52 protein-coding genes (2 of these 52 running past the window's edge) are annotated in these 56,688 nt (G+C 73.0%); 25 read left to right on the top strand and 27 right to left on the bottom strand.

Translation table 11 applies throughout. The features are described from left to right. Both E8D34_RS20645 and E8D34_RS20640 read left to right on the top strand, forming a co-directional pair. On the top strand, window positions 1-490 hold the final stretch of the coding sequence (locus E8D34_RS20645; RefSeq protein WP_168929279.1) for a sensor domain-containing protein. Its footprint begins 656 nt before the window's first position; 490 of the gene's 1,146 nt are visible here — the last part of the coding sequence; its start codon lies off the left edge, out of view; the stop codon is at window positions 488-490. Then, a complete protein-coding gene (locus E8D34_RS20640; RefSeq protein WP_168929268.1) occupies window positions 454-1,095 on the top strand; it encodes a response regulator transcription factor in 642 nt (213 codons plus the stop codon). Before E8D34_RS20645 ends, E8D34_RS20640 begins: the two co-directional genes overlap by 37 nt. 698 nt (window positions 1,096-1,793) lie before the next feature. On the opposite strand, the gene E8D34_RS00485 is transcribed toward E8D34_RS20640, so the two are convergent. The 3 genes from E8D34_RS00485 to E8D34_RS00475 are packed head-to-tail and all read right to left on the bottom strand — an operon-like array spanning window position 1,794 to window position 2,871. After that, window positions 1,794-2,201 carry a VOC family protein gene (locus E8D34_RS00485; RefSeq protein WP_136592623.1) on the bottom strand — a complete coding sequence of 136 codons (408 nt, stop codon included), beginning with the start codon at window positions 2,199-2,201 and terminating at the stop codon, window positions 1,794-1,796. 4 nt (window positions 2,202-2,205) lie between these two features. After that, window positions 2,206-2,649 (bottom strand): AraC family transcriptional regulator, encoded by a 444-nt coding sequence (locus tag E8D34_RS00480; protein ID WP_136592622.1) that lies wholly within the window; start codon window positions 2,647-2,649, stop codon window positions 2,206-2,208. Between the two features lie 36 nt (window positions 2,650-2,685). Then, window positions 2,686-2,871, bottom strand: coding sequence for a hypothetical protein (locus tag E8D34_RS00475; protein ID WP_136592621.1), 186 nt, complete (start codon window positions 2,869-2,871; stop codon window positions 2,686-2,688). A 213-nt stretch (window positions 2,872-3,084) separates the two neighbouring features. Between E8D34_RS00475 and E8D34_RS00470 the strand changes: the two genes are divergently transcribed. The 7 genes from E8D34_RS00470 (at window position 3,085) to E8D34_RS00440 (ending at window position 9,617) form a co-directional block, all read left to right on the top strand. After that, a complete protein-coding gene (locus tag E8D34_RS00470) occupies window positions 3,085-4,062 on the top strand; it encodes a zinc-binding dehydrogenase (protein ID WP_136592620.1) in 978 nt (325 codons plus the stop codon). Between the two features lie 167 nt (window positions 4,063-4,229). Next, entirely contained in the window at window positions 4,230-5,687 is a 1,458-nt protein-coding gene (locus tag E8D34_RS00465) for a hypothetical protein (RefSeq protein ID WP_136592619.1), read from the top strand. A 66-nt stretch (window positions 5,688-5,753) separates the two neighbouring features. Then, window positions 5,754-6,539, top strand: a complete 786-nt coding sequence (locus E8D34_RS00460; RefSeq protein WP_136592618.1) for an MIP/aquaporin family protein — start codon at window positions 5,754-5,756, stop codon at window positions 6,537-6,539. Further along, on the top strand, window positions 6,539-6,937 hold the full coding sequence (locus E8D34_RS00455; RefSeq protein WP_136592617.1) for an arsenate reductase ArsC: 399 nt from the start codon (window positions 6,539-6,541) through the stop codon (window positions 6,935-6,937). The genes E8D34_RS00460 and E8D34_RS00455 overlap by 1 nt, the downstream gene beginning before the upstream one ends. Window positions 6,938-7,013: 76 nt before the next feature. Next, window positions 7,014-7,685 carry a hypothetical protein gene (locus tag E8D34_RS00450; protein ID WP_136592616.1) on the top strand — a complete coding sequence of 224 codons (672 nt, stop codon included), beginning with the start codon at window positions 7,014-7,016 and terminating at the stop codon, window positions 7,683-7,685. A gap of 182 nt (window positions 7,686-7,867) precedes the next feature. Next, on the top strand, window positions 7,868-8,767 hold the full coding sequence (locus tag E8D34_RS00445; RefSeq protein WP_168929278.1) for a LysR family transcriptional regulator: 900 nt from the start codon (window positions 7,868-7,870) through the stop codon (window positions 8,765-8,767). Window positions 8,768-8,885: 118 nt separating this feature from the next. Further along, window positions 8,886-9,617, top strand: coding sequence for a sulfite exporter TauE/SafE family protein (locus E8D34_RS00440; RefSeq protein WP_136592614.1), 732 nt, complete (start codon window positions 8,886-8,888; stop codon window positions 9,615-9,617). A 35-nt stretch (window positions 9,618-9,652) separates the two neighbouring features. On the opposite strand, the gene E8D34_RS00435 is transcribed toward E8D34_RS00440, so the two are convergent. The 4 genes from E8D34_RS00435 to E8D34_RS00420 form a co-directional block, all read right to left on the bottom strand. Further along, window positions 9,653-10,678 (bottom strand): DUF2804 domain-containing protein, encoded by a 1,026-nt coding sequence (locus E8D34_RS00435; RefSeq protein WP_136592613.1) that lies wholly within the window; start codon window positions 10,676-10,678, stop codon window positions 9,653-9,655. A 91-nt stretch (window positions 10,679-10,769) separates the two neighbouring features. Beyond that, window positions 10,770-12,971: an RNA polymerase recycling motor ATPase HelR gene (gene helR / locus E8D34_RS00430; protein WP_346763599.1), complete on the bottom strand. Its 2,202-nt coding sequence runs from the start codon at window positions 12,969-12,971 to the stop codon at window positions 10,770-10,772. Between the two features lie 68 nt (window positions 12,972-13,039). Beyond that, window positions 13,040-13,729 (bottom strand): DUF305 domain-containing protein, encoded by a 690-nt coding sequence (locus E8D34_RS00425; protein WP_206056484.1) that lies wholly within the window; start codon window positions 13,727-13,729, stop codon window positions 13,040-13,042. Window positions 13,730-13,757: 28 nt separating this feature from the next. Then, window positions 13,758-14,147: a VOC family protein gene (locus E8D34_RS00420; protein ID WP_136592612.1), complete on the bottom strand. Its 390-nt coding sequence runs from the start codon at window positions 14,145-14,147 to the stop codon at window positions 13,758-13,760. Window positions 14,148-14,243: 96 nt separating this feature from the next. On the opposite strand from E8D34_RS00420, the gene E8D34_RS00415 reads away from it, so the two are divergent. Beyond that, the gene (locus tag E8D34_RS00415; protein WP_168929277.1) at window positions 14,244-17,621 is read left to right on the top strand and encodes a BTAD domain-containing putative transcriptional regulator; all 3,378 of its coding nucleotides are present in this window, start codon (window positions 14,244-14,246) and stop codon (window positions 17,619-17,621) included. A gap of 78 nt (window positions 17,622-17,699) precedes the next feature. Here the strand turns inward: E8D34_RS00415 and E8D34_RS00410 are convergent, their stop codons facing one another. The 7 genes from E8D34_RS00410 to dnaB form a co-directional block, all read right to left on the bottom strand. Beyond that, window positions 17,700-18,380, bottom strand: a complete 681-nt coding sequence (locus tag E8D34_RS00410; protein WP_136592610.1) for a hemerythrin domain-containing protein — start codon at window positions 18,378-18,380, stop codon at window positions 17,700-17,702. A gap of 183 nt (window positions 18,381-18,563) precedes the next feature. After that, complete coding sequence (locus E8D34_RS00405) at window positions 18,564-20,699, bottom strand: MMPL family transporter (RefSeq protein WP_240771003.1); 2,136 nt, start codon at window positions 20,697-20,699, stop codon at window positions 18,564-18,566. 157 nt (window positions 20,700-20,856) lie between these two features. After that, complete coding sequence (locus tag E8D34_RS00400; protein WP_136592609.1) at window positions 20,857-21,678, bottom strand: DUF1028 domain-containing protein; 822 nt, start codon at window positions 21,676-21,678, stop codon at window positions 20,857-20,859. 87 nt (window positions 21,679-21,765) lie between these two features. Continuing rightward, window positions 21,766-22,698, bottom strand: a complete 933-nt coding sequence (locus E8D34_RS00395; protein ID WP_136592608.1) for a cytochrome c biogenesis CcdA family protein — start codon at window positions 22,696-22,698, stop codon at window positions 21,766-21,768. Further along, window positions 22,698-23,294 carry a redoxin family protein gene (locus E8D34_RS00390; RefSeq protein WP_136592607.1) on the bottom strand — a complete coding sequence of 199 codons (597 nt, stop codon included), beginning with the start codon at window positions 23,292-23,294 and terminating at the stop codon, window positions 22,698-22,700. Before E8D34_RS00390 ends, E8D34_RS00395 begins: the two co-directional genes overlap by 1 nt. A 210-nt stretch (window positions 23,295-23,504) precedes the next feature. Continuing rightward, window positions 23,505-23,969, bottom strand: coding sequence for a hypothetical protein (locus E8D34_RS00385; RefSeq protein WP_136592606.1), 465 nt, complete (start codon window positions 23,967-23,969; stop codon window positions 23,505-23,507). Between the two features lie 93 nt (window positions 23,970-24,062). Continuing rightward, a complete protein-coding gene (dnaB, locus tag E8D34_RS00380) occupies window positions 24,063-25,352 on the bottom strand; it encodes a replicative DNA helicase (protein WP_206056496.1) in 1,290 nt (429 codons plus the stop codon). A 639-nt stretch (window positions 25,353-25,991) separates the two neighbouring features. On the opposite strand from dnaB, the gene E8D34_RS00375 reads away from it, so the two are divergent. Next, on the top strand, window positions 25,992-27,371 hold the full coding sequence (locus E8D34_RS00375) for an MATE family efflux transporter (RefSeq protein WP_136592605.1): 1,380 nt from the start codon (window positions 25,992-25,994) through the stop codon (window positions 27,369-27,371). A gap of 205 nt (window positions 27,372-27,576) precedes the next feature. Here E8D34_RS00375 and rplI read toward each other — a convergent pair whose 3' ends face one another. From rplI to rpsF, 4 genes are all read right to left on the bottom strand, one after another. After that, a complete protein-coding gene (gene rplI / locus E8D34_RS00370; protein WP_136592604.1) occupies window positions 27,577-28,023 on the bottom strand; it encodes a 50S ribosomal protein L9 in 447 nt (148 codons plus the stop codon). Window positions 28,024-28,048: 25 nt separating this feature from the next. Next, complete coding sequence (rpsR, locus tag E8D34_RS00365; protein ID WP_136592603.1) at window positions 28,049-28,285, bottom strand: 30S ribosomal protein S18; 237 nt, start codon at window positions 28,283-28,285, stop codon at window positions 28,049-28,051. Window positions 28,286-28,397: 112 nt separating this feature from the next. Continuing rightward, entirely contained in the window at window positions 28,398-28,970 is a 573-nt protein-coding gene (locus E8D34_RS00360) for a single-stranded DNA-binding protein (protein ID WP_136592602.1), read from the bottom strand. A 124-nt stretch (window positions 28,971-29,094) separates the two neighbouring features. Next, entirely contained in the window at window positions 29,095-29,382 is a 288-nt protein-coding gene (gene rpsF, locus E8D34_RS00355; RefSeq protein ID WP_136592935.1) for a 30S ribosomal protein S6, read from the bottom strand. A gap of 224 nt (window positions 29,383-29,606) precedes the next feature. On the opposite strand from rpsF, the gene E8D34_RS00350 reads away from it, so the two are divergent. The 3 genes from E8D34_RS00350 to E8D34_RS00340 are packed head-to-tail and all read left to right on the top strand — an operon-like array spanning window position 29,607 to window position 32,686. Beyond that, a complete protein-coding gene (locus E8D34_RS00350; protein ID WP_136592601.1) occupies window positions 29,607-30,404 on the top strand; it encodes a deoxyribonuclease IV in 798 nt (265 codons plus the stop codon). 49 nt (window positions 30,405-30,453) lie between these two features. After that, complete coding sequence (locus tag E8D34_RS00345) at window positions 30,454-31,614, top strand: peptidoglycan bridge formation glycyltransferase FemA/FemB family protein (RefSeq protein WP_136592600.1); 1,161 nt, start codon at window positions 30,454-30,456, stop codon at window positions 31,612-31,614. Between the two features lies 1 nt (window position 31,615). Beyond that, window positions 31,616-32,686 carry an alanine racemase gene (locus tag E8D34_RS00340; RefSeq protein WP_136592599.1) on the top strand — a complete coding sequence of 357 codons (1,071 nt, stop codon included), beginning with the start codon at window positions 31,616-31,618 and terminating at the stop codon, window positions 32,684-32,686. 19 nt (window positions 32,687-32,705) lie between these two features. Here E8D34_RS00340 and E8D34_RS00335 read toward each other — a convergent pair whose 3' ends face one another. Both E8D34_RS00335 and E8D34_RS00330 read right to left on the bottom strand, forming a co-directional pair. Then, on the bottom strand, window positions 32,706-34,127 hold the full coding sequence (locus tag E8D34_RS00335; RefSeq protein WP_240771002.1) for a glycosyltransferase 87 family protein: 1,422 nt from the start codon (window positions 34,125-34,127) through the stop codon (window positions 32,706-32,708). 16 nt (window positions 34,128-34,143) lie between these two features. Then, the gene (locus tag E8D34_RS00330) at window positions 34,144-36,462 is read right to left on the bottom strand and encodes a transglycosylase domain-containing protein (protein ID WP_240771001.1); all 2,319 of its coding nucleotides are present in this window, start codon (window positions 36,460-36,462) and stop codon (window positions 34,144-34,146) included. Window positions 36,463-36,717: 255 nt separating this feature from the next. Here E8D34_RS00330 and E8D34_RS00325 point away from each other — a divergent pair, with 255 nt between their 5' ends. Continuing rightward, window positions 36,718-37,320: a PadR family transcriptional regulator gene (locus tag E8D34_RS00325; protein WP_136592597.1), complete on the top strand. Its 603-nt coding sequence runs from the start codon at window positions 36,718-36,720 to the stop codon at window positions 37,318-37,320. A gap of 83 nt (window positions 37,321-37,403) precedes the next feature. Further along, the gene (locus E8D34_RS00320; RefSeq protein WP_136592596.1) at window positions 37,404-38,486 is read left to right on the top strand and encodes an inositol-3-phosphate synthase; all 1,083 of its coding nucleotides are present in this window, start codon (window positions 37,404-37,406) and stop codon (window positions 38,484-38,486) included. A 131-nt stretch (window positions 38,487-38,617) separates the two neighbouring features. Here E8D34_RS00320 and E8D34_RS00315 read toward each other — a convergent pair whose 3' ends face one another. Continuing rightward, window positions 38,618-39,097 carry an SRPBCC family protein gene (locus tag E8D34_RS00315; protein WP_136592595.1) on the bottom strand — a complete coding sequence of 160 codons (480 nt, stop codon included), beginning with the start codon at window positions 39,095-39,097 and terminating at the stop codon, window positions 38,618-38,620. 120 nt (window positions 39,098-39,217) lie between these two features. Continuing rightward, a complete protein-coding gene (locus tag E8D34_RS00310; protein ID WP_240771043.1) occupies window positions 39,218-40,642 on the bottom strand; it encodes a CCA tRNA nucleotidyltransferase in 1,425 nt (474 codons plus the stop codon). 210 nt (window positions 40,643-40,852) lie between these two features. On the opposite strand from E8D34_RS00310, the gene E8D34_RS00305 reads away from it, so the two are divergent. From E8D34_RS00305 to trxA, 7 genes are all read left to right on the top strand, one after another. After that, window positions 40,853-43,312, top strand: a complete 2,460-nt coding sequence (locus tag E8D34_RS00305) for a DUF6049 family protein (RefSeq protein ID WP_136592593.1) — start codon at window positions 40,853-40,855, stop codon at window positions 43,310-43,312. Continuing rightward, window positions 43,309-45,057, top strand: coding sequence for a murein biosynthesis integral membrane protein MurJ (murJ, locus tag E8D34_RS00300; RefSeq protein WP_240771000.1), 1,749 nt, complete (start codon window positions 43,309-43,311; stop codon window positions 45,055-45,057). Before E8D34_RS00305 ends, murJ begins: the two co-directional genes overlap by 4 nt. A gap of 101 nt (window positions 45,058-45,158) precedes the next feature. After that, window positions 45,159-47,033, top strand: a complete 1,875-nt coding sequence (locus E8D34_RS00295) for a protein kinase family protein (RefSeq protein ID WP_168929276.1) — start codon at window positions 45,159-45,161, stop codon at window positions 47,031-47,033. Further along, complete coding sequence (gene sigM, locus E8D34_RS00290) at window positions 47,023-47,808, top strand: RNA polymerase sigma factor SigM (protein ID WP_240770999.1); 786 nt, start codon at window positions 47,023-47,025, stop codon at window positions 47,806-47,808. The genes E8D34_RS00295 and sigM overlap by 11 nt, the downstream gene beginning before the upstream one ends. Before the next feature lie 12 nt (window positions 47,809-47,820). Further along, window positions 47,821-48,690 carry a hypothetical protein gene (locus E8D34_RS00285; protein WP_136592591.1) on the top strand — a complete coding sequence of 290 codons (870 nt, stop codon included), beginning with the start codon at window positions 47,821-47,823 and terminating at the stop codon, window positions 48,688-48,690. Window positions 48,691-48,829: 139 nt separating this feature from the next. Continuing rightward, on the top strand, window positions 48,830-49,810 hold the full coding sequence (gene trxB / locus E8D34_RS00280; protein ID WP_240770998.1) for a thioredoxin-disulfide reductase: 981 nt from the start codon (window positions 48,830-48,832) through the stop codon (window positions 49,808-49,810). 188 nt (window positions 49,811-49,998) lie between these two features. Continuing rightward, window positions 49,999-50,325, top strand: coding sequence for a thioredoxin (gene trxA, locus E8D34_RS00275; RefSeq protein WP_136592589.1), 327 nt, complete (start codon window positions 49,999-50,001; stop codon window positions 50,323-50,325). A gap of 40 nt (window positions 50,326-50,365) precedes the next feature. Here the strand turns inward: trxA and E8D34_RS00270 are convergent, their stop codons facing one another. Continuing rightward, on the bottom strand, window positions 50,366-50,995 hold the full coding sequence (locus E8D34_RS00270) for a GNAT family N-acetyltransferase (RefSeq protein ID WP_136592588.1): 630 nt from the start codon (window positions 50,993-50,995) through the stop codon (window positions 50,366-50,368). 114 nt (window positions 50,996-51,109) lie between these two features. Between E8D34_RS00270 and E8D34_RS00265 the strand changes: the two genes are divergently transcribed. Both E8D34_RS00265 and E8D34_RS00260 read left to right on the top strand, forming a co-directional pair. Next, complete coding sequence (locus E8D34_RS00265) at window positions 51,110-52,333, top strand: pyridoxal phosphate-dependent aminotransferase (protein WP_168929275.1); 1,224 nt, start codon at window positions 51,110-51,112, stop codon at window positions 52,331-52,333. A gap of 75 nt (window positions 52,334-52,408) precedes the next feature. Continuing rightward, on the top strand, window positions 52,409-53,179 hold the full coding sequence (locus tag E8D34_RS00260) for a lysophospholipid acyltransferase family protein (protein WP_136592586.1): 771 nt from the start codon (window positions 52,409-52,411) through the stop codon (window positions 53,177-53,179). Between the two features lie 566 nt (window positions 53,180-53,745). On the opposite strand, the gene E8D34_RS00255 is transcribed toward E8D34_RS00260, so the two are convergent. The 4 genes from E8D34_RS00255 to E8D34_RS00240 all read right to left on the bottom strand — a co-directional run. Beyond that, on the bottom strand, window positions 53,746-54,792 hold the full coding sequence (locus tag E8D34_RS00255) for a ParB/RepB/Spo0J family partition protein (protein ID WP_136592585.1): 1,047 nt from the start codon (window positions 54,790-54,792) through the stop codon (window positions 53,746-53,748). Beyond that, the gene (locus E8D34_RS00250) at window positions 54,789-55,727 is read right to left on the bottom strand and encodes a ParA family protein (protein WP_276606567.1); all 939 of its coding nucleotides are present in this window, start codon (window positions 55,725-55,727) and stop codon (window positions 54,789-54,791) included. Before E8D34_RS00250 ends, E8D34_RS00255 begins: the two co-directional genes overlap by 4 nt. A 161-nt stretch (window positions 55,728-55,888) precedes the next feature. Then, the gene (gene rsmG / locus E8D34_RS00245) at window positions 55,889-56,638 is read right to left on the bottom strand and encodes a 16S rRNA (guanine(527)-N(7))-methyltransferase RsmG (RefSeq protein WP_240770997.1); all 750 of its coding nucleotides are present in this window, start codon (window positions 56,636-56,638) and stop codon (window positions 55,889-55,891) included. 8 nt (window positions 56,639-56,646) lie between these two features. After that, a protein-coding gene (locus E8D34_RS00240; RefSeq protein WP_136592929.1) for a R3H domain-containing nucleic acid-binding protein crosses the window boundary here: on the bottom strand, window positions 56,647-56,688 show its final stretch. It continues 471 nt past the right edge of the window; the window shows 42 of its 513 coding nt (coding positions 472-513); its start codon lies off the right edge, out of view; the stop codon is at window positions 56,647-56,649.

Here is a 56,688-nt window from a genome sequence, read left to right as displayed (position 1 = left end):
GGCCCGGCGCCTGGTGCAGGAGGCGCGCTCGACCTCCTCGAGCGCCCTGCAGGAGCTCCGCGGCGTGGTGCGCGGCATCCACCCGCCCGTGCTGGCCGATCGCGGCCTCGGCGGCGCGGTCTCGGCGCTCGCGCTGGACATGGCGATCCCGGTCGAGGTCTCCGTCGGGGTACCGGACCGGCTCCCGCCCCCGGTGGAGTCGGCGGTCTACTTCGCGGTCGCCGAGTGCCTGGCCAACGTCGGGAAGCACGCCCGGGCCTCCCAGGCCTGGGTCACCCTGCAGTACGCCGACGGGGTGCTGCGCGGGGAGGTCGGCGACGACGGCCGCGGGGGCGCCCGCCCGGGGAGCGGCTCCGGGCTGAGCGGGATCGCGGCCCGGCTGGCCGCCTTCGACGGCACCATGGAGGTGTCGAGCCCAGCGGGCGGGCCGACCGTGGTCAGGTGGGAGGTGCCGTGCGGATCGTCCTCGCCGAGGACCACGCGCTCCTGAGGGCGGGACTGGAGCAGCTGCTGCGGGCCAAGGGCTTCGAGATCGCGGCCTCGGTCGACAACCTGCCGAGCCTGGAGCGGGCGCTGGCGGACCCGACCGCCGACGCGGCCGTGCTCGACGTACGGATGCCGCCGACGTTCACCGACGAGGGCCTGCGCGCGGCGATCGCCGTCCGCGAACGTCGGCCGGGCTTCCCGGTGCTCGTCCTGTCCCAGTACGTCGAGCGGCTCTACGCCCGGGAACTGCTGGCCAGCGGCCAGGGCGGCGTCGGCTACCTGCTCAAGGACCGGGTCGCCGACGTGGCCGAGTTCGTCGATGGGCTGCGCCGGGTGGTGGACGGCGGCACGGTGCTGGACCCCTCGGTGGTGGCGGCGGTCCTCGACCACCGCCGGGACTCACCCGTCTCCCGCCTCACCGACCGGGAGCGGCAGGTGCTCGCGCTGATGGCGGAGGGCCGTGCCAACGCGGGGATCGCCGCGACGCTGGTGGTCTCGGAGAAGGCGGTCGCGAAGCACATCAACGGCATCTTCGCGAAGCTCGACCTGCCCGCGGACGCCGACGACCACCGCCGGGTCCGGGCGGTGCTGGAGTGGCTGCGGGTCTGAGCCTCGTGCGAGGTGGTTTCGAGGCTCGCTCCGCTCGCACCTCAACCACCGGCACAAGCTCGCTCCGCTCGCACCTCAACCACCGGCACAAGCTCGCGCCGCTCGCACCTCAACCACCGGCACAAGCTCGCGCCGCTCGCACCTCAACCACCGGCACAAGCTCGCTCCGCTCGCACCTCAACCACCGGCACAAGCTCGCTCCGCTCGCACCTCAACCACCGGCACAAGCTCGCGCCGCTCGCACCTCAACCACCGGCACAAGCTCGCGCCGCTCGCACCTCAACCACCGGCACAAGCTCGCTCCGCTCGCACCTCAACCACCGGCACAAGCTCGCTCCGCTCGCACCTCAACCACCGGCACAAGCTCGCGCCGCTCGCACCTCAACCACCGGCACAAGCTCGCGCCGCTCGCACCTCAACCACCGGCACAAGCTCGCGCCGCTCGCCCCTCGACCACCGGTCGACGCCCCTGGTTCCCGGGCGCCTCGATCTCGGGACAAGGGGCCGAGGCGCCCGGGGGGTCCGGAGCCGATGTGGGGTGGGCTCCGGAGTCGGTGTGCAGCGCGGTGCTGGCGCAGCGCCCGCGGCGCGCCCCGACTGGGCACCGCGGGCGTGCGTTCGCTGCGCGTTCATGGTCAGTCCACCCAGCCCCGGAACCAAAATCGACGGCGCGTGAGTCGTACCACAGGATTTTCTCCTCAGATCTGGTTGATCCTGACGAGGTTCCCCGCCGGGTCCCGGAACGCGCAGTCGCGCACCCCGTAGTCCTGGTCGGTCGGCTCCTGCAGCACGTCGGCACCGGTCGCCTCGATGGCGGCGAAGGTGGCGTCGAGGTCGTCGCTGGACAGCGTGATCGCGCCGTAGTTGCCCTTCGCGATCAGCTCGTGGATCACCCGACGCTCCTCCTCCGAGATCGTCGGGTCGACCGCCGGCGGGTGCAGCACGATGCCGGTCTCGGGCTGGTCCGGGGAGCCGACGGTGATCCAGCGCATCGGGCCGCCTCCGACGTCGTTGCGGACCTCGAGACCGAGGGCGTCGCGGTAGAAGGCCAGCGAGGCCTCGGGGTCGGTGTGCGGAACGAAGGCGTAGTGGATCCTCAGGCTCATGTCCTCACGCTAGGTGCGGGTCGACCCCCGGCGCTTCTCGATTCCTGACCGGTCTCGTGACCTGCTTGGAGACGCACGGCGGCAGGCCGGCGCCGCCCGCCGCGGCGCGCTCGCGGTAGACGCTCGGGGGCATCCCCACCAGCTCGGCGAAGCGGGTGCTGAAGGTGCCCAGCGACCCGTAGCCCACCGCGAAGCAGATCTCGGTGACGCTCAGGTCGCCGCGGCGCAGCAGCGTCTTCGCCCGCTCGATCCGCCGGGTCATCAGGTAGCTGTACGGCGACTCGCCGTAGGCCCGCTTGAACTCCCGACTGAGGTGCCCCGCGGACAGGTGCGCGCCGCGGGCCAGCGCCGCCACGTCGAGCGGACGGTCGTACTCGCGGTCGATCCGGTCCCGCACCCGACGCAGCGCGGCGAGGTCACGCAGGCGCTGCTCCTCGCTCGTCGTCACCCGGCGATCCTGGCACGCACCGCGGCGTCGGCGCGGTCAGCCCGACGAGGCGCCGGGCGTGGCGTCCTCCGGGTCGCTGACCTCCCGGTCGTCCGCGTCGACGGCGGGCTCCACCGGCTCGTCGGAGACCGCCTCCGGGTCCGGGATCTCGGGCTCCTCCACGAGCCGGTCCTCGTCGGGCACCGGCAGCGTCTCGGTGCCGTACTCCTGCGGGTCGATCATCGGCCACCCCCGATCGTGGTGCGTGCGGGCCGCCGCGGCCCGCTCCTCCCACGGTAGCCCCATGGCCGTCGGTTGCACCCGGCCCAGTCCGGTCGGCTCCGGCGTGACGATCGCCTCTTCTCCCCGAGACCGGAATGGCCGGCCACGGGCGACCGTTGGCAGCGGGTGGAGGCCGAGACCTCGGCCCGATCGACGACAGAGAGGTCAACAGCGATGCGCGCAGTCGTGCACCAGGAGTTCGGAGAGCCCTCGAGCGTCCTCGAGGTGGCCGACGTACCGATCCCCGAGCCCGGCCCCGGGGAGGTGCGGCTCCGGGTGCTGCTGGCTCCGATCCACAACCACGACCTCTGGACCGTCCGCGGCAGCTACGGCTTCAAGCCCGAGCTGCCCGCCCGCGCCGGGACCGAGCTGGTCGGCGTGGTCGACGCGCTCGGCGAGGGCGTCACGGGCATCGAGGTCGGCCAGCGGGTGGCCACCGGCGGGGCGTTCGGCGCGTGGGCCGAGTACGTCGTCACCAAGGCCGCCGGCCTGATCCCGGTCGGCGACGAGCTGCCCGACGAGGTGGCCGCGCAGCTCGTCTCGATGCCGTTCAGCGCGATCGCCCTGCTGGAGTCCCTGGGCCTGGAGTCCGGCGACTGGATGATCCAGAACGCCGCCAACGGCGCCGTGGGCCGGATGGTCGCCCAGCTCGCCGCCGCGCGGGGGATCAACGTGATCGGCCTGGTCCGGCGTGACGCCGGCATCACCGAGCTGAAGGAGGAGGGGATCGGCAACATCGTCTCCACCGAGAGCGACGGCTGGGCCGAGCGCGTCACCGAGCTGACCGGCGGCGCCCCGATCAAGGCCGGCGTCGACTCCGTGGGCGGCTCGGCGGCCGGCGACGTGCTGGCGCAGCTCGGCGATGGCGGCACGCTGGTGGCGTTCGGCGCGATGAACTCCCCGCAGCTGGAGCTCTCCTCCGGCGACCTCATCTTCAAGCAGGCCGTGGTGCGTGGCTTCTGGGGCAGCGTCGTGGCCCGGACGATGCCGGCCGACCAGCAGCGCGTCCTGTTCGGTGAGCTGATCCAGCGGGCCGGCGACGGCTCCCTGACGCTCCCGGTCGAGGCGACGTACCCGTTCGAGGAGGTCCGGGCGGCCGCCGCCGCGAACTTCGAGCCGGGCCGCCGCGGCAAGATCCTGCTGCGTCCCTGACGCCCACTCGGTCGTGCGCCGGACCAGGCATCCTGCGCACGACCGACGGGTGAATCCGCACAAGACGGCGCGGACGACATACCCGCAATGAGGGACCGGACCCCACCAACGACCTAGACGGGGGTGGCTTCGGCACGCAAACTGGGAGCCCACACCCGTGAGCCCCGATGAAACGAGCCGACGACACCACCACACGCGCCGACCCCGACCACGAGCCCTCGGCGGGCCGAGGCGGGGCGACCCGCGGTGGGCTCGCCAGCGCTGCGCTCACCCTGACGGCGACGATGGCGCTGTCGGCGGTCGCGGTCGCCGGCGGCGCCTCGCTGGTCACGGTGTCCCGGGAGGTGCCCACCGCGCTCCCGGCGGAGCCGTCGGCCTCGACCGCACCCGCGGCGACGTCGACCGAGGCGCCGGTGGACGTGGCGGCCGAGGAGGTCGACGAGACCGGGGCGCCGTCGTACGGGCCCGCAGTGCAGTACGCGCCCCGTCGGGTCGACGTCCGCACTCCCCCCGGCGAGGCCCGGTCCTACGACCGCGCGGCGGCGGTCGAGGACATCGCGGACATCCCCCCGCTGGCGCTCATCGCCTACCAGCGCGCGGAGCAGGTGCTGGACGCGGCGGCGGAGAGCTGCCGGCTGGACTGGACCGTGCTGGCCGCCATCGGCCGGGTCGAGTCCGACCACGGCCGCCGCGGCGACGCGCGGATCTCCGCGCAGGGCATCGTCCGGCCGGCGCTGGTCAGCGCTCCCCTCGGCGGCGGTGTCGACCGGCAGCGCACGCCGGACACCGACCAGGGCACGCTGGACGGAGACCGTCGGTGGGACCACGCGGTGGGTCCCATGCAGCTGACCCCCGCCCAGTGGTCGGTGGTCGGCGTGGACGGTGACGGCGACGGCACCCGCAACCCGCAGGACCTGGACGACGCGGTGCTCGCCGCCGGCGTCACGCTGTGCGGCCCCGGCAAGGACCTGTCCGCGGCGGGCAACCTGCGGTCCGCGCTCGCCCGCTACAACCCCGCTCGGGGGTACGCCGGGCTGGTGATCCGGGTCGCCCGGCACTTCGCCGAGGACGAGGAGGCCGGCGCCAGCCTGGTGCCGGTGCGGTTCCCCGGCGTGCCGACGTTCACCGGCGGCCTGGCACCGGCGCTCCCGGCGCGATTCTCCGGGGCCGGGTCTCCTCCGGCAGGGACGCCCTCCGGCGATCACTCCCCGCCGCCGAGCGGCAAGGGCACCGGCGGCGGCTCGCCGCACCCCGTGGTGGTCGACGAGTCCAGCCTCGGGCCGGTCGGACCGGGGAAGGGTCCGACGACGCCCACCACCCCCACGCCCACCCCGAACACCCCGCCGAGCACCCCGCCGACCACCACACCTCCGCCGACCTCCCCGACGCCCACCCCCACCGGTCCGAGCCCCACGGGGCCGCCGGCGCCGACCGACGAGCCCACGAACGGTCCCGCCAACCTCCCCGGCGACGAGGACCCCGGCAACCTCCCCGGCGACGAGGCGCCCGGCGACGAGGTACCCGGCACCGCGCCCGTTGCGGAGGAGACCGGCCTGACCCTCTCCGAACTGGTCACCGAGATCGCCACCGGACAGACCACCGTGCAGTCCACCGGACAGGACTGAGGCGGTCCGCCGGCGTCCGGGCGGCCACCCGTGGCGCCGGATATCGAGATCTGTCAATATTGACGCATGTCGAATACCACGGAGCCGGGGACGGCGCTCGACCCGACGCCGCCGGAGCGCGCCGCCGACCCGGCACCGCATGATGCCGGGAGCGCCGGACACCTGCTGCGGCGTGCGGTCGCAGAGGCGGTCGGCACCGCCTTCCTCGTCGCGGCCGTGATCGGCTCCGGGATCGCGGCCACCCGACTCTCCCCCGACGACGTGGGACTGCAGCTGCTGGAGAACAGCATCGCGACCGGCGCGGTGCTCGTGGCGCTGATCCTCGCCCTGCAGCCGGTCTCGGCCTCCTTCAACCCCGCCGTCACCCTGGTCGAGGCGGTGCTCGGGAGGATCGGCGCCGGCACGGCCGCCGCCCTCGCCGCCGCCCAGGTCCTCGGCGGCGCGCTCGGGGCCATCGTGGCGAACGTGATGTTCGAGCTCGACGCCGTCTCGATCTCCACCCAGGAGCGCGGCGGCTCCGGCCAGCTCGTCGCCGAGGCGGTGGCCACCCTCGGCCTGGTCCTGGTCATCTTCGGCACGCTGCGGGCCGGGCGCCCCGAGCTGGTCGCCTACACGGTCGGCGGCTACATCGCCGCGGCGTACTGGTTCACCAGCTCGACCAGCTTCGCCAACCCCGCGGTCACCCTCGCCCGGACGCTCTCGGACACCTTCGCCGGCATCGCGCCGGCGTCGGTGCCCCCCTTCGTCCTGATGCAGCTCGTGGGCGCCGGGCTCGGCGCCGGACTGGTCGCGCTGCTCCACTACGAACCGCCGGCCTCGCCGGCGCCGTCCGACTCGCCCCAGGAGGCGTGATGTCCACCCCCACCGTGCTGTTCGTCTGCATCCACAACGCGGGCCGCTCCCAGATGGCCGCCGGCTACCTGAGCCACCTCGCCGGCGACCGGATCGAGGTGCTCTCGGCGGGCTCGCAGCCCGGTACGGCGGTCAACCCCGTCGCGGTCGCCGCGATGGCCGAGGAAGGCATCGACATCGCCTCCGCGGTGCCGAAGGTGCTGACCGACGCCGCCGTGCAGGAGGCCGACGTGGTGATCACCATGGGCTGCGGCGACGAGTGCCCGTTCTACCCCGGCAAGCGGTACGAGGACTGGGTGCTCGAGGACCCCGCCGGACAGGGCATCGAGGTGGTCCGACCGATCCGCGACGAGATCCGCGCCCGGGTCGAGACGCTGATCGCGTCGCTGGTGGGCTGAGCAGCCGGATCCCCGCCGGCCACCGGCCCGAGGCGACGGTTGGGACCCGCCGGCTCGCCGGTGGCACGCTTGCCCCATGTGCACCGACGGACCGGGCTGCCACGGCGCCCGGGCGGCCCACGAGACCGGCGAGCGCCTGGCGGCGTGGCTGGAGGAGCTGGGACTGGCCGAGTACCTCGCCGGCGCCGGCCTGCCGACCTTCGAGCGCGACCTGGGCGGCGTGGCGCGGTGGCGCGACCCGGCGACCGGCGAACCGCTGACCACCGAGCAGCTGGCCGAGCTGGACCGGGTGCTGCACTCCGAGGGCGACGACCCGGCCCACGCCGTCCCGCTCGCGCTGCTGCAGCTGCGTCGCGAGGCCCGGCTGCGGGCGCACCTGCTGACCACCCCGGCCTACACCTACGAGCACCTCGCCGAGATCCGCGGCGCCTCGGTCAACGCCACCCGGTTCGCCGTGCACAAGGCCGCCGAGCGGCACCAGCTGCTGGTGATCGCCCACGACCAGCACGTGCTGGTGCCCGGCTTCCAGCTCGACCCGGCCGGCGAGCTGCGCCCCGAGCTGGGCGCCGTCCTGGAGCCGCTGCTGGCCGCGCGCATGGATCCGTGGAAGGCGTGGATCTGGCTCACCCAGCCGGCCGGCCTGCTCTCCGGGGCGGTACCGCAGGAGGCGGCGGCCGATCCCGACGAGGTCGACCTGGTCCGGCACGCGGCCGTGCGACTGGCCGAACGGGTCACCGCCAACCGCTGAACCCCGATCCGCCGAGAAGGTCCCCCCGACCGCCCCAGAAGGTCCCCCAGACCGCCCGAGTCGGTCCCCCCGACCGCGGGCGACGACCACATCATCGTTCAGCCTCACCGGACGCGCAGATACAGTGTCTGACAGAGATGAACAATGGCGCCGAGGCGTCGGCGCGGGGAGGTGACCTCAGCGTGGAGAGCAAGATCGAGGTGCGCGACCTCCGGGCCGTCCTGGAGGTCGCGGAGCACGGCAGCTTCGCCCGCGCCGCCGAGGCCCTGTGGATCTCGCGGGCCAGCATGAGCGAGTACGTCAAGCGCGTCGAGGAGGCGCTCGGCGTACGGCTCTTCGACCGCACCACCCGAGCCGTGCGGCTCACCCCCGCCGGCCGCACGTTCGTGGACCACGCGACACGGGTGCTGGCCGACCTCGACGGGATGCAGGACGCCGTCCAGGCCGCGGGTGCGCTGACCCGCGGCAGGGTGCGCCTCGGACTGCCGGCGGGCGTGGTCAACCAGCGGATCTGGCAGGCGATCTCGGTCTTCCACCGCGACCACCCCGCGGTCGAGCTGGAGTTCACCGAGACGACGGTCGACGACCTCGTCCGGGCGATCCAGAAGGGCGACCTGGACCTGTCGGTGGTCTCCTGGCCGGTCGGCGCGCCCCCGGCACGGGTCGCCGTCGCCGAGCTGGACACCGAGCCGACCACCGTCGCGGTGGCGCCCGACCACCCACTGGCCGGTCGCACCGTGGCGGCCAGCGAGCTCCAGGAGATCCCGCTGGTCACCTTCACCGAGGGCATCGTGCTGCGCACGATCGCCGAGGAGTTCTGCCGGCGCGCCGACCTCTCCCCCACCATCGCCCTGCGGAGCTCGGTCGACGAGACGGTGGTCGGCCTGGTCCGCACCCAGGTCGGCTACACCATCACCACGCAGCACCGGGCGCGCGAGGCCGGCCTGGCCGTGGTGACCACCGACGTCGCCCCGCTGGACCGCGTCCGCGGCCTCGCCTGGTCCCGACGGGGACCGCTCGACCCGGTCGCCGGCCTGCTCCGGGACCGGATCTCCAGCGGGTTCCGGCACGAGCTGGAGTAGCCCGCGCGGCCTGGCGGCCCGCCGCGTCACCCCGAGAGCGGATTGTGCGCTCTGACCGAACAGACAGTTCGACTATTCGCCGTAGATACCTGATGTCACCAAGCCGTAACGTTCTCCCGTGACAGTCCTGCTGGCCGCGGCGGCCTGCGTCGGGTTCGCTGCGCTCATCGCCGGGGCCACCGGCTTCGGCGCGGCCCTGGTCGCCACCCCGCTGATGCTCCTGGTCGGCGTCGGCGTGACCGAGGCGGTGGTGATCAACCTCTTCGTCGGCCTGGCCACCCGGGTCGCGGCGGCGTACCAGCTCCGCGCCCACATGGACGTACGGCGGGTGCTGCTGCTCGGCGGCGCCGCGATCCCGACCGCGTGGCTCGGCGCGCTGACGGTCAGCATGATGCCCGAGGATGTCCTCAAGCCCGCGGTCGGCGCCCTCACCATCCTCTGCGGCATCGCGATGGCCCTGCCGAGCCGGCGCGAGCCGGTGGCGCCGTCCACCGGCGCCACGCTGGCGGTGGGTGCGCTCGGCGGCTACCTGTCGACCACCACCTCGGTCAACGGTCCGCCGCCGGTGCTGCTGCTCAGTCGCGCGAAGGTGGCGCCGATGACGTTCATCGCCGACCTCGCCGGCTACTTCGTGATCGCCAACCTCGCCTCCCTGGCGCTGCTCGCGCACTACGGGGACCTGAGCCTGAGCGGCACGGGCCCGATGCTGGGCGCATGCCTCGCGGTGGCGCTGGTCGCCAACCAGGTCGGGATCGCGATCGCGCAGCGGCTGCCGGTCGCGCTCTTCCGGGCCGGCGTGGTCACCATGGTGGTCGCGTCCGGCGCGATCACCATCGCCGTCGCCGCCTGACCCGGGCCCTCACGCGGTCCACGCACCGGGCGCGGTCACCAGCGCTGCCGGACCTCCTCGGCCCAGCCGAAGACGTCGGCGACCCGCACCCGGTCGCCGCCCTCGCCGCGCACCCAGCCGGTCCAGCCGCCGAACGCCTGATGGGTGTGGGACGAGATGACACCGAGGTTGGTGGTCGCCTCGCGGACGTGCTCGGGGCTGAAGGTGAGATCCACGGTCTCGCCGGTCACCCGCCAGGGCCGCCGCCAGTCGCCGGGGTCGTAGGCCCACACCAGCTCCTCGCTGATCTTGGTCAGCCGCCCGTCGACCAGCAGCGCGTTCTCGACCGACCCGGTGCCGTCGGTCCACCTCCCCCCGACCTGTACGCCGATGGCCCGGCCCTCGCACCGACCCGACCCGGCGCCCCAGTTCCAGTCGGAGGCGTACGGCCAGCGCCCGCGGCCGTGGTCGAGGGTCGCCCAGGATTCACCCGCGGGCAGCTCGAGCGCGACTCCGTCGACGACGATCCTCCCGGTCGCCGGCCTGGCGACGTCCTTGACCGTGTACTGGAAGAGCCGGTCGCTCCACGGCACCACCACCCCGAGGCACTCGTGGCCCTCGGGGCGGTGCGCGAGGACGTCGACCTCGACCCGGTCGGTGCGACAGCGCAGCCGGGTGCCGCCGGCGACCTCCTCCACGTCGATGGCCAGGCCCCGGGCCCGGGCGTGCGCCGGGCCGGAGCCGAGCGTCCCGGGCAGCACGGTGCCTCGACCCAACAGGCCGAGCGCCTCCACCGCGATCTCCTCGCCGCTGGTCCGGTCCAGGGCCCAGACGCTGTTCACCCCGGCGTAGTCGATGTCCGAGACGGTCAGCGCGACGACGTGGGTCGGGGTGGTCAGCGCCCAGTACTCCCACCGCTTGTTGCGCCCGCGCCCGTACCACCCGCGGCCGATCCGGTCGGTGCGGTGCAGCGGCACCCGGGTCCAGCCGACGGCGGCCGGGTTCAGGCGGCCGTCGGGGCCCGTCAGGTCGACGGGCTCGACGATCTCGGTCTCCACCACGGCCGTGGCACGGGCCTCCATCGGGACACTCTCCTCTGCTCTGCGGGATCTGTGCGGGGTCCGGAGACCCGCCCGACGGAGCCCATCGGCCCGGGTCGCCCGCACGTGAGGATCAGGTGAGCACCACCAGCCGCTGCGTGGCGCGCGTCATGGCGACGTACCGGTCGACCGCGCCCTCGATGCCACCGCCGAGCGCGGCGGGATCGACCAGCACCACCAGGTCGAACTCCAGGCCCTTGGCCAGCTCCGGGGTGAGCGACCGGACCCGAGGCCGCTCGACGAACCCGGCGTCGCCGATCACGCAGGCGACCCCCTCCTCGTGGCCGGCCAGCCACTCGTCGACGACGGCGGCGACGTCCGCGGCCGCGCCGTACGCGACCGCGATCCCGGAACGCCGCACCGAGGTGGGCACGTTGGCGTCCGGCAGCGCGGCACGGATCACCGGCGCGGCGGCCTCCATGACCTCCTCCGGCGTCCGGTAGTTGATGCTCAGCGTCGCGTGCGCGACCCGGTCCAGCCCGATCCGCGCCAGTCGCTCGGCCCAGGTGTCGGTGAAGCCGTGCCGGGCCTGCGCCCGGTCGCCGACGATGGTGAGGCTGCGCGAGGGGCAGCGGCGCAGCAGCATCGTCCACTCCGCGTCGGTCAGCTCCTGGGCCTCGTCGACGACGACGTGCGCGAACGGCCCGGCCAACAGGTCGGGGTCGGCCTCCGGCGTCGCGCTGTCGTCGGTGAGCGCGGTGCGCAGGTCCTCCACGCGCAGCATCGACATCACCCGCATCTCGGTGTCGTCGCTGGCCACCAGGTGCTCGACGACGCGGCCCATCTCCTCGCGCTGCGCGGCCGCGCTGGCCCGCCTCCGGCGGGCCCGCCGTGCCGCGTCCGGGTCGCCGAGGCGCTGGCGGGCGGCGTCGAGCAGCGGCAGGTCGGCCAGCGTCCAGGCCCGCGGCGCGCGGCGCTGCAGCGCCCGGACCTCGTCGGGGGCCAGGTGCGGCGCGCAGCGGCGCAGGTAGGCGGGCACCTCCCACAGGTCGCCGACCAGGTCCTCGGGGTCGAGCATCGGCCACGCGCCGCCGAGGGCGTCGATGATCGCCGGGTGGCGCCGCAGCCCCTCGCCGAGCCGCTCCGGCGAGACGTCGTCGCCGTCGTACTTGTCCACGAGGATCTGGACGACCTCCTCCAGCACCTGGTCGCGAGCCTCGTTGTGCGGGGTGCCGGCGTCGGGCGCGCCGAAGGCCTCCGCCCAGTCCGCGGCGCCGAGCCACAGGTCGGCCCACGGCGTCTCCACCAGCAGGCCGGCCGTCGGCGGCTCCTCGTAGAGCCGCACCGCGGGCTCGATGGCGGCGACCAGCGCGGCGTCGGCCTTGAGCCGGGCCACCTCGGGGTCCGGCTCCGGCCCGAACGCCCCGGCCCCGGGCACCATCTCGCGCAGCGTGCAGGTGCGCACCCCCTCCTCGCCGAGGCTGGGCAGCACGTCGGCGACGTAGGAGAGGTAGGGCTGGTGCGGGCCGACCACCAGGATCCCGCCGCTGCCGGCGCCCAGCCGCGGGTCGCTGTGCAGCAGGTACGCCGCCCGGTGCAGCGCGACCACGGTCTTGCCCGTGCCGGGACCGCCGTCGACCACCAGCGCGCCGCGGGAGTCGGCCCGGATGATCGCGTCCTGGTCGGCCTGGATAGTCGTGAGCACGTCGCGCATCCGGTCCGACCGGCTCGACCTCAGGCTGGCCAGGAGCGCGGAGTCCTCGTCCAGCGCGAGGGCGTCCGCCGAGGCGTCCTCGCCGAGCGGCTCGTCCCAGTAGTCGGCCACCCTGCCGGCCGACCAGCGGTAGCGGCGACGGGAGACCAGGCCCATCGGCCGGGCGCTGGTCGCGGCGAAGAAGGGCTCCGCGGCCGGCGTCCGCCAGTCGACCAGCAGGCGGGTGCCGTCGGCGTCGCTCAGGCCGGCCCGCCCGACGTAGGTGGTGGTGCCGTCCTCGGTCACCATCCGCCCCAGGCACAGGTCGATCCCGTAACGGCGCAGCGTGCGCAGCCGAGCGGTCACCCGGCGCACCTCGTGGTCGCGCTCGAGCAGGTCCTGCGCGGAGCCACCGGACGCGCGGCGTACGCCGTCCAGGTGGTCCGTCAGCTCCGCGACCGCCCGCTCGAGGCTGGCGGCGACGGCCGCGAAGTGCGCCTCGTCGCCGGCGATCAGGCGCGGGTGGTCCTTCGCGGCGAGGTCGGCGGACAGGGCGAAGGCAGTGGGTTTCAGAGCGTGCTCCCGGGGGCTCGGAATGGCGGCGAACGGGGATTCTGCACCCGCCCCGGGCCCTTGCCGCAAGCCCCCGGAGCCGCTATACCTTGGTAGTGGAGGCCCCCGTTGCGGGGCCTTCGCCACGTCCGGGTCCGTCAGGATCCGAGCATCGTCCGCATCAGCTTGATCTCCTCGGCCTGCGACTTCTCGATCCGGGCCGCGAGGCGCACGGCCGGCCGGTACAGGCCGTCGGCCTGCTCGTCCTGCGCCATCTCGATGGCGCCGAGGTGGTGGTCGATCATCATGGTGAGCCACATGTCCTCGAACACGAGGGACTGCTCGAGGGTCTCGAAGTCGTCGGCGTCCATCATCCCCGGCATGTCGTCGTCGAGCCCCTCCATGGCGTCGCCCATGTGGCCCATCCCGTCGGGATCGTCGAGGTCGCCCATGCCGTGACCGCCGTTGACGTGGTCGCGCATGGTCTCGGGGATCTCCTCACCCCACTCCGAGAGCCAGTCCACCATCTGCTCGATCTCCGGCGCCTGGGCCTCGCGGATGTCGATCCCGAGCTGCTGCAGCTGGGGGTCGTCGGTGCGGGCGCGGAGCATGTCCACCATCACGAGCGCCTGGGCATGGTGCGGGATCATCGCGGTCGCGAAGTCGACGTCGGCCTGGTTGTGGTCCGTCGCCGAGGTCCCCGCACCGCTGCCGCCCGAGCCGTCCTCACCGTCGTCGCTGCACCCGGAGACGACGAGCGTCAGGCCGAGCAGGAGCGCGGCCAGCGCGCGGGTGGGTCGTGCGAGGGCGGGCCGTCGCCGGCCCGGCGGGCGAGTGTCACCGGTCACCCGACCAGCCTAGGACGGGTCCCCAGGATCACTCCTGGGACGGCGGGCACAGGCAGAACGGGTGGCCGTCGGGGTCGATCATCACCCGCCAGGTCGCCCCCTCGGGCTGCTCCGCGGCGACGGTCGCACCGAGCGCCTCCGCGTGGGCGATCGCCGCGGCCAGGTCGCCGACCCTCAGGTCGAGGTGGAACTGCTGAGGATGGGCCTGCCCGGGCCACTCGGGCCGGCCGTAGTCCGCGACGGACTGGAAGTTGAGCGTCTGGCCCAGGATCTCGACCTGGGCGTAGCCGTACTCCGGGTACTCCCCGGTCACCTCGCCGCCGGCCAGGTCGGCGTAGAAGCGGGCGGCCCGCGAGGCGTCGGGGGTGTCGATGGTGAACGCGATGAATCCGGTGACGGGCGTCGTGGAGGAGGTCATGCGTCCACCCTCCACCCGGGCGCCGACAGCGCACCGGGGACGTTGCCCGCGTCCGGGTGATGTCGGCGACCGCTCCGCGCGCCTATGCTCCGATCCATGTGGGTCGGCGTCCTCGGCCCGACGCTCGTCACCGAGGCCGGACGGGCGATCGAGATCCCGGTGGCCAAGCACCGCGCGCTGCTCGCCGCACTCGCCCTCGCGGGCGAGCGCGGGAGCACCAGTGACACCCTGGTCGAGGCCCTGTGGGGGCTCGACGCTCCCCCCACTGCCGGCGCCACGCTGCAGACCTACGTCTCCCAGGTCCGGCGGGTGCTGGAGCCCGCGCTGGCGGCGCGCGGGCGCTCGGCGTACCTGGTCAGCACCGACGGCGGCTACCGGCTGCACGCCGAGGTGGACGCGACGTCGTTCGCCGACGCCATCCGCTCGGTGCATGCCGCGATGGATGGGCTGACCCGGGCCGCCGTGCCGGTCTCGACCGACCCCACCGCCGACGCGGCGCTGCTGACCCGCCTGGACGGGACTCTCGCGGCCTGGCGTGGCGAGCCGTACGCCGACCTGCCCGACTCCGACCTGGTCACCCCCGAGCGAGCCCGCCTGGCGGAGCTGCGCAGCCTGGCCCGCGAGGACCACGCCACGCTGCTGGTCGGGCTGGGTCGGGACGCGGAGGCGATCGCCGACCTCGAGCGGCTCGCGGCGGACGCGCCGCTCCGGGAGCGACCGGCGGCCCTGCTCGCGGTCGCGCTGGCCCGCTGCGGCCGGCAGGCCGACGCGCTGGCCGCCCTGGACCGGCTCCGGGCCGACCTCGACGCCGACCTGGGGCTGGAGCCGTCGGCGGCGGTCAACGACCTGCAGACGGCCGTGCTGCGGCACGCGCTGCCCTCGGCTCCACCGGCCGCGGGCACCCCGACCGGCGCGACCGCACCCGCCGCCTCCGAGGGGCCGGTCCCGGCCAGTCCCCCGGCCGCGCGGATCGTCCTCCCCGACTGGGGGCTGGTCGGCCGCGAGGCCCAGCTGGCGGCTCTCGACGCGGTGCTGAGCGAGGCGGACCGGGGCGTCCCGCAGTTCGTCACCGTGCGCGGGGAACCCGGCGCCGGCAAGACCCGGCTGGGCACGGAGTTCGCGCTGCGGGCCCGGGAGCGCGGCGCGCTGGTCCTGGTGGGCCGCTGCTCGCAGGAGGAGGACGCGCCCCCGCTCTGGCCGTGGCTCCAGGCGCTGGGCGAGGCCGTCGCGGGCCTCGGCCTGCCGAGCGCCGCGGGGGGCGACCACGATGCGGCCCGCTTCGCGCTCGCCGAGTCGATCCGGACCACCCTGGCGGGCCTGGCCACGGACCGGACGGTGGTGCTCGGGCTGGAGGACCTGCACTGGGCCGACCCCTCGACGCTGCGGGTGCTGCGCCACCTCGCCGCGCACCTCGACACCGGCCGGCTGATGGTGGTCGGCACGTGGCGGCGCGGCGCCCGGCAGCGGGTGCGGCCGCTGGCCGAGGCGGCGGAGGCGCTGGCGCGGCGGCACGCCGTCGACCTCGAGCTGACCGGGCTGTCGCCCGAGGAGAGCTCGCGACTGCTCGCCGACGTGGCCGGGGTGACCGACCCCGAGGTCGCCGCCGCGCTGCACCGGCGCACCGACGGCAACCCGTTCTTCCTGATCGAGTACGGGCGGCTGGCGCGCGACGAGGGCAGCGACCTGCCGACGTTGATGGCCCGGGTGCCGGCCACCGTCGCCGCGGTGGTCGACCGGCGTATCGCCCAGCTGCCCGCCACCAGCACCGGCGCGCTGACGGCCGCCGCCGTGATCGGGCGGGAGTTCGACCTGGACCTGCTGGCCGACGCCCTGGGCACCGACGAGGACACGACGCTGGCCGAGCTCGAGCCCGCGCTCGCGGTCGACCTGCTCCAGGACCTCGGCGACGACCGGTTCCGGTTCGCGCACGCGCTCGTTCGTGATGCGGCGTACGACGGCCTGGGTCGGTCGCGCCGCGAGCGGATGCACGCGACGCTGGCGGGGCTGGTCGAACAGGCTCCCGACGCTGACCGCCGGGTCGCGGAGGTCGCTCGACACTGGGCGGCCGCGGGCCGCCGGTACCGCCGCCGGGCCCACCTCGCGGCCGCCCGCGCCGGCACCCAGGCGCTGGCCGCGCACGCCGCCGACGAGGCCCGCGACCATCTCGCCACCGCGCTGGCGCTGCACGCCGAGGACCCCGCGGGCACCGAGCGGGAGCGCTTCGAGCTGCTGGTCGACTACGCGGAGGCGTGCCGGTGGAGCACCCGGCGGCTGGAGATGCACGAGGCGATCGACGAGGCCGTCGTGCTGGCCGGGCGGTTCGGCGAGCCGGCGCAGGTGGTCCGGGCGGCCCGGATCGCGACCACGGACGCGCTGTGGCCGGCCCGCGCCTACGGCCAGCGCAACGACGCGGTGATCGCCACGATCCAGGAGGCGCTCGACGCGCTGCCCGCCTCGGAGCTGGAGGCCACCACCGAGGAGCTCGCCGTGCGTGCCCGCCTGCTGCTGGCGCTCGCCTCGGAGAGCTACTACGCGGTCTCCGCGGACGAGGTCGAGTCGATCACGGCGGCGGCGGTCGCGACCGCCCGCCGGGTAGGGGACGACGTGCTGCTGTCCGAGGCGCTGCTCGGTGCCACCGTCGCCGCGGACCGCCGCAGCGCCGCGACGTCGCGCCGGGCCTGGTGCGAGGAGGGGCTGGCGCTCGCCGAGCGCACCGGCGACGTCCGGATGCGGACCAACCTGCGGATGCTGCTGACCGCGGCCCGGTGCGAGCTCGGCGACCTGCCCGACGCGACCGAGGAGCTGGTCGACGTCGTACGCGCCGCCCGGGCCGAGCGGCTCTACCTGGTGGAGATGGTCGGGCTGACGCTGCAGCACAGCTGGGCGGCGATGCGCGGCGACGAGGAGGAGATCGCGAGCACGTTCGCCGACCTGACGGCCTGCTTCGAGCGGGTCTCCACCGCGCACAAGGTGGACATCGTCGGTGGCGCCGCGCTCTTCGTGCCGCTGTGGTGCCCCGGGGTCGAGGCGCCGCCGCCGGAGTCGGTGCTCCGGTTCCTCGACGAGGCAGCGATCCCGGTCGGGCCGGCGGGCGCGATCCTGGCGCTGCGCACCGGCCAGCCGGAGGTCGCGCGGGCGCTGTTCGACCGGTACGGCGTCGAGCTCGACACCGACAACTGGTTCTCCCCGTTCCTCTGGAGCCTCGGCGCCGAGCTCGGCCTGGGCCTCGGCGAGCGGGACGTCGCCGCCCGCGCCTACGCCCGCCTGGCGCCGTACGCCGGGACGTGCGTGCTCTCGGGCACCTCGCCGGCGCACGGGCCGGTCGACGCCTACCTGGCGCTGGCCGCGGCAGCCGTCGGGGAGACCGACCTGGCCACCGAGCACGCGGACGCGGGGCTCGCACTGACCCGGGCATGGCGGATCCCGCAGGTCGAGCGGTGGTTGCTCGACCTGCGGGAGCGCCATGGTTTCTAGCGGCAGGCGGCTAGAGGATCTCCGGGCCGGGCACGTGGCGGAACGCCCGCCGCTCGGCGCGGCCGTGACGACCCCGGCTCAGCCACCAGACCACCCGCATCGCCGGGCCGGCCATCGCGAACGCCTTCCCCCGCGCAGCGGCGGGGAGCCCGTCGGCGACCCAGGGCACCAGCCGGAACAGGAACGCGGGCCGTTCTGGGACTCGAAGGCCTCCGCCTCGATCCGGTCCCAGTCCTCCGGCGTGAGGTGACGCTGCAGGATCGCCATCGCGTCGGTCTCCTCGTGGGCGAGGTGCTGGCCGAGGAGCTGGTTCGCCTCGGCCATCCGGACCGCGAGGGCGGCGCGGGCCGCCTCCCGCTCCGCGCCGGTGCCCCCGCCGGCGGCCAACGCGGCGAGCCGCTCGGCACAGGACCGCAGCAGCGGGTCGATGCCGGCGTGCTCGGCCTCCATCGCCTCCAGGGTGGCCCGCTCGTGCTCGTCGGCCCGCTCCAGCAGCGCGGGCCACACGCCGGCGTCCTCCCCGGTGTGGTGGTGGTGCAGGACCTCAGCGAGGAGGTCCCACCGCCGGGCGAGGGCCGCCCAGGTGGCGCTGTCGTCGGCCGGGGTGTGCTCGGCAGCCGCGGCGAAGCGACGCAGGTCCCGCCGGAACCCGTGGTGCATCAGGTACATCATCGACATGTCCACCGGGCCCTCCGGCGCGGCCGCCTGGCCGGGCAGGAACAGCTGGTCGGGGTGGGTGGTGGTCGGGGTGGCGCTCATGGTCTCTCTCGTCTCTTCGGTGAGGGTGGGGGTGGGGGTGCTGGCGGGGGTGGGGGTGCTGCGGTCGGTCCGGTCGACCGGTCGGGCCTGGCCCCGATGGGGTCGTGTGCCTGAGGCCCTCATGGGGAGGGGCGTGGGGCACACGACCCCGGACAGCTGGCGGGTGAGATGCGGGGTCATCGCTCAGGCCTCGGCGGGGGCGAGGTCGCTGTCCGCTGCGGCGCTGCCGGCTGCGAGCTGCGCGGCGGGACGGGCGGTGGGGAACGGACGTCCCGGGAACCACCAGTTCCAGCGGCCCAGCAGCGTCATCGTGGCGGGCACCAGGACCATCCGGACGACGGTCGCGTCCAACGCGACGGCGACCGCGAGGCCGACGCCGATCATCTTGACGACGACCCCGTGCTCGGTGGCGAAGCCGAGGAAGACGGCGACCATGATCGCGGCGGCCACCGAGATCACCCGGCCGGTCGAGGCGAGCCCGCGGACCACGCTGCCCTTGGCATCGCCGGTGTCGAGCCAGTCGTCGCGGATCGCCGAGAGCAGGAAGACCTCGTAGTCCATCGACAGGCCGAACAGCACCGCGAAGAGCAGGATCGGCACCCAGCTGGAGACCGGGATCGCGTGGTCCACGCCGAGCAGCCCCGCGCCGTACCCGTGCTGGAAGACCAGCACCAGCACGCCGTACGCCGCCGAGATCGACAGCAGGTTCATCGCCGCCGCCTTGATCGGCACCACGATCGAGCGGAACATCACGGCCAGCAGGACCACCGAGACGGCGACCACGAACCCGACGACCAGCCACAGCCGCTTCGCCAGCAGGTCGGAGATGTCACCGAGCACGGGGGTGTAGCCGGTCGCCTCGGCGCCGTCGGGCAGCACCTCGTCGCGCAGCCGGTCGATCAGCGCGCCGGTCTGCTCCGTGCTCGGGCCCGTGGTCGGCTCGACGTCCCAGATCGCGATCGCGCCGTCGGGCGAGGTGACCGCCGGCGTGGAGGCGGCGACCTCGGGCAGGGCGTCCACCTCCGCGCGGAGCGCCGTCACCTCCGCGGGGGTGAGGTCGTCCAGGTCGGCGACCACCGTGATCGGGCCGTTGGCACCCTCCCCGAACTCCGCGGCGATCAGGTCGTACGACGCCCGGGTGGTGCTGCCCTGGGGGTCGCTGCCGCCGTCCTGGGGCCACGTGCGCATGCCGAGCGCCGGGGCGCCGAGGGCGACCAGCAGGACCAGGGCCAGGGCACCCCAGGCGACCGGGCGACGGGCCACGACGCGGGCCCAGCGGCCGCTGAGCGGCTCCCTCCCGGACGCCGGGGCGGACGCGGCCGCCTCGGTGCGGCCGCGGCGCTCGCGCCGCGGCATCAGCCGCCGTCCCGCCAGCCCGCACAGCGCCGGCACCAGGGTCAGTGCGGCCAGCATCACGCCGGTCACGGTGAGCGCGGTGGCGAAGCCGAAGGCGCTGAACGTCGGCAGCCCTGCGAACCGCAGGCCGAGCAGCGAGACGAGCACGGTCAGCCCGGCGCCGAGGACGGAGCGGCCCGCGGTGGCGGTGGCGTGCGCCGCCGCCTGGACCGGGGTAGCGCCGGCCCGCAGCTGGGCGACGTGCCGGGTGACGATGAGCAGGGCGTAGTCGATCCCGACGCCGAGCCCGACCATCGTGGCGACGGTGGGCGCGGTCGGCGAGACGTCGATGACCGCGGCCAACAGCGTCACGCCGGCGGACCCGGCGAAGAGGCCGGCCAGCGCCGTGGCGATCGGCAGACCGGCGGCGACCACCGAGCCGAACGCGATCACCAGCAGCACCAGCGCCAGCAGTACGCCGACCATCTCGCCGCGCCCGTCGAACTCGCCGACGGTGGCGGGCAGCTCCCCGCCGAGCTCGACCTGGTAGCCGGCCGACTCCGCCGGCTCGGCGGCCGCGGTCAGCCCGTCGGTCTTCCCCAGCAGGTCCGGGTCGGTGGTGGGCACGTCGTACCGGACGTAGAGCAGGGCGGTGTCGCCGTCCTCGGAGACGCGCGGGGTGACGGAGGCGACGTGGTCGCTGGCCGCCAGCCGGTCGACGACGTCGCCGACCACCGCGTCCGCCAGCGGAGCGTCATCGTGCAGGACCACCTGGGCCGAGGCGCCACCGGCGTCGGGGAAGTGGTCGCGGATGGTCTCGATACCGGCCTGGCCGCGCGTGCCGGGGACGTTCCAGTCCTCGCGCAGCGCGCCGCCGAGGGTCGAGCTCAGCCCGCCGAGCGCGGCCAGGAGCAGCAGCCAGGCGGTGATCGTGCGCCAGGGGTGGGCGGCGGTGGCCGCGCCGAGGCGGTGCAGGGTGTTCATCAGGGTCTCCGTGAGTGATCGGTGGATCGGTGGATCCACGGTCACGGGGACCGCTGGAGCGGGGCTGGAGCGGCGCTGGAGCGGCGCTGGAGTGCGCCTGGAGGGGCGGCTGGAGGGGCCGGGTGGCGGGTGGGTGGTCCGGGTTGCCCCCGGGCGGTCAGGCCCCGTCGCCGCGGATGATCGCCAGGATCCGCTCGTCGATCCACGAGGCGTCGTCGGCCACCCGCATCTCGTAGTTGTGGGTGCCCACCCAGGCGGCGAAGTCACGCGATCCGGCGGCCCGCGCGAGCTCCTCGAGCTCGGCGGCCAGCTCGGCGGTGACCGGCACCTTCTCGGCGTCGGTGGAGGCGGTCAGGTAGAGCTCGTGCAGGTCGAGCAGCCGGCCCAGCTCGGTGAGCGGCGCCGGGTGGTCGTCGACGCGCAGGTCGGCGGCGATGTCGTCGAGACCGCCGTACCCCGCGCCGTCGCGGACCACGAAGAGCGCGGCGGACTGGCGCCCGCGGGAGTCGCCGCCGGCGGCGTCGCCGGCGTCCATCGCCGCGAGGATCCGGCGGGCCAACGGGGCGTCCTCGTCGCTGGCGAGCCAGGCCGCCTCCATCGCCTCCACGACCTCGGGGCCGGTGAGGATGTTGCCCTGGATCGCGTACCCGTCGCCGATCGCGCCGCCCGCCCAGTCCAGGCAGGCGGCGCCGGTGTGGCTGGCGGCGTTGCCGTCGCTGTCGACGATGCCGACCTGTCGGTGGTCGCGGCCCTCGTCCTCCTCCAGCAGCCGCTGCAGGGCGACGCCGGCGGTCGCCCCGTCGTCGAGGTGGGCCAGCGCCAGGCCCTTGAAGGCGACGTTGGCGTCGGCCTGGGTGGCGATCGCGCCGACCCCGGCCACCGCGGCCGGCACCGCGGAGCCGACCGCCAGGAACTTGGAGGCCACGCCGATCCCCCAGGACTCACCGTCGGCGGAGCGGGCCACGATCGAGAACGTCATGGGTCACTCCTACGCCGTCGCGGGGTCACCGCGCCAGTGGCCGCGCCGGATCAGTCGGGGTGGTCCGGCGGTCGTTGGCCCGGGAGGTCACCGCTCGACCTTCGTCGGAGCCTCCACGGAGGAGCCGGCTGGGGCGTCGTCCCGGCCGGCGCGACGCCGACCGCGCACCACCACGCTGAGGACGGCGCCGGCCACGAGCGCGGCCAGCGCCACCGCGAGCCCGGTCAGGCCGATCGCCTCGGTGCGCTCGACCAGCCAGCGCTGGACCTCACCCGCCGCAGAGACGACGGGGTCCTGACCCGCACCGCCGTGCAGCACGCGCAGCTCCCAGGCGCCGTACCAGGCGACGTAGGCGCCGGCGAGGGCGAGCACCAGGCCGGCGACCCGGGTCGCGGGTCCACCGACGCGACGCATCGCGGCGACCGGACCGCGGCGGGCCAGCGCGACGGCGGTGGCGGCCACGCCCACGGCGACCCCCATGCCGAGCGCGTACGCCGCGAACAGCACCACCCCCGCGCCCGGGGAGCCGGCGCGGAAGCTGGTCACCACGACCGCGAGGAAGGGCGCGATGGTGCAGCCCAACGACGCCACGGCGTAGGAGGCACCGAAGCCGACCATCGCCGGCCAGCTCGCCACGACCGGCTTGCCCGAACCGCCACGCCGGCCCGGCAGACGCAGGCTGGGCAGCCGGCGCCCGGCGAGCACCCACAGCCCCGCGAGCGCGAGGACCACGCCGAGCACCACGGTGAACCACGGCAGGTAGGCCTGCACGGAGGCCGCGACCGGGGCGATGGCGAGGCCGAAGGCGACGAAGACGCCGGCGAACCCGAGCGTCAGCGCGACGGTGGCCCGCAGCGCCCGGGCGACGGCCGCGGTCGCGGTGGCCGGTTGGTCGCCGAGCACGAAGAGGGAGAGGTACGCCGGCAGCAGGGCGAAGCCGCACGGGTTGACGGCCGCCACCAGGCCGGCGCCCAGCGCGAGGCCGATCTCGCCGCTCTCGAGGTCCAGGCCGAGGGGCATCAGGCGCCGTCCGCGAGCTGCTCGACGAGGGTGTTGAGGCTGTCGTCGGTCAGGTAGCCCTCGGAGACGACCTCACCGTCGGCGTCGAGCACGGTGAAGGTCGACTGCGCGGTGACCTCGAAGTGCTGCCACACCTCGCCGGCGTCGTCGACGAGGTGCGTCACGTGCGGGATGTCGGCGGCCAGGTCCTCGATGGCGCCGGCGCTGTCGAGACCGCCGACACCCACGACGGCGACCTTCCCGTCGTACTGCTTCGCCAGGGCGGTGACGTTCGGGATCTGCGCCCGGCAGGTCGGGCACCACGGCGCCCAGAACCACAGCACGGCCGGGCTGCCGGCCAGCGAGGCGCCGTCGAACGTCGAGCCGTCGAGTGCGGTGGCCGTGAAGTCGAGGGTCTCCGGGACCGGTGTCGCGTCCTTCTCACCCGCACCGTTCGCGTGCTCGGTCGCGGGCTCTGGGCGGTCCGCGGGAGCGCTCGCGGTGACGGTGTCGGTGGCGCTGTCGGTGGCGCTGTCGGTGGTCCCCGCAGTTCCTTCCTGCGAGCCGCAGGCGGTGAGGAGGGCGAGGGAGGCAAGCAGGGAGACGAACCAGCGCATGCCTCCAGTATCGGCGGGCCCGCCGCGAACCGTGGACCGGGCGACCTTACGGAGTGGTGACGGTCGTGGGCGGGTGCGGGGCGGGTGCGGGGCGGAGGCGGGTGCGGGGCGGACCGCCACCAGGGTGGGTCGTGTGCCTGAGAACCCTCTCCAGGGCGGCGTCAGGCACACGACCGGCCCGAGGTGTCGCGCCGGGCGGGCGGGCGGTGATCAGCGAGCGAGACCCGCGCCGGTCCAGGCCTCGTCGGCTGTCACGTCCTCGAGGACGTCGAGCCAGGCGGGGACGACGGCCGACGGCTGGTCGCCGTCGTCGATCTCGGCGATCAGGCTCCCGTCCTCGTGCTCGTCGACGGCGACCAGCAGTCCGTCGCGACGGACCAGGTGCCGCCGCTTGCGCAGGACCCGGGCCGGCAGGGAGGCGAGCAGGGCCCACTCGTCGTCGTCGAGGTAGAAGTTCGTGCACGCCACCTCGGCAGGACCATCGGAGAGACGCACCTTGTGCCCGAGCTTGCGGGTGACGGTCCCGTCGCCGTCGCGCACCTCGCGCAGCCGCAGCCGGGTACCGGTGACGTACCGGTCGAGGATCTCCTTGGTCTCCGTCACGCCGTCGGGCAGCCGTGCCACGCGATACCTACGCTCGCGCTCCACCACTGCGTACTTCAAGGGCACCGACACGCCGTCAGGCTAGTTCCGCCCTCGGATCCGCCGCGGTTGAAGGGTGGGCAGACGAACCGAAGGATCGACTCGATCCGGGGACAGTCGGCGGACTCAGTGCGCCATGTCGACGAAGCGGCTGTAGTGGCCCTGGAAGGCCACGACGATGTCGCGGGTAGCACCGTTGCGGTGCTTGGCGATGATCAGGTCGGCCTCGCCGGGGCGGGTCGACTCCTTCTCGTAGACGTCGTCACGGTGCAGCAGGATGACCATGTCGGCGTCCTGCTCGATCGAGCCGGACTCACGCAGGTCGCTGGTCATCGGGCGCTTGTCGGCGCGCTGCTCGGAGCCACGGTTCAGCTGGGAGAGCGCGATGATCGGGACGTCGAGCTCCTTGGCCAGCAGCTTGATCTGCCGGGAGAACTCCGAGACCTCGACCTGCCGGGACTCGACCTTCTTGCCCGAGGTCAACAGCTGGAGGTAGTCGAGCACGATCAGCTTCAGGTCGTGCTTCTGCTTGAGCCGGCGCGCCTTGGCCCGGATCTCGGTCAGCGTCATGCCCGGCGAGTCGTCGATGAACATCGGCGACGCGGAGACCTTCGAGACGTGGCGGGCGAGACGCTCCCACTCCTCGGTGGTCATCTTGCCGTTGCGGATGTGGTTCAGCGGGATCCGCGCCTCGGCCGACAGCAGACGCATGGTGATCTCGGTGCGCGACATCTCCAGGCTGAAGAAGACCGACGCCATGTTGGCGCCGATCGAGGCGGCCCGACAGAAGTCGAGGGCCAGCGTGGACTTACCGACCGCGGGACGTGCCGCGACGATGATCATCTGCCCACCGTGGAACCCGTTGGTCAGATCGTTGAGCTCGGCGAACCCGGTCGGCACGCCGTACATGCCGTCGACGCGGTTCTCGATCGCCTCGATCTCGTCCAGGACGCTGTCCATGATGTCGCTCAGCGGCACGAAGTCCTCGGCCTTGCGACGGTCGGTGACCGAGTAGATCTCGGCCTGGGCCTGGTTGACGATGCTCTCGACGTCGCCCTCGCCGGCGTAGCTGATCTGGACGACCTTGGTGCCGGCGTCGACGAGGCGGCGCAGGATCGCCTTCTCGCGCACGATCTGGGCGTAGAAGCCGGCGTTGGCCGCGATCGGCACGTTGGCGGCGAGCGTGTGGAGGTACGGCGCTCCGCCGATCTTCTGCAGCTCGCCCCGGCGCTGGAGCTCGCCGGCGACGGTGACCATGTCCGCGGGCTCGCCGCGGCCGTAGAGGTCGAGGATCGCCTCGTGGATCGCCTCGTGCGCCGGCCGGTAGTAGTCGACGCCGCGCAGCACCTCGACGACGTCGGCGATGGCGTCCTTGGAGATCAGCATCGCGCCGAGCACGGACTGCTCGGCGGCCATGTCCTGCGGCGGCGTGCGGTCGCCCGGGCGCTGCGGCGCCTCACCCGGAGCGTAGGGCGCCGGCCCGTCCCCGAAGTCCTCCGGCGGGTCGTCGGTCCACGGACGCGAACCCGTCTCCGTCACGCTCACCGCGAGCCTCCCTCTGCGCCCGTACCGGGCATGTGCTGAACTGTCCGCCCGCCACCGGGCCACGTCCTCGAGCCTCGGCGAGAACCTTGCTCTGTATGGATCGGCAGCCTGCACCCTAGGTCGGACACAACCTCGGAAGCGAAACGCCGGGGGCGAAACTACGGCGCATCGGCCCGCTGGCGGAAGATCGTTATCCACAAGCCTTGGGGATAACCGGGTCAGAGGGGTGGACGACACGCAGGAACGTTGTGCACTGCCTGGGGATCGACCTGTGGAAATCCCCCCGGCTTCACGGCCGACACCCGCCTTGAACTGGGAAAACGTGTTTCCACCGCTGTTGGTAACAAAATCGGGACGTCGCATACCGATGTGATCCGGTTCACTTTCTCGCAACGTGCACGCCACACGGCAGCCTTGGTCCTTTGGTCCCGCATTCGGGACTTTCCACAGGTCTCGACCAGTTATCCACCGGCCGGATCCCCGGCCGACGACCCCCTGGAGGACAGCGTCATGCGGCGCCACCAGCAACAACGCTCCGAGGACCGGGAGATCGCGCGGATCGCGATCCCGGCGTTCCTCGCGCTGGTCGCCGAGCCACTGTTCCTCCTCGGGGACGCCGCGGTGATCGGCCACGTCGGCACCCGCGAGCTGGCGGGTCTCGGCATCGCCGGCACGGTGCTGCAGACCGTCGTCGGGCTGTGTGTCTTCCTGGCCTACGGGACCACCGCCGGGGTGGCACGTCAGCTCGGGGCGGGGCGTCGGACCGCCGCCCTGCGACAGGGCATCGACGGGCTCTGGCTCGCCCTGGCGATCGGACTGCCCGCGACGCTCGTCGTGGTCGCGCTCGCGGACCCGCTGGTCGCGGTGCTCGGGCCGCCGGCTGCGGTCGCCGAGCCGGCGGTGATCTACCTGCGCGTGGCCGCCCTCGGCATCGCCCCACTGCTCCTGATGCTGGCCGCGACCGGAGTGCTCCGCGGCCTGCAGGACACCGTCACGCCGATGGTGGTCGCGATCGTCGGGAGCGCGGCCAACCTCGCGCTCAACGTCGTCCTCGTCTTCGGCCTCGGTCCCGTCCCCCGCCTCGGCATCGCCGGCTCCGCGCTCGGCTCGGTGCTGGCGCAGGCCGCGGGCGCCGCCGTGCTGGTCTACGTCGTCGCGCGAGCGGCGCGGCGGGAGGGCGCGTCACTGCGCCCGCGCGCGGACGGGATCCGCGCGGCGGGTCGAGCCGGCGTACCGCTGCTGGTGCGCACGCTGACCCTGCGCGCGTCGCTGCTGGTCACCACCTACGCGGTGGTGCTCACCGCCGGCGGCGGGCCCGGCGGCGCGGTGCCGATCGCGACCCACCAGCTGGCGGTCACCATCTGGGGATTCCTGGCCTTCGCGCTGGACGCGATCGCGATCGCCGCACAGGCGATCACCGGCCGCTACCTGGGCGCCGGGGACGCCGCGGCCACCCGCGCGGTGACCGACCGGATGGTCCGCTGGGGCGTGGTCAGCGGGATCGTCACCGGCGTCGGCCTCGCCGCCGTCTCGCCCTGGCTGGGCGCGCTCTTCACGCCCGACGACGCGGTCCGCACGGCGCTGGTGCCGGTACTGCTGGTCGCCGCCCTCGCGCAACCGGTGGCCGGGGTGGTCTTCGTACTCGACGGCGTGCTGATCGGCGCCGGCGACGGCCGCTACCTGGCGTACGCCGGCCTGGTCGTCCTCGCGGCGTACGCGCCGGTCATGCTGCTCGCCGGAGCCCTCGGCGCCGGCCTGCCCGGGCTGTGGGTGGTCTTCTCGGTGCTGTTCATGGGCGGGCGGCTGGTCACGCTCGTGACGCGGTCACGGGGGTCGGCCTGGCTGGTCACCGGGTCGGTCGACCCGAGCCTGCGGCGCTCGGCGGAGTAGGCGCAGCGGGTGCCTGTCGCGTCGTCCCACGCGGCGCACGCGTCACGTGCGCGGAGGTCTTCCGGTGCGTGGCGGCCGTTGCACTGGCCGTCACGCCCGGGAATCCCCGGTCGACCGGGGATTCCGAGGTCCACCACGCCACCAGGAGATGCACAACGGCCGGCCCCCATCGGGGACCGGCCGTTGCGGCGTTCTACGAACGGGATCAGGCGGGGATCACGTTCAGCGCGACCGACGCGGAGACGTCGTCGTGCAGGCGCACCGAGATCGCGTGGTTGCCCAGCGACTTGATCGGCGAGCCGAGGACGATGGTCCGCTTGTCGATCGACTCGCCGGCGACCTCACCGAGCGCGTCGGCGATGACGGCGGCGGTGACGGTGCCGAAGAGGCGACCGGCCTGGCCGGCCTTCACCTTCACGTCGACCGGCTTGCCCTCGAGCTTGCCCTTGAGCTCGGCCGCGTGGGCCTCGTCGCGGACGGCGCGAGCGGCGCGAGCCTTCTTGATCGCGTCGGCCTCGGCCTGGGCGCCACGGCTCCACGCGATGGCGTGGCCCTGCGGCAGCAGGAAGTTGCGGCCGTAGCCCGACTTCACCTCGACGATGTCGCCGGCGGAACCGAGACCCTCGACCTCCTGGGTCAGGATGATCTTCATGTCAGCTCTCTCCTTCTCAGACCGGTCAGCGGCCGCTGGAGGTGTAGGGCAGCAGCGCGACCTCGCGAGCGTTCTTCACCGCCATGGCGATGTCACGCTGGTGCTGGACGCAGTTGCCGGTCACCCGACGGGCGCGGATCTTGCCGCGGTCGGAGATGAACTTCTTCAGCAGCGCGGTGTCCTTGTAGTCGACACCGGTCGCCTTCTCCTTGCAGAACTGGCAAACCTTCTTCTTAGGCTTGCGGACGACTGCCTTCGCCATTGTGGTGCTCCTCCTCAGAGCCCGGCCGCCTCAGTCACGAGCGACCGGAATGGTTGATGTGAATAGGTGAGGCGCGGGGCCGGACGGACCGGCCACCGCCGCCTCCGGTGGATCAGAAGGGGGGCTCGTCGTTCCCAGCGCCCGGGGTCGCCCACGGGTCGTTGGGCTGGCCGCCGCCGTAGCCGCCGCCCTGGCCGCCGCCGGACGGCTGGCCGCCCCACGGGTCCTGGGCGGGGGCGCCGCCGCCGGCTCGCTGGCCGCCGCCGTAGCCGCCGCCACCCTGGCCGCCGCCGTAGCCGCCGCCACCCTCGCCGGACGAGCGTCCGGCGCGGGCCACCTTGGCCGTGGCGTAGCGCAGCGAGGGGCCGACCTCTTCGACGTCGATCTCGAACGCGGTGCGCTTCTCCCCCTCGCGGGTCTCGTACTGCCGGGACTTCAGTCGTCCCTGCACCACGACGCGCATGCCCTTCTGGAGCGACTCGGCCACGTTCTCGGCCATCTGACGCCAGGCGGAGCAGGACAGGAACAGCGCCTCGCCGTCCTTCCACTCGTTCGACTGACGGTCGAACGTGCGGGGCGTGGACGCGATCCGGAAGTTCGCCACGGCCGCACCCGACGGGGTGAAGCGCAGCTCCGGGTCGTCGACCAGGTTGCCTACGACGGTGATGACGGTCTCGCCTGCCATTGTCTCTCCTCAGATGCCGGGACGTGCCGGGTCGGTGGGAAGCCTTCTTCCCCAGGTGTGCACATCGTGTCCGACACCGCCGACATGAGGGACGGCGACCCGCGGACTCGACGCGCGGCCTCGCTCAGGAAGCGGGGCGCAGCACCTTGGTGCGGAGGATGGCCTCGTTCAGGCCGAGCTGACGGTCGAACTCGTCGACGGTCGCGGGCTCGGCGGTGAGGTTGATGACGGCGTAGATGCCCTCAGCGTTCTTCTTGATCTCGTAAGCGAGACGACGACGACCCCACACGTCCACGTTGTCGACGGTGCCACCGTCGTTGCGGATCACGTTGAGGTACTTGTCGAGCGACGGCTGCACGGTGCGCTCGTCGAGGCTCGGGTCGAGGATGACCATGACTTCGTATGCACGCAAAGCGGTCTCCACCTCCTCTGGACTCAGGCGGCCGTGGACTTTCCACGGCAGGAGGGCTTTGCTGTCGCTGTCCACCATCGGTGATGGAAGCGACAGGTCAGGCTAACAGCGCGGACATGCCGGCTCCCAATCGCTGCCGAGCCCCGCCGGTACGCCGCCACGACCGCGCCGGGGCGACCGGGGCGACCGGCGGAACCGTCGGCGGCCCCACCTAACCTGGCCGCATGAGCCAGCTCCGCATCGGTGCCCACGTCGACCAGACCGACCCCCTCGCCGAGGCCGCCGACCGCGAGGCACCGCTGGTCCAGTTCTTCCTGGGCAACCCGCAGTCCTACAAGGGGCCGGTGCTGGCCTACGAGGACGGTGCGGAGGCCCTCCGCACCCGGGCGGCCGAGGCCGGCGTCGACCTGTACGTGCACGCGCCGTACCTGATCAACGTCGCCACCACGAACAACCGCCAGCGCATCCCGAGCCGCAAGCTCCTCCAGCAGCACATGGACGCGGCCGCCGAGATCGGCGCCAAGGGCCTGATCGTGCACGGCGGCCACGTCACCGACGAGGACGACCCGGCCAAGGGGTTCGACAACTGGCGCAAGGCCATCGAGGCCACCGACCTCAAGGTGCCGCTGCTGATCGAGAACACCGCCGGCGGCACCAACGCGATGACCCGGCACCTGGACCGGATCGCCCGGGTCTGGGACGCGATCTCGGCGGCGGAGGGCTTCGACATGGTCGGGTTCTGCCTCGACACCTGCCACGCGCACGCCGGCGGCAACGCCCTGGAGAGCGTCGTCGACGACATCCGTGCGATCACCGGCCGGATCGACCTGGTGCACGCCAACGACAGCCGCGACGACTTCGACTCCGGCGCCGACCGGCACGCCAACTTCGGGCAGGGCCTGATCGACCCCGACCTGCTGGCCCACGTGATCAAGGCGGCCGACGCCCCGGTGGTCCTGGAGACGCCGGGCGGCGCCGACGAGCACGTCGCCGACGCCGCCTGGCTGCGCGAGCGGCTCTGACCCGGCCCGGCCCGCCCGGCAGTCCCAACCCGCCCGATAGCCTCGTCCCATGCCGACCGAGCGCCCACTGACCCCGCGCCCGATCACCCTCCGCAGCATCAGCGCCGAGGAACACGCCGCCTACCTGGCGACCCTGGCCTCGGCGAGCTTCCTGCAGACGCCCGGCTGGGCGCGCGTGAAGCCCGAGTGGCGCAGCGAGTCGATCGGCTGGTTCGCCGCCGACGGGACCCAGTGCGGTGCCGCGCTGGTGCTGCACCGGCGGCTGCCGAAGCTCAACCGGACGCTCGCCTACCTGCCCGAGGGCCCGGCGATCGACTGGTACGACGACGACCTGGCCGCCTGGCTGGCCCCGCTCGTCGCACACCTCAGGAAGCAGGGCGCCTTCGCCGTCCGGATCGGTCCGCCGGTGATCGTGAACCGCTGGACGGCGGCGCAGGTCAAGGAGGGGATCGCCGACGATGACGTGCGGCTGCTGCGCCAGATCCCGCCGACCGAGCGCTGCGCCGGCGGCGCCCGGGTGCTCGCGCAGCTGACGGAGCTCGGCTGGCGCCACCAGGGCGTCGAGGGCGGCTTCGCGGCCGGACAGCCCGAGTTCGTCTTCCAGGTCCCGCTGGTCGACGCCGAGGGCACGCCGCGCACCGAGGACGAGGTCCTCAAGGGGATGAACCAGCTGTGGCGGCGCAACATCAAGAAGGCGGCGAAGGAGGGCGTCGAGGTCACCCTGGGCTCCCGGGGCGACCTGGCGGCGTTCCACGAGCTGTACCGACACACCGCCGAGCGCGACCACTTCACCCCGCGCCCCGCGTCGTACTTCGAGACGATGTACGACGCGCTGACCGATGAGGACCCGGGCCGGTTCCGGCTCTGGCTGGCCCACCACGACGGCGACCTGGTGGCGGCGACGATCGCGATCCAGGTCGGCGAGCACGCCTGGTACTCCTACGGCGCCTCCTCCACCGAGAAGCGCGAGGTGCGCGGCTCCAACGCGGTGCAGTGGGCGATGATCCGCGACGCGCTGGAGCGCGGCGCGAGCGTCTACGACCTGCGCGGGATCACCGAGACCCTCGACGCCGGCGACTCCCACGTCGGCCTGATCCAGTTCAAGGTCGGCACCGGCGGCGAGGCCGTCCAGTACGCCGGCGAGTGGGACCTGCCGATCAGCCGGGCGCTGTACAAGGCCTTCGACCTCTACATGAAGCGGCGGGGTTGAGATGAGCCTGACCCTGACCGTCGACGGGCCCCGCTGGCGGGCGCACCTGGAACGGGTCGCCGACGACCACCCCGGCCTGGTGCCGGTGGCCAAGGGCAACGGCTACGGCTTCGGGCTGGCGCGCCTGGCACGCAAGGCCCAGTGGCTGGTCGACCGTGGCCACGACGTGCCGGCGCTGGCGGTCGGCACCTACGAGGAGCTGCCCGACGTCGCCACCCGGTGGCACGGCGACCTGCTGGTGCTCACCCCGTGGCGCCCCTGGGTGGCCCTGCCCGACCCGGCCATCGGCAAGAGGCTGATCCACACCGTCAGCCGCCTCGACGACCTCAAGGCCCTGCTCCACGCCGACCCGACCGCCCGGATCGTGCTGGAGCGGATGACCAGCATGCGCCGCCACGGGATGGCGGCGCGGGAGCTGTGGGAGGCCGGCGAGCTGCTCCGCAAGCACCCCGGCGCGCGGGTCGAGGGCCTCGCGCTGCACCTACCGCTGGCCGCCGGCGGCCACTACGGCGAGGTGACCCAGCTGATCACCGACGCGGTCGGCGCCGACCTGCCGGCACTCTCCACGGTCTGGGTCAGCCACCTCACCGACGCCGAGCTGGCCCGCCTCGGCACCGAGTACGCCGACTTCACGATCCGGCCGCGGATCGGCACCGCGCTGTGGCTCGGCGACCGCGACGCCCTGACGGTGAGCGCCACCGTGCTGGACGTGCACGAGATCGCCCGCGGTGAGCACTACGGCTACCGGGGACGCAGCGCCCCGAAGGACGGTCACCTGCTGGTGGTCAGCGGTGGCACCGCGCACGGCATCGGGCTGGAGGCGCCGACCGGCGACCACTCGCTCAAGGCGCGCGCGGCGACCATCGCCCGCGGCGGGCTGGACGCGGCCGGCCTCGTGCGCTCGCCGTACTCGATCGACGGCAAGCAGCGGCTCTTCGCCGAGCCGCCGCACATGCAGGCCTCGATGCTCTTCCTGCCCGGCGGCGCGCACGTGCCCGCCGTGGGCGACGAGATCGAGGTGCGGGTGCGCTACACCGCGACGGCGTTCGACCGGGTCGTCCTCACCGACTGACCACGGGCGGGCCGGCCCCTCAGACCAGGATCGGCTCGTCGTCGACCTCGTCCCCGGCCGTCTCCGACGCGCGCGCCGTCACCCGCACGGGGTCGTGGGCGGGCCGGTACATGTCGCGGATGATGACCGCTGCCAGGTAGAGCTCGCCGATCGCGCGGACCACGATCCCGAGCCAGTAGAACCCGGCGTCGCCGCCGCCGGCGGGGGCCAGGTAGCCGCCGAGGTACCACCAGACGCTGCAGAAGTAGAAGACCTCGCACGCCTGCCAGATGATCTGGTCGCGCCAGCGGGGCCGCGCCAGCACGGCGAGCGGCAGCAGCCAGAGCACGTACTGCGGCGAGTACACCTTGTTGACCAGCAGGAAGCCGACCACGATCAGGTAGCCGAGCTGGGCCAGCCGGGGCGTCTCGGGGGCGAACATGCCGACGAGGAAGACCAGCACGCACCAGGAGCCGAACAGGATCCAGGACCACAGGTTGATGGTGTGCGCGCTGAGTCCCAGGTCGGCGGCCTGGTCGGCGACCAGCCACAGGGAGCCCAGGTCGGCGGCGCGGTCGGCGTTGAAGCTCCAGAAGACCTTCCACTGCTCCGGCCCGGTCAGGTACGCCGGCAGGTTGGCCAGCGCCCAGCTGACCACCGCCGCCAGGACGGTCGTGAGCAGCGCGCCGAGGCGCCAGCGCCGCAGGCAGATCACCAGCACCGCGCCGAGCAGGAACAGCGGGTACAGCTTGGCCGCGATGCCCAGCCCGATCAGCACGCCGGTCAGCAGTGGTCGATCGCGTGACCAGGCCCAGAGCGCGCCGGCGACCAGGGCGACGGCGATCAGGTCCCAGTTGATCAGGCCGGTCAGCGCCAGCACCGGGGAGAGTGCGAAGGCGGCGGCGTCCCACGGCCGCCCGGGATGACTGCGGGCGAGCAGCCAGGTGGAGAGCAGCGCCAGCGCACCGAAGCCGACGGCGTTGACCAGCACGAAGATGTTCACCTCGCGGCTCATCTCGGGCAGGCCCCACAGGTCGTCGACGGGCAGGCTGTACCGCTCGGTGACGTCCGGCGAGCCGTTCAGCCACTGGGTCACCCAGGCGGTTCCCCAGGCCCAGTAGGAGATCCCGACCGGGTACTCCATCACCTCGTAGCGGCTGCGCACCTCGGCGTCGTCGGAGTACGGCCAGGCACGCTCCGCGAGCCCCCGCGGGATGTAGAGCGGGCGCAGGTCGGAGTAGCACATGTGGGAGTAGGTCCAGTTCTGGTCCTTCCCCTCCGCCACCGAGCACGGCGCCTTCTGGAGCAGGCCGATGCTGAACACCACCGCCGTCATCAGCAGCAGCACCCGCAGCGGGGTCCACGACGGGTGCCGGGTGCCGTGCTCGCCCATCGGGCCGCCGATCGACTCGCTGACGGCCCGGACGACGGGATCCTCGCGACTGGGGTGCACGGTGGTCACGACAGGATCCTGCCACCTACCGCGTGGCGGTGGCCCCGTTCACACGCCCGGCCCCGCGGGTCTGCCCCGGCGGCGGCGGGATCGTCGCCGTCGGCGGCGCCGAGGAGGTGGGGGCCGTCGTCGCCGGCGGCTGCGTCGTCGCGGGGCCGGTCGGCGCCGTGCTCTCCTCCGGGGTCGGGGTGTCGGACGGCTCCGGCGCCTCCGTCGTCGGCGGCGCGCTGGTGGTCGGCTCCGGCGCCTTGGAGGTGCTCGGGCCCTGCGTCGGCTCCTCGGCCTGGCTCGGCTTGGGCTTGGGCGTCCTCGTCGGTGCGGGCTCGTGGCCGTCGGTCGGCGCCTCGCCGTCGACGTAGACCGGCTCGGGCAGGTCCTCGATCGGCTCGCCCTCGAGGGTGGCGGCCATCACCGCGACCCAGGTCTCGGTGGGGAAGTCGCCGCCGTAGTACGACGGGAGCCAGCCGTCGAGCTTGTCGTTGCCGTCGCCGCGCACGTACATCACGGCGGTCGACATCTGCGGGGTGAAGCCGGCGAACCAGGCCGAGGAGACGTCACCGCCGGTGACGGTCGCCGTGCCGGTCTTGCCACCGGCCGGGCGGCCGAGGGCAAGGGCGCGGCGCCCGGTGCCGTTGCTGCCCTCCACGACCTGCTGGAGCGCGTAGGAGACGTCGGCGGCGATGTCCTCGGACATCGCCCGGTGGGTGCTGACCTTGTGCTGGTAGCGGATCACGCCGTCGCGGTCGACGACCTTGTCGATGATGTACGCGTCGGCGGCGACGCCCTTGTTGGCGATCGTCGCGTAGCCGTTGGCCATGTTGATCGGGCTCACCGTCTGCGATCCCAGCGAGACGCCGGTGTTCGCGTTCAGCCCCGGGCTGGAGGTCGGGAACCCGTAGGGGTCGGACGCCGGCTCGATCGGCGGGACGCCCATGGCGTTCGCCATCTCGACGATCTCCTCGGGTCCCTGGCTGCCCATCGAGAGCGTCATGTCGATGAAGGCGGTGTTCGCGGAGCGCTCGGTGGCCGTGATCAGGTTGACCCTGCCGTAGTCGTGGTCGCCCTGGTTCTCGACGAACTTGCCGTCGGGGAGCTCGTAGGGCGAGTTGCCGTCGAAGGTGTCCTTGAGCGAGAAGCCGGCCTTGATCCCGGCGGCCACCGCGAAGGCCTTGAAGGTGGAGCCCGCCTGGCCGCCGGCGACGGCCCAGTTGATCTGGGAGTCCAGGTAGTCCTGCCCGCCGTACAGGCCGCGGACGGCGCCGGTGCCGGGCTCGACGGAGGCGACGCCGACGTGCAGCTCCTTGTCGGAGAAGCCCTCCGGACGGACGTCCAGGACGCCCTGCTCGGCGGCCTTCATGGCCTGCGGCGTGAACGTGGTGGTGACCCGCAGGCCGCCGCCGTTGATCTCGTCCTCGCTGAACCCGAGCTCGAGGAGCTCGGAGCGGACCATCGAGAGCACGTGGCCCTTCTGGCCGCCGTACTGGCTGTTGCTGGCGATCTTGGGGAACTTCGGCAGCCGCTTGACAGCGCGGTCGTACTGCTGCTGGCTGATGGTCTCCATCTCCAGCATGCCGCCGAGGGTGTACTCGTACCGGGCGCGGACGGCCTGGCGGGACTCCTTGCCGTTGGCGGGGTCCAGGTAGTACGGGTTGTTGAGCACCGAGGCGAGGAAGGCCGACTCGCGCAGCGAGAGGTCGGCGGCGTCCTTGTCGAAGTAGGCCTGGGACGCCGCCTGGATGCCGTAGGCGCCGCGCCCGAAGTAGATCGTGTTGAGGTAGCCCTCGAGCACGTCCTCCTTGGACAGCTGGTTCTGCACCTTCAGCGAGAGGAACGCTTCCTTGATCTTGCGCGTCCAGGTGCGGTCCTGGGTCAGGTAGAGGATCTTGACGTACTGCTGGGTGATCGTCGAGGCGCCCTGGGTGGAACCGCCCTTGGCGTTGCTGAACGCGGCGCGGACGATGCCGCGCGGGTCGATGCCCTTGTCGGTCCAGAACGTGCGGTTCTCCGAGGCGACGACGGCGTCCTTGATCGACTGCGGCATCTCGTCGTAGTCGATCGCGTCGCGGCGCTGGATGGCGAACTGGCCGAGGTCCGTCTCGCCGTCGGCGTAGTAGACGTGGGTGGTCTCGGTCAGGAACTCGGCGTTGGCGTTGGGGATATCGATCGACCGGTAGGCGTAGATGAACACGCCCACTCCGATGAGGGACAACACCAGGAAGCAGACCAGCCCCCACCGGAGCACCGAGCGCAGCCGGGTCTTCCAGGTCTTGGGGGTCTTCTGCTTCGTCTTGCCGGCGGCGGTCCGCTTCGCGGAACCGTTCGCACTACGCTTGCCTTGGGCCACGTCCTCGCTCATTCGGCCGGGGTCTGGACAGGCGTACGCCGGAGGGGACCGGGCGCGCGCCGCAGTCAGGGTACTTATCGGCCGGCAGCGGCGCCGCATCCTCGCGGAGGAACGACGGCGCGGCGCGGACGGGTCGGGGACCGGATCCGACCGGCTCGTCCGGGAGCGACGTGGAGAGCCCGAGGTGTGGCCGGCCCTCCACCTCCGATCCATCGGGTGTTCACGTTCCCGCGATGTATCGGTACGATAGGTCGCATGGCACGGCGCGGAGACACCATCGAGCTCGCGGTCCTCGGACTGCTGCACGAGGGCCCCATGCACGGCTACGAGCTCCGCAAGCGACTCAACCTGATGCTCGGGTGGGGCCGGTTGCTCTCCTACGGCTCGCTCTACCCGGCACTGAAGAAGATGCTCCGGGGCAACCTGATCGCGGAGGTGACCCCCGACCCGGGGGCGGCTGCCGCGTCGCGTCGCCAGCGGATCGTCTACCAGGTGACGGAGAAGGGCACCGCGGAGTTCGAGCGCCTGATGTCGGAGGTGGGTCCCACCGCCTGGGAGGACGACAACTTCGACATCCGCTTCCGATTCTTCTCCTCCACGGACATGGAGATCCGTCTCCGCGTCCTGGAGGGGCGCCGCTCCCGGCTCCAGGAGCGGTTGGACCGGGTGCAGCGCGATCTGGCGATGACCCAGAAGGAGGTCGACCGGTACGCCGCGGAGCTGCAGCGCCACGGCGTGGAGTCGGTCGAACGCGAGGTTCGCTGGCTGTCGGACCTCATCAACGCAGAACGGGGGGCTCAGGCAGAGCCGATCCGCCCCCCAGCCTCTCCGGCAGCGGAGCCGGCGAGGAACGACTGACAGCGACACCACAAGATCCACCGCGAGAGACCCTCGCAGCACCGGGCGCCTCCGGCGTCCGAGATACCAAGGAAGGACTTCCAATGGGTTCGGTTCGAGTAGCCATCGCGGGCGTGGGCAACTGCGCTACGTCCCTCATCCAGGGTGTGCAGTACTACGGGGACGCCGACCCGGCGAGCACGGTCCCCGGTCTGATGCACGTCCAGTTCGGCGACTACCACGTCGGCGACGTCGAGTTCGTCGCCGCGTTCGACGTCGACGACAAGAAGGTCGGCAAGGACCTCTCCGAGGCGATCAACGCCAGCGAGAACAACACGATCAAGATCTGCGACGTGCCCACCCTGGGCGTCGAGGTCCAGCGCGGCCCGACCCTCGACGGTCTCGGCAAGTACTACCGCGCCACCATCGAGGAGTCCGCCGCCGAGCCGGTCGACGTCGTCCAGGTCCTCAAGGACAACAAGGTCGACGTCCTCGTCTCCTACCTCCCGGTGGGCTCGGAGGAGGCCGACAAGTTCTACGCCCAGTGCGCGATCGACGCCGGCGTGGCCTTCGTCAACGCCCTCCCGGTGTTCATCGCCTCCGACCCCGAGTGGGCCGCGAAGTTCGAGGCCGCCGGTGTCCCGATCGTGGGCGACGACATCAAGTCCCAGGTCGGCGCGACCATCACCCACCGCGTGATGGCCAAGCTGTTCGAGGACCGCGGCGTGACGCTGGACCGCACCTACCAGCTCAACGTCGGCGGCAACATGGACTTCAAGAACATGCTCGAGCGCGAGCGCCTGGAGTCGAAGAAGGTCTCCAAGACCCAGGCCGTCACCTCGAACCTGAACGGTCCCCTGGCGGGCAAGATCGACGACAAGAACGTCCACATCGGTCCCTCGGACTACGTGGCGTGGCTCGACGACCGCAAGTGGGCCTACGTGCGCCTCGAGGGTCGCGCGTTCGGCGACGTCCCGCTGAACCTGGAGTACAAGCTCGAGGTCTGGGACTCCCCGAACTCGGCCGGCATCATCATCGACGCGGTCCGCGCGGCGAAGATCGCCAAGGACCGCGGCCACGGCGGCCCGATCCTGCCGGCGTCGGCGTACCTGATGAAGTCCCCGCCGGTGCAGATGGAGGACACCGAGGGTCGCGCGCAGCTCGAGGCGTTCATCCGCGGCGAGTGACGCAGGTCTGATCCTCGGCGTTCGCGCCTGAGACAGCCGAAGGGCCGGTCCCCGTTGGGGGCCGGCCCTTCGTCGCTTCTGTCACGTGCTTCCCATGAATCCCCGGTCGACCAGGGATTCATGGGCGTGCCTCACCCCTCGGCGTCGGCCTTGATCCGCTCCAGCGTCTGCCGCATGCCGGCGCGCAGCTCCTCGGTGAAGACGTCCTGGCCGCCCAGCGCTGCCTTGGTCATCCCGATCGAGAGGCCGGAGATACCCTCGGGCGTCTCGCGGCGCTGGATCACCCGGGTGCCGGTCGCGGTGGGCTCGAGGGTGAACGACCACACGGTGCGGTTCTCGTTGATCCGGAACCCGAGCTCCCCGACGGCTGAGGCGGACGGCGGCGTGTAGCGGACGACCTTGCCGTTGGTCGGCCAGAACAGGTAGCCGCGCCGGTTGAGGTTGGTGAACTTCGCCCCGCTGCGGACCACGCCGCCCCACACCTTCGAGCGGACCACCTGCGGGCTCCAGCGAGCCATCCGCGGCAGGTCGGTGACCAGCGCCCACACCGCCTCGGGGGCGGCGTCGATCTCGATCGAGTCCTCGAGCAGCTTCTCGTACGTGTCGGGCATGGCGGGGCACCTCCGTGCGCGGGTCAGGCCTCGTGGAGGCCTCTGTCTTCCCGGAACATACTCACCGGTAGGCGCCCACGCGGGGACAACCCGGGAAAGGCTCCGGGCAGCGACCGACGCTCAGGAACCGCGCTCGGCCCACCACGCGCGCAGCGCGGCGGTCGCCTCGGCCTCGCTCATCGGCCCGTTGTCGAGGCGCTGCTCGAGGAGGAAGCCGTAGGCCTCCCCGACGACCCGACCCGGCGGGACACCCAGGATCTCCATGATCTGGTTGCCGTCGAGGTCGGGCCGGATGGAGGCCAGCTCCTCGGCCTCCGCCAGCCGCGCGATCCGCGCCTCCAGGTCGTCATAGGTACGCCGCAGCCGGTCGGCCTTCCGCTTGTTGCGGGTGGTGCAGTCGGCGCGGGTGAGCACGTGCAGCCGCTCGAGCTGGTCGCCGGCGTCGCGGACGTAGCGGCGCACCGCCGAGTCCGTCCACTCACCGGTCCCGTAGCCGTGGAATCGCAGGTGCTGCTCGACCAGCTGGCTGACCGCGTCGATGTCGTCGTTGGAGAAGCGCAGCGCCTTCATCCGCTTGCGGGTCAGCTTGGCGCCGACCGCGTCGTGGTGGTGGAAGGTCACCGTGCCGTCGTCGATGAACCGGCGGGTCTTCGGCTTGCCGACGTCGTGCATCAGCGCCGCGAACCGCGAGACGAAGTCGGGGCCGCCGTCCTCGCTCAGCCGCGACTCCAGGTCGATCGCCTGCTCCAGCACCGTCAGGGTGTGCTCGTAGACGTCCTTGTGCCGGTGGTGCTCGTCGCGCTCGAGCTTGAGCGCCGGCAGCTCGGGCAGCACCCGCGCGGCCAGGCCGGTCTCGACCAGCAGCTCCAGCCCCAACCGCGGTCGCGGCGCGCAGACCAGCTTGACCAGCTCGTCGCGCACCCGCTCGGCGGAGATGATCTCGATCCGCTCCGCCATCGCGGTCATCGCCGCGACCACCTCCGGCGCCGGGGCGAAGCCGAGCTGGGCGGCGAACCGGGCGGCCCGCATCATCCGCAGCGGGTCGTCGGAGAAGGAGTCCTCCGGACGGCCGGGGGTGCGCAGCACCCCGTGCGCCAGGTCCATCAGGCCGCCGTACGGGTCCTCGAGCTCCCGCCCGGGGAGCCGGACGGCCATGGCGTTGACCGTGAAGTCGCGGCGCCCGAGGTCACCGGCGAGCGTGTCGCCGTACTGGACGTCGGGCTTGCGGCTGTCCGGGTCGTAGGCCTCGGAGCGGTACGTCGTCACCTCGACCACCCAGTCGCCCTTGCGGCAGCCGATGGTGCCGAAGTCACGGCCCATGTCCCACCAGGCGTTGCCCCACGCCCGCAGGATCTTGTCGGTCACGTCCGGCCGTGCCGACGTGGTGAAGTCGAGGTCGTTGGAGCGCCGGCCGAGCATCGCGTCCCGCACCGGGCCGCCCACCAGGGCCAGCTCGTGGCCAGCCGCCGCGAACCGGTCGCCGAGCTCGTCGATGACGGGTCCGATCCGGTCCAGCTCGGCTGCGACGGCGGACTGGACGTCCACCAGTCGGAGGGGGGCAGCGGCCCCGCCGGGGAGGGAAGGATCGGTGCGGTCGCTCACGCGGGAGAAGTCTAGGGCGTCCCGGCCGAGACAGCGTCGTCGCGAGCGGCTTCCCGCCGAGACGCCCTCGGGGCGTGTCGTCCGAGTCACCCCCATGGTGCGGGTTCGGCCGGCCTCGGCGACCGCGGGACCCCGCCCGACTACCCTCGTCCCGTGGTCCCCGGTCCTTCGCTCTCCCGCGCCGCCGCGGGAGCGTTGGCCGGGACGCTGCTGGGCCTGGCCGGGCTCGCCGGTCCCGCGCCGATCGCGCACGCCGGCCCGACCCCCGACGGCAGCGGCGCCGGCAGCGTCCACGCGGGCGACCTGCCCGACGGGGCAGCGAACACCGGACGCGCCGCCGGGCCGAGCCGGTCCGGCGAGCGCCGCGCTCCCCGGACCCGGGCCGCAGCGGCCGACGACGACCCGCTGCGGATCACCATCGACACCCTCGCGCCCGGGGTGCTGCCGGAGAAGGGGCCGCTCAGCGTCAGCGGGACGATCACCAACCGCGACCTGGTCGCCTGGCAGAACGTCAACCTCTACCCGTACCTCAACACCGACGACTGCCGGTCCGACGCCACCTGCGCCGGCCCGATGACGTCCGCCGAGGAGCTCACCGCCGCCGCCGCCTCCGATCCCGCGGATCCGGTCGGCGAGCGGATCACCGACCTCAGCATCGTGGAGTCCCTCCCGCGACTGGGCCCGGGCGAGACCTCGACCTTCACGATCCGTGTTCCCCAGCGGGTGCTCCGCGCCGAGCTGGCAGCGCCGACGCCCGGCATCTACTGGTTCGGCGTGCATGCCTCCGGAGAGAGCACCACCACCCCACGCGACGACTTCGCCGATGGCCGTGCCCGGACGTTCCTTCCCTACCTGCCCGCCGCGTACGTGGCGAGCGCGTCGGTCGACACCGCGGTCGTCGCCCCGCTCCGCGCGCCGATCACCCACGCCGCGGACGGGTCCCTCAACCGGATCCGTCGGTGGGAGCGCCTCCTGTCGGTCGACGGCAAGCTCGGCGGCATGCTGGCGTTCGGGGCCGAGGCCGGCCCCCGGCCGGTGACCTGGCTGGTCGACCCGGCGATCCCCGATGCGGCGCGCGCCCTGGCCGAGGGCAACCCGACGCGCCAGCTGACGACCACCCCCGAGGCCGAGCCGACCGACGGCGAGGGCACCGACTCCACCGACGGGACCGACGGCGCCCCCACGAGCGAGGGCGGCGAGGGCGAGCCCGAGGCGAGCGCCACGCCGGCGGTCGCCAGCGCGCAGCCGTGGCTGGAGCAGGCCCGCGGCGCGTTCGCCTCCCAGGAGGTGCTCAGCCTCCCGTACGGCGACCCCGACATCTCCGGCGCCGCGGACACCGACTCCGATCTCTACACCCGGGCGCGCAACCATCCCGCCAGCGTCCTCGCCGACTGGCGGATCACCACCAGCCCGGCCGTCGCCGGACCGGGCGGGTACGTGCGTCCGGCGGCGATCAACGACGTCAGCGACGCCGCGGTGCTGCTCCTGGGCGACCGGATGTTCGGCTCGGGCGCCTTCCCCGACGGGGCCCCGGGCACCGGCGAGATCGGCGACCGGGCCGTCGCGGTCACCTCCTCCGGGACCGCCGTCGGCGGGCCCGGCCCGAACCGTCGGCTCGCCCCGATCGCGCTGCGGCAGCGGCTCCTCAGCGAGGCCGCGCTGCGCCTGGTGGCCGCGGGCGACCAGAGCGTCGCCGACCCGGAGCAGCCCGACCCCCTCGTGGTCGTGCTGCCGTCCGTGATCGACGCCGCCGGAGCCACCCAGTTCTGGAACGGCCTGGACGTCTCCTGGCTGCACCTCACCACGGTCGGGGCCATCGTCGCCGGCGACCGCGAGCCGATCTCGCTCGACGACCTGCGCTATCCGAACCACCAGGCGACCCAGGAGAACCCGGGTTCCGTCTTCGGGTTCGCCCGCCTGCTCACGCGGGCCGGCGCCACCTTGCAGAACGTGCTCGGCGAGGAGTCCGAGATCGCCAGCGAGGTGAGCGCCGAGGCCCTGACCGGAACGTCGTTCGAGCTGCGCGGCGACCCGCGCGCCGCCTCACGGCTCGCCTCCTCCCGCGCCACGCTCGTCGGGGAGCTGCAGTCGATCACGATCAGCGCCCCGCCGGGGGTCACGCTGTCCAGCTCGTCGGGCAGCTTCTCCGTGACGGTCAACAACGACCTGGAGGTGCCGGTCACGGTCCAGGTCATCGCCGACTCCGACGCCGGCGCGCGCGTGGACACCTCGCAGCCGATCGAGGTGAGCGCGGAGAGCCGCACCTCGGTCTCGCTGGAGGCCCACACGTCGACCCCCGGCGTGCACAACATCCGGCTCGAGCTGACCGACCTGAAGGGCAACAGCCTCGGCAGCTTCGACGTGGTCCCGGTCCGTTCGGGTCAGGTCAGTGTCGTGATCTGGGTGATCATCGGCGCCGGGGCCGCGATCCTGTTCACCGCGATCGCGATCCGCCTGTTCCGGCGGGTACGTCGGGCCCGCGCCGCCCGGATCCACCGGGCGGACCAGCCGACCGACCAGCCGACCGACCAGCCCGGCGACCAGCCCAGCGACCAGCCGACCGAGGCGACGGACCCGACCGAGCAGACCTCCCGGGGATCGGGGACGACGTGAGCGAGGACCCCGCAGCGCGCGCCGGCGCGGACCCGGCGGACGGCCGGGCCGAGCACCGGACGGGCGGCGAGGACGACGGGCCGTCGGACGGCCAGCGCGCGATCCTCAGCAGCAGCGCGGTGATGGCCGCGGGCACCATCGTCTCCCGGTTCAGCGGCTTCTTCCGGTCGACGCTGCTGGCGGCCGCGCTGGGCACCGCGTTGCACGCGGAGATCTTCACGGTCGCCAACACGCTGCCGAACATGCTCTACATCCTGCTGGCCGGCGGCGTCTTCAACGCGGTGCTGGTGCCCCAGCTCGTGCGGGCGATGAAGAACGACGAGGACCGCGGCGCCGGCTACATCGACCGGGTCATGACGCTGGCCGTCCTCTTCCTGGGCGCGGTGACCGTGGTGCTCGTCATCGCGGCTCCGCTGGTGATGGACGTGCTGCTCAGCCCGAAGTGGGACGAGCCGGCGTTGGCCGAGCAACGGCAGTCGGCGATCGACTTCGCCCGCTACTGCCTGCCCCAGGTCTTCTTCTACGGCATGTTCGCGCTGGTCGGGCAGATCCTGAACGCCCGCGGTCGCTTCGGGCCGATGATGTGGGCGCCGATCGCCAACAACGTGATCACCGTCGGCGTGCTGGTCGTCTACCTGGTCGCGTTCGGCCCCGCACCGGCCGAGTTCACCGGCGCGTTCACCCGTCAGCAGGAGGCGCTGCTCGGCATCGGATCGACACTCGGCATCGCCGCGCAGTTCCTGATCCTGCTGCCGTACCTGCGCAGCGCCGGCGTGCGCTACCGCCCCCGGTTCGACTTCCGCGGCGTCGGGCTGAGCAACACGTTCCGCCTCGGGCTGTGGACGGTCCTGTTCGTGATCGTGAACCAGCTCGCCTACGTGGTCGTCGTGCGCCTCGGCTCCGGCGGCACCGCCGAGGCCGCCGACGGTGTCGGCGTCACCGTGTACTCCGGCGCGATGCTGGTCGCGATGGTTCCGCACTCGATCATCACGGTCTCCCTGGCCACCGCGATCCTGCCCCGGATCTCGGCCTCCGCCGAGGCCCACGACCTCGCCCGCCTGGGCGCCACCCTGGGCGAGACGCTGCGCACCGCGCTGAGCGTGATCGTGCCCTTCGCCGCGCTGCTACCGGCGATCGCCCTGCCGCTGGCGCAGGTGATCTGGGGCCACGGCAGCGCGGCGGCGACGTACGACGTCTTCGCGGTGCCGCTGATGCTGTTCGGCGCCGGCGTCACCGCCTTCACCGTGCACTACCTGGTGCTGCGCGGCTTCTACGCCCTGGAGCGCAACCGCCTGGTGTTCTGGGTGCAGTGCGTGATCGCCGCGACGAACATCGCGATGGCCATCACCCTGGTCGGCCTGACCGACCCCGCGCAGACCACCTCGGCCCTGGTGCTGGCCTACACCGCCGCCTACACGGTCGGCGCGGCGATCTCGGCGACGCTGCTGGTCCGCACGCTGCGGCGCGGCGGGGCCCCGGCGACCTCGGCCCGGTGGCTGGGCTGGGTCGGCCGACTGCTGGTCGGCGCCGCGGGCGTGGCGGCGGTCTCCTGGCTGCTGCGGATCGTGGTCGGCGACACCGTCGACCGACTGGTCGCCGAGCCCGGCTGGGTGCTCGCCGCGGTCGAGGTGGTCGTGATCAGCGCCGGCGCCGGCGGATTCTTCCTCGGCACCGCTCGAGCGCTCCGCCTGACCGAGGTCACCGCCGTCGTCGGGATGGTCCTGGCGCGGGTTCGCCGAGGCTGACCTCGCGGGCCGCTCGCGCGGCCTACGATGGCCGGGAATCAGAGAGGACTGGTGTGGCGACATCGACGCGTCCCGGCGATGTGCTGGCCGGCCGATACCGCTTGATCGACCTGCTGACCGAGAGCGCGGGCGGGCGGTTCTGGCGGGCGCACGACGCCGTTCTGGACCGCTACGTCGCGCTGCACGTCATCTCCGCGGCCGACCCGCGGTCGGACGCGCTGGTCACCGCCGCCCGCTCCTCGGCCACCGTCCTCGATCCGCGCCTGCTCCGGGTGCTCGACGTCGAGACCCGCGACGGCCTGTGCTTCGTGGTCAACGAGTGGGGCACCGGAACCTCCCTGGACATCCTGGTCAACCACGCCGGGCCCCTCCCCGCGCGCCGCGCCGCCTGGCTCGTCGCCGACGTCGCGGACGCGATCGCCCGTTGCCACGAGCGCGGCGTCACCCACGGGCGGCTCAACCCGGAGAACATCCTGATCGACCGGCTGGGTGCGGTCCGGATCATCGGCCTCTGCGTGGACGCCGCGCTGCACGGGCTTCCCCCGGCCAAGGAGTCCGCCGACCTGACCGACCTGGGCGGGCTGCTCTACTGCGCCCTCACCGGCACCTGGGCAGGGCACTCGACCTCGGTGGTCGAGCCCGCGCTGCAGGCGCACGGCACCACGATGGCGCCGCGGCAGGCGCTGCCCGGCGTACCGCGCCCGTTGGACACGTTGTGGTGCGAGATCGACCACGCGGGCGAGCACCACCACCGCTGGTGGCTGCCGACCGGCTCGGCGATGGACGCCCCGGACGTCTCGAGCGCGCGGGCCGTCTACGACCGGCTCATGGAGTTCCTCGGCGACACCGCCGGGCTCCCCGAGGAGCTCGCCTCCTCGATCCTCCCGATCAACGAGGTGCGCCCGGTCGTGCTCCCCGCGCTGGCGGACCCGCCCGTCCGGACGGAGCCGCGGCGGGCCCCGACCGAGGCCCCGACCGAGGCCCCGCCCGCGCCCGCGCCCGCCACGAGCGAGTCGTCCGTGGCCGAGGAGCCCGGCCCGATCCCGCTGGTCTCCGAGCTGCCCACCGAGGCCGGGATGCCGGTCTTCGGTGAGGACCAGGAGGTCGGCTGGATGCGCGCCCGGAGCACCCCGCCCCCGCCGCCGCCACCGTTCGAGGAGCCGCCTGAGCGCCCGCTCTTCGCGCCCGACACCCCCGAGGGCACCGCCGCCCGGCGGGCCCGGGCCGAGTCCCCGGCACCCACCCCGCCCGAGGTCGCCGCGCAGGCGCCGCCGGCGGACCAACAGGGCTGGGACAGCGGTACCGGCACGCTGGAGCGCATCGCGCCGGCCGATGAGGAGCCGGTGCCGGGACGCTCGTGGCTGCGGCTGGCCCTGGCCGTCGGGCTGGTGCTGGTGCTGGTGGTCGCCGTCGCGATCGCGATCAACCTCGGCCGGGGCCGCACGCCGCTCGGCGCGGAGACGACAGGCCCCACCCGGGGCAGCTCCCCGGCCCCCAGCGTCGCGCCCAGCAAGCTCGGCGTGCTCTCCGCCACCGACTTCGACCCGCTCGGCGACGGGGACGAGAACCGGGAGACCGCCGCGCTCGCGGTGGACGGGGACCCCTCGACCGCCTGGCGCTCGCAGACCTACCTGGACCAGCTCGGCCCGCCCCCGGGGGCGCTGAAGACCGGCGTCGGGCTGATCGTCGACCTCGGAGAGGTCCGCACCATCACCAGCGTGAAGCTCCAGCTGGTCGGCGCGCCGTCGACGGTCGACGCCTGGATCAGTCGGACCGCCCCCACCTCGGCACCCGGCGGCACGCCGGTGGCGAGGACGACGGCGGAAGGTGACACGGCAACCCTGACCCCCAGCACCGACGACATCAGTCAGGGCGCGACCACCGGGCGCTACCTGCTCGTGTGGTTCACTGCCTTGCCGCCGGTCACCGGTGGCTATCGGATCGAGGTTGCGGAGGTGGTCGTGCGTGGGCACTGATCCGATCCGCGTCGCGGTCCCCGCCGACGACGCCGGCGAACGCTCCCGCCGCACCCCCGAGCAGCCCGACGACCCCGAGGCCCCTCGCTCCGACGCCGACCTCCTGGCCGACCACGTCGCCGGGGACCCCGAGGCCTTCGGGATCCTCTTCCGCCGGCATCGCGACCGGCTGTGGGCGGTCGCGCTGCGGACGACCGGGGATCCCGACGTGGCCGCCGACGGCCTCCAGGACGGGATGGTCGCGGCCTTCCGTCGTGCCGGCTCCTTCCGGGGCGAGGCACAGGTGACCACCTGGCTGCACCGCGTCGTGGTGAACGCGTGCCTGGACCGGCTCCGCGCCGCCCGGGTCCGCCGGGCCGAGCCGCTCCCGGAGCTGGTCGACGACCGGGAGGCGCTCCGGCCCCCGGCCGCCGCGGACGAGACCACCGACCCGCTCGAGCACCAGCTCCGCGCCGAGCAGCGGGCCCGGGTGCGAACGGCGCTGGCCACGCTCCCCGCCGAGCAGCGAGCAGCCCTGGTCCTGGTCGACATGGAGGGCTACTCGGTGGCCGAGGCCGCCGTGATCCTGGACTGCGCGGAGGGCACGATCAAGAGCCGCTGCTCGCGGGGTCGCGCACGGCTGGCGGTGCTGCTGCAGGACCTGCTCACCGCCGGTGAGGGGGATCACCCCTCCTCCTCGGCCCCGGGCGGGAACGCGGTGACGGCCCGGGACGTCCGATCGGGGCGGCGACGCGGGCCACCCGACGGCGTGCCCGCCGCGACGACCACCCCCTGACGAGGATCCAGCATGACCCACCCCCGCGACCGCGACGCCGTCGCACCGCTGCACCCCGACCGTGACGACGCCGTACGACGGCTGCTGGCCGATGCCGCCGAGCCGGCCGTGCTGCCGGACGAGGTCGCCGCCTCGCTCGACGCACGGCTGTTGCAGCTGACCGCGGAGCGGAGCGCCGGCGCCAGCATCGAGCGCGACGTGCACGGCCACGGCCACGGGGACGTCCGAGGGGAGATCGACCAGGCGGGCCGCCGACGCCGGTTCCTGGGCCGGATCCTGGTGGCCGCGGCGGCCGCCGCGGCCGTGGTCGGCATCGGCCTGCAGCTGCACGGTGACCAGCCCGCCAGCGACGTCATGAGCGCGATCGCCGACAGGGACGCACAGCGCGGCGGGGAGGAGTCGCTGGCGGAGGGCGGCGCCCCCGACCGGACGGAGGCGGGCGGGCGGGCCGACCTGGACGAGTGGGACACGGCCGCGGTGTCCCCGCTGGACGCTGCGGACCAGCTGGACGACGGGAGTGCCGCGGATGCGCCGCGCGCCGCGGTCACCGAGCGGGCCGGGACGAGCGGCTCCCTCGCCGCGCGCAAGGCCGTGACGGGCCGGGTGGTGCGGCCGGCGCACCTGCGCACCGACCTGCTGCGCCTGCGGGCCGCCCACGTCCCGGCCTCGGCCGACTACGCCGTACCGTCGGTGTCGACGCCGCGCCGCTTCACGTGCGCGACACTCCAGCTGGATCCCGCTGTCTACGTCGGCGTGCACTACCAGCGACTCCCGGCGCTGGCGGTCTTCCGCAAGCCCGTCGGCTCCACCCAGGTGGTGGAGGTGCTGCGCTGCGGCACCGGCGAGACGCTGCGCTCTGTGACGCTGCCCACCGACCAATAGCCACCGACCAATAGCCAGCGCCAGCGCCAGCAGCCACCATCCGCGACGCCCGTCGCACGTGACAGGCGCGATGCGCGGCCCGGGAATCAACGGGCCTACCATCGTCGTTGAGATCGCGTACGCCATCGAAGGAGCCTCTGTGACCACCGATCCCACCACCGCCGAGCCGCGCAACGTCATCGTCATCGGCTCCGGCCCGGCCGGGTACACCGCTGCGATCTACACCGCCCGCGCGAGCCTGAACCCCCTCGTCTTCGAGGGCTCGGTGACCGCCGGTGGCGCGCTGATGAACACCACCGAGGTGGAGAACTTCCCGGGCTTCCGGGACGGGATCCAAGGACCCGCCCTGATGGACGAGATGCGCGCCCAGGCCGAGCGGTTCGGCGCGGAGCTGGTCGCCGACGACGTGGTCGAGGTCGACCTGACCGGCCCGATCAAGGTGGTCAAGACCGCGACCGACACCTACACCGCGCGCGCGGTGATCCTGGCCACGGGCTCCGGCTACCGCAAGCTCGACCTGCCCAACGAGGACGCGCTCTCCGGTCGCGGCGTCTCGTACTGCGCGACCTGCGACGGCTTCTTCTTCCGCGAGCAGCACATCGCTGTCGTCGGCGGCGGCGACTCCGCCGTCGAGGAGGCCACCTTCCTGACCCGCTTCGGGTCGAAGGTCACCCTGATCCACCGTCGGGACGAGCTGCGCGCCTCCAAGATCATGCAGGAGCGCGCGTTCGCCGACCCGAAGCTCGAGATCGTCTGGAACGCCGCGGTCGAGTCGGTCAACGGCACCGACTCCCTGGAGTCGCTGACGCTGAAGGACACCGTCACCGGCGAGACCTCCGAGCTGCCGGCGACCGGCCTGTTCGTGGCGATCGGCCACATCCCGCGCTCGGAGCTGCTGGTCGGCCAGGTCGACCTCGACGACGACGGCTACGTGCTGGTCGCCCCGGGCTCCACCGCCACCAACCTGCCCGGCGTCTTCGCGTCGGGCGACCTGGTGGACCGGCGCTACCGGCAGGCGATCACCGCCGCGGGCAGCGGTTGCGCCGCCGCGCTGGACACCGAGAAGTACCTGGCCGAGCTCGAGTTCGCCGAGGCCGCCGCGGCCGCGGCGGCCGGCTGAGCAGCCCGAGCCGCGCGGGTCACGGCGTCGTGACCCGACTCGCCCGACACCCCCGCGCCACGGGGAACATCGGGCGGCACGGTGCTGTTGACTGAGCAGGAGCCGTGACACCACACCACACGTCGACCGCCGGCCATGCGCCGGCGACAGGAACCGGGCCCCCTCCGGCCCGCGAGAAGGGAACATCCATGGGCAACATCGCAGCTGTGACGGACGCCGAGTTCGAGACCCAGGTCCTCAAGGCCGACAAGCCGGTCCTGGTCGACTTCTGGGCCGAGTGGTGCGGCCCGTGCCGCCAGGTCGCGCCGATCCTCGACGAGATCGCCGGTGCGCACGGCGACAAGATCTCGTTCTTCAAGATGAACGTCGACGAGAACCCCGTCACCCCGGCGTCCTACCGCGTGACCGGTATCCCGACCATCAACGTCTACCAGAACGGCGAGGTCGTGAAGAGCATCGTCGGCGCCCGCCCGAAGGCGGCGCTGCTCAAGGAGCTGGCCGACTTCACCGGCTGAGGCCGCGCACCACGACGGCCGCGCGAGCGGCCGAGCAGGCTCAACGGGCCGGTGATCCCACGGGGGTCGCCGGCCCGTCGACGTTCCTGGTGCCGATCGGCCGCGGGCGCGCCGGCGCGGGCCTGACCGCGTCCCGGAGTCGCTCCCAGGTCGCCCCGACCTCGTCGCGCCAGGAGACGGTGGTCCGCAGGTCCATCCGCATCCTCGGCACCCTCGGGTGCGCGCGTTCCACACGGAAACCGACCCTCGTCAGGAACGCCGCGGGCACCAGGGCGTCCGCGCCCCCGGCGCCACGAGCCCGCTCGGGTCCACGGCGCGCGAAGCACTCGACGGCGCGCACCCCGGGCCGATCGAGGACGTCGGCGGCCATCGCCTGCACGAGGAGCCGACCGACCCCTCCCCCGCGCTGCTCCGGAAGCACCCAGAGCGCCACCATCAGCAGCGCGTCCTCGGAGACCGGCGCGGTCGGTTGATCGGCGGCGGCGCTGGCCGCGTTGGGTGGGGCGTAGAGCACGATGCCCACCGGTCGGTCCTCGACCAGGGCGACCCGGCCGCAGGAGCCCCCCTCCTCCAGTTGCTGCGAGACCCACCTCCCGCCGTACGCGTCCGAGCAGGGCGGCCTCAATCGGGTGATCAGCTCGTGGGTCACCGGCACCGTCGTGCGGGTCATGCCACCTCCTGCTGCCCGTGTCGCGGGTTCGTCTGGCTCGACCGTCCCCACGATCGTACGGCGCCACGCCACCGCCGTGGGCACGCGGAAATCCGGTGGCCCCTGCCTGCCAGAATGGCGTTCGTGCGCCAGATCCGACAGAGCAAGAAGCTCCGTGATGTCCGCTACGACGTGCGGGGTCCGATCCTCGTCGAGGCCCAGCGCCTGGAGGCGGAGGGCCACCGGATCCTGAAGCTCAACATCGGCAACCCGGCGCCCTTCGGCTTCGAGGCACCCGAGGCGATCGTCGCCGACGTCACCCACCACCTGCCGGAATCCCAGGGCTACAGCGACTCCCGCGGCATCTACTCCGCGCGCACGGCCGTCGCCCAGTACTACCAGTCACGTGGGCTGCGCGAGACGGACGTCGAGGACGTCTTCATCGGCAACGGCGTCAGCGAGCTCATCTCGATGGTGCTCCAGGCGTTCGTCGACGACGGCAACGAGATCCTCGTTCCGGCGCCCGACTACCCGCTGTGGACCGGCGCCGTCACCCTCTCCGGCGGGATCCCCGTGCACTACCGGTGCGACGAGCAGAACGACTGGATGCCGGACCTCCAGGACATCGAGTCGAAGATCACCGAGAACACCCACGCCCTGGTGATCATCAACCCGAACAACCCCACCGGTGCGGTCTACAGCAAGGAGATGGTGGAGGCACTGGTCGACATCGCCCGCCGTCACCAGCTGGTGGTCTTCGCCGACGAGATCTACGAGAAGATCCTGTTCGACGACGCGGTGCATCACCACGCCGCCTCGGCGGCCGGCGCGGACGTGCTCTGCCTGACCTTCAGCGGCCTCTCCAAGGCCTACCGCGTCTGCGGCTACCGGGCCGGCTGGGTGATGGTGTCGGGCCCCAAGGAGATCGCGGAGGAGTTCCTCGAGGGGCTGACCCTGATCGCGAACATGCGGATGTGCGCCAACGTCCCTGCGCAGCACGCGATCCAGACGGCGCTCGGCGGCTACCAGTCGATCAACGAGCTGATCGTCCCCGGCGGCCGCTTCTACGAGCAGGCGATGCTGGCCGACCGGCTGCTCAACGAGATCCCGGGTGTCACCTCCGTGCGGCCGCGCGGCGCCCTCTACTGCTTCCCCCGGCTGGACCCCGACGTCTACCAGATCGACGACGACCAGCAGTTCGTCATCGACCTGCTGCGGGCGAAGAAGATCCTGGTCACCCACGGCACCGGGTTCAACTGGCCGGAACCGGATCACTTCCGCCTGGTCACCCTGCCCGACGTGGAGGTCCTGGAGGAGGCGATCGGCCGAATCGCCGACTTCCTCGCGACGAGGCGCTGACCCTCCTCCGCGAAGGTGCCAGACTTCGAACAACCCCCTCGGCGCCGCCGGCGCCGCCGTCCGGAGAGGCCGCTCGTGCACGACTTCACCTACCCGCCCGTCATCTGGACCGCCAAGGCCGCCTTCCGGCTGCTCGGTCAGAAGATCACCCTGACCGGCACGGAGAACGTGCCGACCGAGGGTGGGGTCCTGCTCGCGGTGAACCACATCGGCTACGTCGACTTCATCTACGGCGGCCTGGCAGCGCACCCCTCCCGGCGACTGGTCCGCTTCATGGCGAAGCGTGAGGTCTTCGACCACCCGGTCGGCGGTCCGGTGATGCGGAGCTTCCACCACATCCCCGTCGACCGGGGTGACGGCGTGCCGTCGATGGAGATGGCGGTCGACTACCTGCGCGCGGGCGAGGCCGTGGGGATCTTCCCGGAGGCGACCATCTCCCGGTCCTTCGAGCTGAAGGAGTTCAAGACCGGGGCCGTGCGGATCGCGGCCGCGGCGGGCGTCCCGGTGGTGCCGGTGGTGCTCTGGGGCACCCAGCGGATGATGACCAAGGGGCATTCCCGTGACTTCAGTCGCGGCATGGCGATCACGGTCCGCGCCGGCGTCCCGCTCCACCCGACCGGTGACGACCCGATCGCGGAGACCGCGGAGCTGAAGGCGTCGATGGCCGCGATGCTCGACGAGGTGATCGCTGCGTATCCGGCCGACCAGCAGCCCGAGGGCTCCTGGTGGCTGCCCGCGCGTTTCGGGGGCAGCGCACCGACCCTCGAGCAGGCCAAGGAGCTCGAGGTGGCCGAACGCCGGGAGCGTGCCCGCCGTCGTGCCGAGGCCCGGAAGGGCAAGAAGTAGTCGATCCGTCGACATGTCTCTTCGTTGACATATCGATGCGTCGATATGTCGACATAGCGATTCGTCGACCGATTGACGGCCCGCAGCGGGGGTTCGGGGCCCGATTCTCGGTTCTGTGAGAGCGATTCTGAGCGAAGTCGCTTTCCGCGAAGGATCCCGAATCGCCTGAGAATCGCTCTGGGAGAACCGTTCTGGGGCCGATTCCGGTGGTCGGCCGTGGCCGGGCGGTGGTTTCGAGGCTCGCTGCGCTCGCACCTCAACCACCGGCACGGCACGCTCCGCCCGCACCTCAACCACCGACACGGCTCGCTGCGCTCGCACCTCAACCACCGGCACGGCTCGCTCCGCCCGCACCTCAACCACCGACACGGCTCGCTGCGCTCGCACCTCAACCACGGACACGGCACGCTCCGCCCGCACCTCGCCCAGCCACTCCGGTGGTTGAGGTGCGAGGAGCCCCGGCGACGAGCCTCGAAACCACCACCACGACGAACGCCGGGCCGGCAGGAACACGTCCTGCCGACCCGGCGTCGTCGGTCCGGCCTCCGGGCGACCGCCCGGCCCGGTCAGATGATCCGGTCGCTCCGGTTACGCGGATCGATCAGCTCCACGATGCGCTGGAGGTCACCGGCGTTCGCGAACTCGATGGTGACCTTCCCCTTGGCCCGCCCCAGGTCGATCTTGACCCGGGTCTCCAGTCGGTCGCCGAGGCGGTCGGCGAGGTCGGTGAGCCCGGGCGCCGTCGGCTTGGCCCGCTTCGTCCGCGCCGGCGGCGTACCGAGGCCGTCGCCGACCGTGACGATCTCCTCGAGCGCGCGGACGCTGATGCCCTCCGCGACCACCCGCTGGGCGAGCCGATCCTGGGCCTCGGGCTCGCCCACACCGAGCAGCGCCCGGGCGTGGCCCGCCGAGAGCACGCCGGCCGCGACGCGGCGCTGGACCGCCGGGCTCAGCTTCAGCAGGCGCAGCGTGTTGCTGATCTGCGGCCGCGAACGCCCGATCCGCTGCGCCAGCTCCTCGTGCGTGCACGCGAAGTCCTCGAGGAGCTGCTGGTAGGCGGCGGCCTCCTCCAGGGGGTTGAGCTGGCTGCGGTGCAGGTTCTCCAGCAGCGCGTCCCGCAGCATGTCGGTGTCGTCGGTCTCCCGCACGATCGCCGGGATCGTGTCGAGGCCCGCCTGGGTCGTCGCGCGCCACCGGCGCTCGCCCATCACCAGCTCGTAGTCGTCGCTCTCGCCGATCCGGCGGACCACGACCGGCTGCAGGAGCCCGATCTCCTTGATCGAGTGGACCAGCTCGGCCATGGCGTCCTCGTCGAACACCTGCCGCGGGTTGACCGCGTTGGGCCGGATGCGGTCGACGGGGATCTCGGCGAAGTAGGCGCCCTCGACGGCCGTCAGAGCCGAATCTTCGATCTGAGCGCCGTTCGAGGTCGCGGTGGACCCCAGGCCCGCCGAGCCGCTGACAGGCCCGCTGGCGCCAAAGTCCGGATGCTGGCCATCGCCCTTGACAGATCCCGGGTTCGTCGGATCTGAGACAGGTACCTGAGGCGGGGCGCTCGGGATCAGCGATCCCAGGCCTCGTCCGAGTCCACGGCGCGGTGCGTTGCTGCTCATGCTCCCAGGCTCCCTCGGGCGACGATCTCGCGTGCCGCCTCCAAATAGCTCAGTGCACCCGGCGAGGTCGGGTCGTAGGTCATCACGGTCTGCGCGTAGGACGGTGCCTCGGAGACGCGCACGGACCGCGGGATCGCGGTGTTGAGCACCTGATCCCCGAAGTGCTCACGCACCTCCGCGGCGACGCCCGCAGCGAGGCGCGTGCGGCCGTCGTACATGGTCAGCAGGATCGTCGAGACGGCCAGCTCCTGGTTGAGGTGCGCCCGGACCATGTCGACGGTGTTGAGCAGCTGCCCCAACCCCTCCAGGGCGTAGTACTCGGCCTGGATCGGGATCAGCATCTCAGCGGCGGCGACGAGAGCGTTCAGCGTCAGCAGACCGAGCGACGGCGGGCAGTCGATCAGCACGTAGTCGAACCGGTCCTCGCCGACCTCCTCCCGCGTGCCGACCCGGGGGTGGGCGTGGATCGCCTTCTTCAACCGTCCCTCGCGGGCCACGACGCTGACGAGCTCGATCTCCGCACCTGCGAGGTCGATGGTCGCGGGAACGACGTACAGCCCGTTGATCTCCGGACACATCACCGCGATCTCGTCCAGCGGGACGCCCTCGACCAGGGCGTCGTACGTCGATGCCACGCCGCGGTGATGCTCGATGTTCAGCGCCGTCGAGGCGTTCCCCTGCGGGTCCAGGTCGATGACGAGCACCCGCTGCCCCAGCTGCGTCAGCGCCGCGGCGAGGTTGACCGTCGACGTCGTCTTGCCGACTCCGCCCTTCTGGTTGGCCACCACGAAGACGCGCGTCGCCTCCGGGCGGCGCAAGTGCTCCTGGGGGATCCCCTGGCGGGTCATCACGGTCGCCTGGGCGGCCTGGGCGAGAGGCGTCAGGTCGTCCTCGAAGGACGTCGCCATCTCTGCCAGCTCGGCCGCGGTTCGCACCTGGGCCACCGGGTCCGAGCCCGATGTTCCACGTGAAACGGACACGTCTTGCTCTCCTCGTACTCGGTGGTCCACCTGTGGAAAACCTGGACCGTTCTGTGGATGCTCCCGCTCAGCGGGGGTCCCCCGAACGGTGGAAAACCGTGGATCGTGCTCCTCGGTCACTGAGCGTTCCTCCTACCCTTGCGGCCTTGACCTCGGGATCGAGGAGCGCCCTTGCGTGCCCGACCGGCGTGAGTGCGCAACGATACTCGCGGCTCACCCGACCAGCCCACCCGGACCAGACGGACGCTGCCCGCGTCCGGATCGTCCAGCTCGAGGATCTCCGGCTCGCTGCAGCCCCATGCCTCCAGTGCCGCCCGCGCGCCGCCGACCTCATCCTCCGCGGAGGAGCCCTTCATCACCAGGAGGGAGCCACCGGCCCCCACCAGCGGCATCCCCCAGGCGATCAGGTTCTCCAGGGCCGAGACGGCACGGGCCGTCACGACGTCGAAGGACTGTTTCCCGTGAAACACATCGGCACGTCCGCGCTCGACCTTCACGTTGTCGAGGCCGAGCTCGGCGACGACCTCCTCCAGGAAGGTCGTACGGCGCAGCAACGGCTCGATCAGGGTGAAGTGGACGTCGGGGCGGGCGATCGCCAGGACCAGGCCGGGCAGACCCGCGCCCGAGCCGATGTCGGCGACCCGTTGCCCGGGAGCGAGAGCCGGCGCCATCAGGACGCAGTTGAGAAGGTGACGGTCCCAGATGCGCGGCGCCTCCCGCGGGCCGATCAGGCCGCGGACGACCCCATCGGTGCACAGGAGGTCTGCGTAGCGGGAGGCCAGCGCCACGCGCTCGGCCCGAAAAAGACGCGCGGCCGCGGGAGGAATGTCGCTTCCTCCCACGGCCGCGGAGACGCCGTGTTCCACGTGAAACGTCAGTCGCTCACGGCACCCGGCAGAACCACGACGTACCGTCG

Source organism: Nocardioides sp. GY 10113 (assembly GCF_004919105.1).
GTDB lineage: Bacteria > Actinomycetota > Actinomycetes > Propionibacteriales > Nocardioidaceae > Nocardioides.
Note: the sequence above shows the minus strand (reverse complement) of the source record. Positions and strands in the feature narration are given on the sequence as shown.

Bases quoted from the DNA above. Each gene is read 5' to 3' on its own strand.
- E8D34_RS00485 (WP_136592623.1), bottom strand. From the start codon at position 2,201: ATGAGCCTGAGGATCCACTACGCCTTCGTTCCGCACACCGACCCCGAG.
- E8D34_RS00475 (WP_136592621.1), bottom strand. From the start codon at position 2,871: ATGATCGACCCGCAGGAGTACGGCACCGAGACGCTGCCGGTGCCCGAC.
- E8D34_RS00470 (WP_136592620.1), top strand. From the start codon at position 3,085: ATGCGCGCAGTCGTGCACCAGGAGTTCGGAGAGCCCTCGAGCGTCCTC.
- E8D34_RS00465 (WP_136592619.1), top strand. From the start codon at position 4,230: ATGAAACGAGCCGACGACACCACCACACGCGCCGACCCCGACCACGAG.
- E8D34_RS00460 (WP_136592618.1), top strand. From the start codon at position 5,754: ATGTCGAATACCACGGAGCCGGGGACGGCGCTCGACCCGACGCCGCCG.
- E8D34_RS00455 (WP_136592617.1), top strand. From the start codon at position 6,539: ATGTCCACCCCCACCGTGCTGTTCGTCTGCATCCACAACGCGGGCCGC.
- E8D34_RS00450 (WP_136592616.1), top strand. From the start codon at position 7,014: ATGTGCACCGACGGACCGGGCTGCCACGGCGCCCGGGCGGCCCACGAG.
- E8D34_RS00435 (WP_136592613.1), bottom strand. From the start codon at position 10,678: ATGGAGGCCCGTGCCACGGCCGTGGTGGAGACCGAGATCGTCGAGCCC.
- E8D34_RS00420 (WP_136592612.1), bottom strand. From the start codon at position 14,147: ATGACCTCCTCCACGACGCCCGTCACCGGATTCATCGCGTTCACCATC.
- E8D34_RS00415 (WP_168929277.1), top strand. From the start codon at position 14,244: ATGTGGGTCGGCGTCCTCGGCCCGACGCTCGTCACCGAGGCCGGACGG.
- E8D34_RS00410 (WP_136592610.1), bottom strand. From the start codon at position 18,380: ATGAGCGCCACCCCGACCACCACCCACCCCGACCAGCTGTTCCTGCCC.
- E8D34_RS00405 (WP_240771003.1), bottom strand. From the start codon at position 20,699: ATGAACACCCTGCACCGCCTCGGCGCGGCCACCGCCGCCCACCCCTGG.
- E8D34_RS00400 (WP_136592609.1), bottom strand. From the start codon at position 21,678: ATGACGTTCTCGATCGTGGCCCGCTCCGCCGACGGTGAGTCCTGGGGG.
- E8D34_RS00395 (WP_136592608.1), bottom strand. From the start codon at position 22,698: ATGCCCCTCGGCCTGGACCTCGAGAGCGGCGAGATCGGCCTCGCGCTG.
- E8D34_RS00390 (WP_136592607.1), bottom strand. From the start codon at position 23,294: ATGCGCTGGTTCGTCTCCCTGCTTGCCTCCCTCGCCCTCCTCACCGCC.
- dnaB (WP_206056496.1), bottom strand. From the start codon at position 25,352: ATGGCCGCCGAGCAGTCCGTGCTCGGCGCGATGCTGATCTCCAAGGAC.
- E8D34_RS00375 (WP_136592605.1), top strand. From the start codon at position 25,992: ATGCGGCGCCACCAGCAACAACGCTCCGAGGACCGGGAGATCGCGCGG.
- rplI (WP_136592604.1), bottom strand. From the start codon at position 28,023: ATGAAGATCATCCTGACCCAGGAGGTCGAGGGTCTCGGTTCCGCCGGC.
- rpsR (WP_136592603.1), bottom strand. From the start codon at position 28,285: ATGGCGAAGGCAGTCGTCCGCAAGCCTAAGAAGAAGGTTTGCCAGTTC.
- E8D34_RS00360 (WP_136592602.1), bottom strand. From the start codon at position 28,970: ATGGCAGGCGAGACCGTCATCACCGTCGTAGGCAACCTGGTCGACGAC.
- E8D34_RS00350 (WP_136592601.1), top strand. From the start codon at position 29,607: ATGAGCCAGCTCCGCATCGGTGCCCACGTCGACCAGACCGACCCCCTC.
- E8D34_RS00345 (WP_136592600.1), top strand. From the start codon at position 30,454: ATGCCGACCGAGCGCCCACTGACCCCGCGCCCGATCACCCTCCGCAGC.
- E8D34_RS00340 (WP_136592599.1), top strand. From the start codon at position 31,616: ATGAGCCTGACCCTGACCGTCGACGGGCCCCGCTGGCGGGCGCACCTG.
- E8D34_RS00325 (WP_136592597.1), top strand. From the start codon at position 36,718: ATGGCACGGCGCGGAGACACCATCGAGCTCGCGGTCCTCGGACTGCTG.
- E8D34_RS00320 (WP_136592596.1), top strand. From the start codon at position 37,404: ATGGGTTCGGTTCGAGTAGCCATCGCGGGCGTGGGCAACTGCGCTACG.
- E8D34_RS00315 (WP_136592595.1), bottom strand. From the start codon at position 39,097: ATGCCCGACACGTACGAGAAGCTGCTCGAGGACTCGATCGAGATCGAC.
- E8D34_RS00285 (WP_136592591.1), top strand. From the start codon at position 47,821: ATGACCCACCCCCGCGACCGCGACGCCGTCGCACCGCTGCACCCCGAC.
- trxA (WP_136592589.1), top strand. From the start codon at position 49,999: ATGGGCAACATCGCAGCTGTGACGGACGCCGAGTTCGAGACCCAGGTC.
- E8D34_RS00270 (WP_136592588.1), bottom strand. From the start codon at position 50,995: ATGACCCGCACGACGGTGCCGGTGACCCACGAGCTGATCACCCGATTG.
- E8D34_RS00265 (WP_168929275.1), top strand. From the start codon at position 51,110: ATGGCGTTCGTGCGCCAGATCCGACAGAGCAAGAAGCTCCGTGATGTC.
- E8D34_RS00255 (WP_136592585.1), bottom strand. From the start codon at position 54,792: ATGAGCAGCAACGCACCGCGCCGTGGACTCGGACGAGGCCTGGGATCG.